Here is a 55,991-nt window from a genome sequence, read left to right as displayed (position 1 = left end):
GATGGCCGGCACGATGTAGGTGCCGCCCGGCGCGCCGATGACGATGCGGGGCCGTTCCCCCTCGAACACGATGGTGGGCGCCATGGCGCTGCCCCGGCTCTTGCCCGGCGCGATGGAGGCGGCGCGCCCGGGGCGCGGGTCGAAGCCGCTCATGCAGCCATTGTACATGAAGCCGAGCCCCGGCGTGATGACGCCCGACGGGATGCCCAGCGTATGCGTCAGCGACACGGCGTTGCCCTCGCCGTCGATGACGCAGGCCACCGTGGTGTCCGGCGGGTCCTTGGGCCCCGGCTCCCCGGCGCGCGGCACCCGCGCCACCTCGCCCGCCCGGATGCGCGCCGCCAGCTCCGCCGCGTATCCGCCCGAGAGCAGGCGGTCGAGCGGCACTTCGACGAAGTCCGGGTCGCCCATGTGGCGGTCCTTGTCGATGGTCATCCACTTCATCGCCTCGGCCAGGATGCGCAGGTGCTCCGGGCCGTTATGCGGCAGGGCCGCGAGGTCGAAATGCTCCAGGACGTGCAGCAGCTCGATCAGCGAGCCACCCCCCGCCGGCGGCGGGTTGGAGGCGACGCGCAGCCCGCGGTAGCGCCCCCAGACCGGCGCCTTTTCCCGCACCCGGTAGGCGGCGAGGTCCTCCGCCGTGACGAGGCCGCCATTCGCCGCCATGTCGGCCGCCATCTCGCGCGCGATGTCGCCCGTGTAGAAGGCCTCCGCGCCGCCCTCGGCGATGCGCTCCAGAGTGCGCGCCATGTCCGGGTTGCGGAGCATGTCGCCGGGCCGCCTCATGCGGCCATCGGCGTGGAAATAGACCCGCCGGCCGGTTTCGCTGAAGCGCAGCTTGTCGGCCGTGTTCACCTGCCCGTCGCCGCCATGGTCGAGCGCCCAGTAGTAGTGCATGTAGGGCCGCACCATGACGCCGCGATGCGCCTGGGCGATGGCGGGCGCCATGACGTCGCGCAGGGCCATGGTGCCGAAGCGCGCCAGCGCCGTGGTGTAGCCCGCCACATTGCCCGGCGTGCCGACCGAGCCGTAGCCGATGTCGTTGCGCCGGTCGTCGAGCAGGAAGACGAAGCCGTCGCGCGACTGGCCGATGAAGCGGTCCGCCCACATCTCCTCCGTCGCCGCCAGGGGCGCGCGGGCGAAGAATTCCAGCACCGTGTGCACGCCGCGCGAGGGCAGGCAGAGCTGCATGGCGCCGAAGCCGCCGATGCCGCACATCTGCGGGTCCACCACGCCCTGGGCGAAGGCGCAGGCGATGGCGGCATCCACCGCGTTGCCGCCCTGGCGCAGGATCTCCACCCCCGCCTCGGCGGCCTCCGGCTGGGCCGCCACCACCATTCCGCGCATCGCATCCTCCTGCTCGCTGCGCACGGTTTTCCGGCATCGGGGGCGGCATGGCCAGGGCCGGGCCATGGAAGGGGAATGAAATCTCCCGCCGCCGAAGGCCGGCTCAGCCCCCCAGCCAGCCGCGCAGCACCGCCTCGGCCGTGGCGGCCTCCGCCTCGCCCGGCGCGGCGCCCGGCGTGCGGGAGAAGCGGGGGGCGGGCGCCGGCACCGTCACCCCGTGCTCGCGCGCCATCGTGCCGCGCGTGGCGTTGTGGGGGTGCGCCGGCGCCTCGTCCCAGTCCAGCACGGGGGTGACGCAGGCATCGGTGCCTTCCAGCAGCGCCGCCCACTCGTCCCGGCTCCGCCCCCGGAACAGGCGCGCCATCTCGGCCCGCATCTCCGGCCACAGGGCGCGGTCGCGCTGGCCTTCCACGAAGCGCGGATCGAGGCCGGTGCGGCGCGCCATCTCGGCGAAGAAGGCGGGCTCCAGGCAGCCCACGGCGAGGAAGCGGCCATCGGCCGTCTCGTAGGTGTCGTAATAGGGGGCGCCGCCATCGAGCAGGTTGGCGCCGCGCTCGAGCGACCAGTGGCCGGCGGCGCGCAGGCCGAAGAAGCCGCTGGCCAGCGCCGCCACGCCATCGGTCATGGCGGCGTCCACCACCTGCCCCCGGCCTGAGCGCTCGCGCTCCCACAGCGCGGAAAGCAGGCCGAAGAGCAGCATCATCGTGCCGCCGCCATAATCGGCCACCATGTTGAGCGGCGGCACGGGCCGCCCGCCGGGGCGGCCGATCGCGTGCAGCACGCCGGTGAGGCCGAGATAGTTGATGTCGTGCCCGGCGCTGCGCGCCAGCGGCCCGTCCTGGCCCCAGCCCGTCATGCGGCCATAGACGAGGCGCGGGTTGCGCGCGAGGCAGGGCTCGGGCCCGAGCCCCAGCCGCTCCATCACGCCCGGGCGGAAGCCCTCGATCAGCAGGTCGGCGGCGCCGATCAGATCCAAGGCCTGCGCCACCCCCTCGGGCGACTTCAGGTCCAGCGCCACGGCGCGGCGGCCGCGCCCCACCACGTCGTGCCGCGCCTCCATGGGCATGGCGCGGCCGGGCGGGGCGGGGCGGTCCAGCCGCACCACCTCGGCGCCGAGCCCGGCCAGCAGCATCGCCGCCAGCGGCGCGGGGCCGATGCCCGCCATCTCCACCACCCGCAGCCCGGCGAGCGGGCCGCCCCTCTCCGCCCCGCTCACGAGGGCAGCAGCTTCAGCCGGCGCAGCAGGGTGCGCTCGCGCTCCACCTGCGCGCGCAGGAAGCCGGCATAGTCCTCGGGGCCGAGATATTCCGCCTCCATGTCGGCGCGTTGCAGCACGGCGCGGTGGGCGGGATCGTCCATGGCGGCGCGGAAGGCGTCGTGCAGCTTGCCCACCACGGCGGGGTCCATCCCGGCGGGGCCCACCAGGCCATAGGGCGAGGTGATCACCATGCCTTCATAGCCCAGCTCCACCAGCGTCGGCACGTCGGGCCAGCGGCGGGAGCGCGCGGCGGTCCAGACGTTCAGCCAGCGCGCCTGGCCGTTGTCCACCAGCTCCCCCAGCCCGGCGCTGTTGGCCACGGCGTTCACATGGCCGCCGAGCAGCGCCGTCACCGTCTCCGCCTCGCCGCGATAGGGCACGTGGTTGAACTGCACGTCCTCGCGCAGCCCGAGCTCCAGCATGCCGAGATGCAGCGTGCCGTTGGCGCCGCTGTTGCCGACGCTGACCTGCCCCGGCCTCGCCCGCGCGGCCTTCACGAAGTCCTGCCAGCTCTCCCAGGGCGCGTCGGCGCGCACGGCGAGGCCGAAGAAGTAGCCGGTCAGGTGGATGACGGGCGAGAAGTCCCGCAGCACGTCGTAGGACATGGACTGGAGCATGGCCAGCCGCATGGCGGGGGTGATCATCTGCGCCAGGGTGTAGCCGTCGGGCCGCGCCTTGGCCGTGGCCGCCACGCCCAGCGTGCCGCCGCCGCCGGGGCGGTTCTCGATCACCACGGGCTGGCCCAGGCGGCGCGCGCCGCCATCGGCCAGGGCGCGCATCTGCTGGTCCGTGGTGCCGCCCGCGGTGAAGGGGACGATGATGGAGACGGGACGGCTCGGAAAGCTTCCCTGGGCGCGGGCCAGGCCGGGCATGGCGAGGCCCGCCGCCATGCCCAGCAGGGCGCGGCGCGCCAGGACGGGCAGGCGTGTGGGCAGGCGTGTGGGCGGGACGAGGGGCATGGATGTTCCTCCCTTGGAACGGCAAGGGGGCGGCGGGCTCTTGGGTGGCCCGGTCCGGCCCAGGCGGACGGCCCTGGGCGCGCTACTCGGCGGCCATGGCGAGGCCGGCGGGCGCCACGGCGCGGTATTCGGCGGCGAGGCGCTGGCAGAGCGCGGCGACGCCCGGCACGTCCTCGATGCCGCCGACGCCGTGGCCGGCCGACCAGATGTTCTTCCAGGGCCGGCTCTCATGGTCGGAAACGTTGAGCGGCGTGGCCTCGTCCAGCGCGTCCGGGTCGAGCCCGGCGGCGGCGATGCTGGCGCGCAGGAAGTTCGCCTTCACGCCGCTGATGGCCGCCGTGTAGACGATGTCCCGGGCGCGCGCCTCCAGGATCATGCGGCGGTATTCGGGCGGCGCCATGCTTTCCTGCACCGCCACGAAGCGCGTGCCGATATAGGCGAGGTCCGCCCCCATCAGCCGCGCCGCCGCCACCTGCCGCCCCGTGTTGATCGAGCCGCCCAGCAGCAGCGTGCCGCTGAACATGGCGCGCAGCTCGGACAGGAAGGCGAAGGGGTTCAGCGTGCCGGCATGGCCGCCCGCGCCGTTGCAGACGGCGATCAGCCCGTCCACCCCCGCCTCCACCGCCTTCTCGGCGTGGCGGATGTTGGTGACGTCGTGGAACACCAGCCCGCCATAGCCATGCACCGCCCGCACCACCTCGGCCACCGCGCCGAGCGAGGTGATGACCAGCGGCACCTTGTGCGCGACCGTGGTGCGGAGGTCGGCGTCCAGCCGCTTGTTGCTGCGGTGGACGATGAGGTTGACGCCGAAGGGTGCCGCGCCCGGCGCCTGCGCCAGCCGCCCGCCGATCTCCTCCAGCCAGGCGGCGTAGCCCTCGTTGCTGCGCTGGTTCAGCGAGGGAAAGGTTCCCACCACACCGGCGCGGCAGGTCTCCACCACCATGTCCGGCCCCGAGACCAGGAACATTGGCGCGGCCACGGCCGGCAGGGCCAGGCGGCCCTCGAAGGCGGCGGGAAGGGGCATGGGCGATCTCCTCCGGTCGGCGCGGCTCGGGGGCTGCGGCACCCCTTTTCCCGCCGCGTTCGTGTTGCCAGGACCGTAGGGTGATGTGTTCGTCTTGCCAAGCGAAACGTTGATGCCATGTTGCGCGGGCAAGGCTGTGCTATTGGAGGCAGCCCGCCCCAGCCCGAGGAGAAGCCCGCGTGCCCCCCAAGCCTTCCGTCCCTCGTTCACGGCGGAAACCCGCCCCGGAAGGCGAGACCGGCGCCAAGGCGCCCGCTGCCCTCGCGGCCTCCCGCTCCGCCGTCCGGCTGGTCTATGACCAGGAGGATGTCAGCCCCGACTATGCCAGCGACCGCCGCTTCGTCTGGGCGCTGGCGCGTGGCCTCGAGGTGCTGCGCGCCTTCGAGCCGGGGCGTGGCCCGCTGGGGGTGGGGGAGATCGCGGCGCTGACGGGGCTGCCCAAGCCCACCGTGTCCCGCCTCACCTACACGCTGGCGGAGCTGGGCTACCTGCGCGTGCTGCACAAGCAGGGGCGGTACGAGCCGGCGCCGGCGCTGCTGGCGCTGGGCTACCCGGTGCTGGCCAATCTGCGGGTGCGGCAGGCGGCGCACGACCACATGCGGCAGCTGGCGCAGGAAACCGGCACCGCCGTGGGGCTGGCCAGCCGCGACCGGCTGTCCATGATCTACGTCGAGAACACCGCCTCCAGCGCGCTGGCCACGCTGCGCCTCGGCATCGGCAGCCGGGTGGAGATGGCGCGCAGCGCGCTGGGCCGCGCCTTTCTGGCAGCACTCTGCGAGCAGGAGCGGGAATACCTGCTGGAACGCCTCGCCCGCCGCTACGGCGCCGCCTGGGCCGAGCTGCAGCCCCTCGTGCGGGACGGCATCGCCCAGGTGCAGGAGCGCGGCTTCTGCATCGTCGACGGCGAATGGCAGCCGGATGTGCGCACGGCGGGCGTCCCGCTGGTCTCGCTCGATGGCGGCACCATCATGGCCATGAACATCGGCGCGCCGGGCTACCTGCTGGACCAGGCGCGGCTGGAGCGGGAGCTTGGCCCCCGCATCGCGCATCTCTCCCGCATGGTGGCGCCGCTGCTGGGCTTCTGAGGGCCGGGCGGCCGCCCCCTCGCCTTCCGCTGCCGCTTTTTGCCATGGAGCCGGTGAACCTTCCCGCCGGCCGGGCGGTTGTCCCATGGGGAGGGCGTGGCACGCACGGCCCCCTCCCGCGCAGCGGTGCGAACAGGAACGGAGGAGCTTGTCATGCCCGACAGAGCGACATCCCTTCCGGGACCGGGGTGAGGAAGGCGGCATGTTCTTCCAGTCCTGGTCCGGCCTTCTCAGGGTCCTGGTCGTCGGCACCCTGGCCTATGTGGCGCTGGTGCTGCTGCTGCGCCTGTCCGGCAAGCGGACCCTGGCCAAGCTGAATGCCTTCGACCTCATCGTCACCGTGGCGCTCGGCTCCACCCTGGCCACGGTGCTGCTCAACAATTCCGTGGCGCTGGCCGAGGGGGTGCTCGCCTTCGCGCTGCTGGCGGGGCTGCAATTCGTGGTGGCCTGGCTTTCGGTGCGCTCCGAGCGGTTCGACGCGCTGGTGAAGTCCGAGCCCAGCCTGCTGCTGCACCGGGGCCGCTTCCTCGACGCCACGCTGCGCGCCCAGCGCGTGACGCGCGACGAGGTGCTGGCCGCGCTTCGCGCCTCCGGCGTCGCGGACCCCGCGCGGGCGCTCGCCGTGGTGCTGGAGACGGACGGCACGCTCAGCGTGATCCCGCGGGAGGCGGGAGGCGCCGAGGAGGCGGAGGGCGCGCCCGGAAGCCTGGCCGGCCTGCTGCCCGGCGCGCCCGCACGAGACTGAGGCCCCGCGAGGCTGAGGTCCCGCGAGGCTGGCGCCCGGGCATTGACGCGGGCCCGGTGCGCGCCCAGGCTCGCCGCCGCGAATGGCCGGGGGGCGAGGAAAAACATGGCGGACATCGTGGCGGACTCGCGCCAATCCTGGCTGCGCCTGGCGCTGGCCACGCTGGCGGCCACGGTGGGCGGCGTCGGCATGTGGTCGGTGGTGGTAGCGCTGCCGGCGGTGGAGGCCGAGTTCGGCATCTCCCGCGCCGCCGCCTCCCTGCCCTACACCCTGACCATGATGGGCTTTGCCCTGGGCGGCATCGTCTTCGGCAGGGCGGTGGACCGCTACGGCCTGGCGCGGCCGCTGGCGGGGGCGGGCATCGCCCTCGGCCTCGGCTATGCGGGCACGGCGGCGGCGCAGAACCTGTGGCAGTTCGCGCTCGCCCAGGGGCTGCTGATCGGCGCCGCCAGCTCGGTGGGGCTCGGGCCGATGATGGCCGAGGTCTCGCACTGGTTCCACCGGCACCGGGCCACCGCCATCGCCGTCTGCGCCTCCGGCAACTACCTCGCCGGGGCCTTCTGGCCGCCGGTGATGCAGCAGATGATGACCGACCATGGCTGGCGCATGGCCCATCTCGCCATCGGCCTCACCTGCGTCGTGGTGCTGGTGCCGCTGGCCTGGACGCTGCGGCGGCCGGCAGCACCCTGCCCCGCCGGGGTGCCCGCCGTGCCGGCCGCCCCCGCCGCGGCGCACCCCATGGCCGGCACCCTGCCCATCTCGCCCGGCGTGCTGCAGGTGGCGCTGTGGGTGGCCGGCACCGCCTGCTGCGTGGCCATGGCGACGCCCCAGGTGCACATCGTCGCCTATTGCGGCGACCTCGGCTACGGCGCGGCGCGGGGGACCCAGATGCTGGCGCTGATGCTGGCCTGCGGCATCGTCAGCCGCGTGGCCTCCGGCTGGATCGCCGACCGCATCGGCGGCCTGCGCACCCTGCTGCTGGGCTCGGTGCTGCAGGGCGTGGCCCTGGTGCTCTACGTGATGTATGATGGGCTGCTCTCGCTCTACGTCATCTCGGCGCTGTTCGGCCTGTTCCAGGGCGGCATCGTGCCGAGCTACGCCGTCGTGGTGCGGGAATACTTCCCCGCCGCCGAGGCGGGCGAGCGCGTCGGCAAGACGCTGATGGCGACGCTGCTGGGCATGGCGCTGGGCGGCTGGCTCGCGGGGCGCATCTTCGACTGGAGCGGCGGCTACCACGCCGCCTTCGTGCACGGGCTGGCGTGGAACCTGCTGAACGTCACCGTGGTCGGCTGGCTGCTGTGGCTCGCCACGCGCCAGGCCGGGGCGGGCCGGCGGCAGGCGCCGGCCGCCGCGGGGGGCTGAGCCTCAGCCGCCTCCCGCCTCGCCCCCGTCGTGGAAGGTGGCGAAGACGCCCAGCGGCTCGCGTTCCGAGGCGAGCCGGTTGGCCGGCTCCTCCGGGTCGGCCCAGCCCAGCGCCATGCCGCACACCACCACCTCGCTCGCCGGGATGCCCAGCTCGCGGCGCAGGATGTCCGGGTAGTTGGCGATGGCGGCCTGCGGGCAGGTGTCCAGCCCCTCGCCCCGCGCCGCGACCATGATGGATTGCAGGAACATGCCGTAATCCAGCCAGCTCCCCTTCTCCATGTCGTCGTCGATGGTGAAGACAAGGCCGACCGGCGCGCCGAAGAAGTCGTAGTTGCGCCCTTCCTGGCGCTTGCCGGCGGCGCGGTCGCCCTTCTGCACCCCCGTCAGCCCGTAGAGCTGCCAGCCGAGCTGGCGGCGGCGCTCCACATAGGGGGTGCGCCATTTCGTCGGATAGTACTCGTAGTCGCGCCGGCTCGGCTCCTCCGCCTCGTACGCGGCGCGGAGCGCGGCCGTGACGCGGGCCAGCGTCGCGCCGGTCAGCACGTGCAGCTTCCAGGGCTGGATGTTGCTGCCGCTCGGCGCGCGGGCGGCGAGCGCCAGGATGCGCTCCACCGTCTCGCGCGGCACGGGCCGGGGCAGGAAGCCGCGCACGCTGCGGCGGGAGGCGAGCGCCTCCGCGACCCTCATGGCCGCTCGCGCCCCAGGATGATGGTGCCGCTGGCCGAGAACATGCCGCCCACGCCGTGGCAGACGGAGATGTCCACGTCCGGCACCTGGGCGGGCGCGGTGCCGCGCACCTGCCGCACGCTCTCCTGCAGCGCGAACATGCCGTACATGCCGGTATGGGTGTAGGACAGCCCGCCGCCATTGGTGTTGAGCGGCAGCTTGCCGCCCGGCGCGGTGTTGCGCGCCTCGATGAAGGCCCCCGCCTCGCCGCGGCCGACAAAGCCCAGATCCTCCAGCCCGTAGAGCGGCAGGTGGGCGAAGGCGTCGTAGATCATCAGGTGGTCCACGTCGGCGTGGCTGATGCCCGCGCTGCGGAACGCCTCCGGCCCGGCGACGCGGAAGGCGCGCGAGCTGGTGAAGTCCTCCATCTGGCTGATCATGTTGGTCTCCACGCTCTCGCCCGTGCCGAGGATGTAGGCAGGCTTCTGCGGGAAGTCCTTCGCGCGGTCGGCGCGGGTGAGGATGAGCGCGCCGCCGCCATCCGTCACCAGGCAGCATTGCAGCAGCCGGAAGGGATAGGCGATCATGCGGCTGTTCAGCACGTCGTCGACCGTGATCGGGTCGCGCTGCGCGGCGCGCGGGTTCATCGCCGCCCATTCCCGCTGCACCACCGCCACCATGGCGAGTTGCTCATGCGTCACGCCATAGGTCTTCATGTAGCGCAGCACGGGGATGGGAAACAGCGTGGGCGGGCCGAAGGGGCCGAAGGGCGCCTCGAACTGCCCGTTCAGGCTCTGCGGCTCGGGCGGGCGGGGCGTCGCGTTGATGCGGGACTTGCCGCTCTCGCCATGGGTGATCAGCACCGTGTCGCAATAGCCGGCATGGATGGCCGCCGCCGCGTGGCGCACATGCAGCATGAAGGAGCAGCCGCCGACGCTGGTGCCGTCCACCCATTTCGGCGTGATGCCGAGATAGTGGGCGAGCTGCTGCGTCATCATCGCGCCGGTGCAGGCCACGCCGTCGATGTCGCCGGGCTTCAGGCCGGCATCGGCCATGGCGTTCAGCGCCGCGTCGGCGTGCAGCATGATCTGCGACATGTCGGGCACGCTGCCGATGCGCGTGCTCTCGGCCGCGCCGACGATCGCGATGGAGCCGGGGGCGATGCTCATGCCGCGCCTCCCTGCGCGGGGCGGAACAGCGGCAGGGTGATCTCGTCGTCCATCGGCGTGAAGGCCACTTCCAGTTGCATGTTGAGCTGCAGCGCCTCGGGCGTCTGCGCGCAGTCGACGATGTTGGTCATCATGCGCGGGCCTTCCTCCAGCTCCACCACGGCGATGGCGTAGGGCGGCTCGAAGCCCGGCACCTTGCGGTGGTGGATGACGTAGGAGTGCAGCGTGGCGCGGCCGCTGGCGGCGAACACCGACACCTCGCGCGAGCCGCAGGCGGGGCAGAAGGGGCGCGGCGGGAAGTAGGTCTTCTCGCAGGCCTGGCAGCGTTGCAGGCGCAGCTCTCCGGCTTTGGTGCCGTCCCAGAAATGCCGTGTCTCGGGCGTGGGCTCGGGGCGCGGGCGCCCGGCGGGCAAGGCCATGCCAGTCTCCTTGTTGGCGTTCATTCAGGCAACGGGAAGCGCTTCGCCGTCGCGGTAGCGCTCCTTGAGCACGCGGCGCAGCAGCTTGCCGGTCTCGCTGCGCGGCAGCTCGTCCACGAAGTCGATGCGGCGCGGCACCTTGGGGCCGGCGAGGTGGGCGCGGCAATGCGCCACCAGCGCCTCGTCCAGCCCCGGCGCCACCGGCACGGCGGCGCGCACCACCGCGCGCGCCACCTCGCCGAAATCGGGGTCCGGCACGCCGATCACCGCCGCCTCCGCCACGGCCGGGTGGCGCAGCAGAACCTGCTCGATCTCCCACGGATAGACGTTCACGCCGCCCGACAGGATCAGGTCCGCCCGCCGGTCGCTGAGATAGAGGAAGCCTTCCTCGTCCACATGGCCAAGGTCGCCATAGGTGCCGCGGCCCGCCGCGTCGAAGGCGGCCGCCGTCTTCTCGGGCGCCTTGTGGTAGCGGAAGCTGGAAGGGGAGCCGGAGAACCAGATGCCGCCCACCTCGCCCGGCGGCAGCTCCTCCCCGTCGGGGCCCAGTATGTGCAGCCGGCATTCCAGCGCGCGGCCCACCGAGCCCGGGTGGCGCAGCCATTCCTCGCTGGTGATCACCGTGCCGCCGACCGATTCCGAGCCGGCGTAGTACTCGATGAGGATCGGCCCCCACCAGTCGATCATCGCCTGCTTCACCGCGCGCGGGCAGGGCGCCGCGGCGTGGATGGCGACGCGGTGGCTCGACAGGTCCCGCCCCTTCCGCTCCGCCTCGGGCAGGGCGAGGAGGCGGTTGAACATGGTGGGCACCCACTGGCTGTGCGTCACCCGGTGGCGCTCGATCAGCTCCAGGCTGCGCGCGGCGTCGAATTTGCGCATCACCACCACCGTGCCGCCGCGGTCCAGCGTGCGCAGCACGTAGCGGTGCGGCGCCGCGTGGTAGAGCGGCGCGGGCGACAGATACACGCTGTCCTCGCCGATGCCGTAGGTCGCGACCCAGCCGGGCGACCAGTCCGGCGCGTCGCGCTTGTCGGCCGGCAGCAGGTCGCGCCGGATGCCCTTGGGCAGGCCGGTGGTGCCGGAGGAATACAGGAAGTCCCGCCCCACCGGCCGCTCCGGCAGGGCGGCGGGCGCCGGATAGGCGGCCAGCTCCGCCTCCACCGAGCGGTAGCCCGGCAGCCCTTCCTCCGTGGCGTAGCGCGGGATGGCGGCGAGCGCCGCGTCCGCCGCCACCTCGGCGGCGAGCGCCGCCAGGGCGGGGCTGACGACCAGCAGCTTCGCGTCGCTGTCGGCCAGCATGTAGGCGATCTCGGGCACGCGCAGATGGGTGCTGAGCGGGGTGTAGTAGAGCCCGGCGCGGCGCGCGGCGAAGGCCAGCTCCAGCATCGCCGGGCTGTTCTCCAGCAGCAGCGAGATGCCGTCTCCCGGCCGCAGCCCAAGCCCGATCAGCCATTGCGCCAGGCGGTTGGCGCGCGCGTCCAGCGCCGCGAAGGTCAGGGAGACCCCGTGGTCGGGGAAGTGCGCCGCCACCTTCTCCGGCTGCGACCGCGCCCAGCGTGCCAGATGCCCCATCGCTTGGACCCTTTCCTCCTGCCGGCGCTCTGTGTCGCCGGTCGCGGGAGGGAGCCTGCGGCATTCCGCTGCAATGCGTCAATGTCCCGCACCATGGTTTTTCCGGTTCGCAAAGCGGAATTGACTCCGTTCCGATCCCTGCCGCAGGCTGGGCCGCGGCAAGTCCGAATGAACCGGAACAGGGAGGACCAAGGATGCGGCATGAGGATCGGGGCGGCCGGAGCGGGCCTGGCGGGAGCGGATCTGGCGGGAGCGGGCATGGCGGGAGCGGGCGAGGGGAAAGCGGGCCCGGCTGGGGGCGGCGCCCCGTCCTGGCCGCGCTGGGGGGGCTGCTCGCCGCCCCGGCGGTGCCTCGCGGCGCGCGGGCGGATGCCGCCTATCCCGGCGGCCAGACGGTCAGCATCGTGCTGCCCTACGCGCCGGGCGGCGCGCCCGACGTGCTGGCGCAGGTGCTGACGCAGGGCCTTTCCGCGCGCCTCGGCGGCACCTTCGTGATGGAGCACAAGCCCGGCGCCTCCACCACCCTGGCCGCCCGCCACGTCGCCCGCGCCAAGCCCGACGGCAACACGCTGCTGATGGGCACGGTCGTCACCTTCACCACCGCGCCCTACGCGCTGCGCGAGCCGGGCTATGACGCGGTGAAGGACTTCGCCCACATCACCATGATCTCGGACACGCAGTTCCTGCTGGTGGCGCATCCGCGCTGGCGGAGCCTGGAGGAGGTGCTGGCGGCGGCGCGGCAGCGGCCGGGGCAGCTTTCCTTCGCCACCTGGGGCGTCGGCACCACGGCGCACCTGATGATGGTGGACCTGATGGCGCGCACCGGCACCGAGCTGCTGCACGTCCCCTATTCCGGCTCGCCGCCCGCCCTGACCGACACCATCGCCGGCCGGGCGGACCTGATGTTCTCCACCTTCGCGCCGGCGCGGCCGCATGTGGAGGCCGGGCGGCTGAAGGCGCTGGCCATTCCCTCGCCCGCGCGCAGCCCCGTGCTGCCGGACGTGCCGACCATGGACGAGCTGGGCCAGAAGGAGTTCGTCAGCAGCGGCTGGTTCACCCTCTCCGCCCCGGCAGGCACGCCGCCCGCCATCCTGTCCAGGCTGGAGAAGGCGGCGACCGAGGCCTTCGCGGCACCCGAGGCGCGCGCCCGGCTGGACAGCCTCGGCCTGGTGCCCGCCAGGCCGGGGCCGGAGGCGCTGATGGAGCGCCTGACGCGCGAGGCGGCGCTGAACCAGCGGCTGATCAAGGCCGCCGGGATCAAGCCCGAATGAGCGGCCTCCCGCCGGATGCCAGGGCGCAGGGTGCCAGGGCGCAGGATGGCATCACCATCGGCCACCTCGCCATGCTCGGGCTGCGCCGCAACCCGGAGCGGCCGGCCTTCGTGCAGGACGGCCGGGCCTGGTCCCGCCGGCACGTCGCCTCGGGCATCAGCGCCATGGCGCGCGCCCTGCTGCGCCTCGGCCTGCGCCCGGGCGACGGCGTCTCGGCGCTGATGGCCAACCGGCCGGAGGTGTTCATGGTGCGCACCGCGGCGCAGCTCATCGGCTGCCGCTACACGGCGCTGAACCGCCTGGCCGGGCCCGCCGACCTCGCCCACATCCTGCGCGACGCCGAGATCCGCCTGCTGGTGCACGACCCGGCGGAAGCCGAGCGCGCCCACGCGGCGGCGGAGGCGGCCGGCTGCCCGCTGGTGCTGTCCCTCGGCGGCGGCGGCGGGCGGGCGCGCGACCTCGAGGCGGCGGCGGCGGAGGAATCGGGCGACGACTTCCAGCCCGTGGGCGACGACGAGGCGCTGGGCCAGATCAGCTACACGGGCGGCACCACGGGCCAGCCCAAGGGCGTGATGCTGCCGCACCGCGCCCTGGTGCAGTGCGCCACCATGATGCTGGCCGAGTATGACTGGCCCGCCGTGCCGCGCATGCTGCTGGCCACCCCGCTGAGCCACGCGGCGGGCTCGCTGGTGATCCCGGTGCTGCTGCGCGGCGGCACGGTGCACGTGCTGGGCGGCTTCGAGCCCGAGCCCTATCTCCGCGGCATCGGGGAGCAGGGCATCAATTGCGGCTTCGGCGTGCCCACCATGATCCGCGCCCTGCTGGCCGAGCCCTCGCTCTCCCGCGCGCGGACGCGTGGCCTGGAGACCTTCATCTATGGCGCGGCGCCCATCGCGCCCGCCACGCTGCTGGAGGCGATGGAGCGGATCGGGCCGGTGTTCATGCAGCTCTACGGCCAGACGGAGGCGCCCAACACCGTCTGCCTGCTGCGCCGCGCGGAGCACGACCCGGCGCGGCCGGCGCTGCTCTCCTCCTGCGGCCAGCCCATGGCGGGGGTCGATGTGCGGCTGCTGGCGGAGGACGGCACGCCCGTGCCGCGCGGCGAGCCGGGCGAGATCTGCGTGCGGGGGCGGCTGGTGATGCGCGGCTACTGGAAGCGCCCGCAGGAGACGGAGGAGACGCTGCGCCATGGCTGGCTGCACACCGGCGACATCGCGCGCGAGGACGAGGGCGGCTTCCTGCACATCGTCGACCGGCGCAAGGACATGATCATCTCGGGCGGCTTCAACGTCTATCCGCGCGAGGTGGAGGACGCGCTGGCGACGCATCCGGACGTGGCGGCGGCGGCGGTGATCGGCGTGCCCGATGCGCGCTGGGGCGAGCGGGTGCAGGCCTTCGTGGTGCCGCGCGGCGGCAGGCGGCCGGACGAGGCGGCGCTGGCCGAGCATGTGCGGGCGCTGAAGGGCCCCGTCCAGGCACCGAAATCGGTGGTGCTGGTGGACGCCCTGCCCACCACGCCGATCGGCAAGATCGACAAGAAGGCGCTGCGCGCCGGCTTCTGGCGGGAGGGCGCGCGCCAGGTCCACTGACGCACGCCCCCTGGCGTGTTCCCCTTGCCGGCGGGGCTTCAGTCCATCTGTAGCCCCAGCCGGCGGACCATGGCGCTCTCATCCGCGTAGAGCTTGCGGGCGAAGGTGGCGTAGGTCTCGCTGTCCATGTAGCGCAGCGGCATGTCGAAGCGCTCCAGCATGGCGACGGAGCGCGGGTCGTGCAGCGCGTCCCGGAAGGCGTCGTGCAGCGCCACCACCCGCTCCGCCGGGATGCCGCGCGGGCCGCCGATGCCGTAGGGCGAGTCCGAGACGATGTCGATGCCGAGGTCGCGCAGCGTCGGCGTCTCGGGGAAGCGCTTGGCCCGCTCGGCGCCCCAGGTGCAGAGCAGCCGCATCCGCTTCTCCAGCACGAGCGGCGCCCAGGCGCTGGAATCGGCGGCCAGGTGCGTCTGCCCCGACATCGCCGCCTGCATGTTGTCCGGCCCGCCGCGGAAGGGGACGTGCATCCACTGGATGCCGGCGAGCTCGCCGATGCGCTCCATGGTGATGTGGAGCGAGCTGCCGACCCCGGGCGTGCCATAGGTCACCCGGCCGGGGTTGCGCTTCGCGTAGTCGATCAGCCCGGCCCAGTCCTGGAACGGCGCGTCGGGCCTGGTGATCACGCCGAAGAGGTAGCCGGTGAGATGGATGATGTAGGTGAAGTCCTTCACCGGGTCGAAGGTCGGGCGCTTCGTCATGGCGGGGTAGCGGAACATGGTGATGGGCATCTGCCCCACCATGGTCCCGTCGCCCGGCGCTTCCTGCGCCATGAGCTGCGCGCCCAGCGTGCCGCTGGCGCCGGGCTTGTTCTCGATCAGCACCGTGCGGCCGAGCCGCTGCCCGACGATCTCGGCCATCAGCCGGAAATGCGTGTCCGAGGTGCCGCCGGCGAGCCAGGGCACGATGAAGCGGATGGGCCGCTCCGGCAGGGCCGCGCGCAGCGTGGCGGGGCGCGCCAGCGCGGCACCCCCCGCCAGCGCCAGGGCCGCCCGCCGGGAAAGGGGCGGCAGCGCCGTCATGGCCGCCCCCCCGCCACCACCAGGGTCTGGCCGGTGACATAGTTCGATTCCGGGATGCAGAAGAGGTAGACCGAGCCCGCCGCCTCCGCCGGCGTGCCGCCGCGCCCGAGCGGGATGGTGGCCTCGGCGTTCTTCAGCGCCTCGGGCCGCACGCCCACCTTGATCTCGCGCCCCTCGATGTCGATCGTGGCACCCGAGTTGGCCACCGCCTCGGTCAGCCGCGTCATGATCAGCCCGAAGGCCACGGCGTTGACGTTGACCTTGTAGCGGCCCCACTCCTTGGCCAGCGCCCGCGTCATGCCGGCCACGCCCGCCTTGGCGGCGGAATAGTTGGCCTGCCCCGCATTGCCGAAGACGCCGGAGGTGGAGGAGATGTTCACCACCTTGCGGAACACCTCGCGCCCCTCGGCCGCCTCCTTCTTCGCCGCCTCGCGGATGAACTCGGAGGCCGCGCGCAGGATGCGGAAGGGCGCCGTCATGTGCACGTCGATGATGGCGTACCACTGCTCGTCCGTCATCTTCTGGATGACGTTGTCCCAGGTGTAGCCGGCATTGTTGACGATGATGTCGATGCCGCCGAAGCTGTCCAGCGCGGTCCTCACCATGCGGTCGCCGAAATCCGGCTCGGTGACGCTGCCGTTGCAGGCCACGGCCTCGCCGCCCGCCGCGCGGATGGCGGCCAGCGTCTCCTCCGCGGGTGCCGGGTCGAGGTCGTTGATCACCAGCCGCGCCCCCTCGGAGGCGAGCTTGAGCGCGATCTCGCGCCCGATGCCGCGCCCCGAGCCCGTCACCAGAGCCACCTTGCCAGCCAGCTTGCCGTTTGCTGCCACGCTTTCCTCTCCTTCTCGTTGCCGTTCTCAGCCGATGGCGCGCGCGCCCTGCCGCCGGAAGGGCTCGCGCAGCGCGCTCTTGAGCACCTTGCCGACGCGCGAGAGCGGCAGCGCATCGCGGAACTCCACGGTCTTCGGCACCTTGTAGCCGGCGATCAGCGCCCGGCAGTGGGCGCGGATGGCCGCCTCGTCCAGCCCCGCGCCGGGGCGGGGCACCACCACCGCATGCACCGCCTCGCCCCATGCCGCGCTGGGAATGCCGATCACGGCGCAGGCCAGCACGTCGGGGTGGCGGCCGATGGCGTTCTCCACCTCGGCCGAATAGACGTTCTCGCCGCCGCTGATGATCATGTCCTTGATCCGGTCGACGACGGTGACGTAGCCCTCCTCGTCCATCCAGGCGGCGTCGCCGGTGCGCAGCCAGCCGTCGCGGAAGGCGGCCGCCGTCTCGACGGGGCGGTTCCAGTAGCCCAGCATCACCTGCGGGCCGCGCACCACCACCTCACCCACCGTGCCGCGCGGCACCTCGCGCCCCGCCTCGTCGGTGACGACGATCTCGGCGCAGCTATAGGCACGGCCGGTGCGGCCGAGCCGCGCGCGGCCGGGGCCGGCGTGGTTCTCCGGCGGGTTGAAGGCGATGACGCCCCAGGTCTCCGTCATGCCGTAGGCCTGCATGAAGGCGGCATGCGGCAGGGCGGCCAGCGCGCGGTCCAGCAGCGCCTCCTGGATCGGCGCGGCGCCGTAGCTGATGCGGGCGATGCTGCGCATCCGCGCGGGCGCGAAATCCGGGTGGCGCAGGATCATGTCCAGCATGGTGGGCACCAGCATCAGGTCGGTGACGCCCTCGCGCTCCACCGTGTCGAGCAGCGCCGCCACGTCGAAGGACGGCAGGAACACGCCGGTGCCGCCCAGGAGGGATTGCGTCACCACCCGGCCGAAGCCCGCGACGTGGAAGAGCGGCGCGGTGTGCAGCACCACATGGCCGTGCGGCACGGGCGCGTCGGCCAGGCGGCTGACCATGGCGGACCAGAAGTTGCGGTGCGAGAGCATCACGCCCTTCGGCCGCCCCGTGGTGCCGCCGGTGTAGAACAGGCCGGCCAGCGCGTCGCCGCCGCGCCGCAGGTCCTCGGCCGGCGGCAGCGCGGCCAGCATCGCCTCGATCTCCGGCAGGCCGTGCGCCGCGCCATCGCGCAGCAGCGCCAGCGGGCAGGGCCGCGCCATCCGCGCCAGCGCCTCGCGCGCCAGGGGCAGCAGCGAGGCATCGGCCAGCAGCAGGCAGGTGCCGGAATCCTCCAGCGAGAAGGCGATCTCCTCCGCGCTCCAGCGCGTGTTGACGGGGTTGATGACGCCGCCCGCCCACCAGGTGCCGAAGGCGAACTCCATGCCGCTGTCGAGATTGGGCGCGAGCAGCGCGACGCGGCCGCCTTCCCGCAGGCCGAGCCCGCGCAGCGCGGCACCCCAGCGCGCCACGCGCTCCCGCAGCTCCGCCCAGCTCCGCCGCCGCGCGCCGCAGACCGTGGCGGTCCGGTTCGGGAATTGCTGCGCCGCGCGGTGGATGCCCTGGGTCAGGTACATGCCCGGCGCCCTATTCGGCCTTGATGCCGGTGCGCTCCACCAGCTCCGCCCAGCTCTGCCGCGCGCGGCGGATCTCGGCCGCCATCTTCTCGGGCGGCAGCCACTGGGCGATGAAGTCCTGCTCCGCCAGGGCGCGGCGCACCTCCGCGCGCTCCGTCGTGGCGCGGAAGGCCTCGGCCAGCCGCGCGACGATGGGGGGCGGCGTGCCGGCCGGCGCCAGCATGCCCACGAAGCCGCTCCAGGCGAAGTCCTGCGGGTAGCCCAGCTCGATGAAGGTGGGCACGTCGGGCAGGCTCGGCAGGCGCTGGCGGCCGAGGCAGGCGAGCGGGCGCAGCGTGCCGTCCAGAAGATAGGCCTTGGCGGAGGTCATGCTGACCAGCGCGCAGTGCAACCGGCCGCCGATCAGGTCCAGCAGCTCCGGCGCCTCGCCGCGATAGCCCACATGCGTCATGCCGAGCCCGGCGACGTCGGAGAAGACCTGGCCGAAGACATGGCTGGTGGAGGCCGGCGAGTAGGAGCCGAAGCTGTAGTTCCGGCCCTTCGCCGCGGCGACGAACCCGGCGAGGTCGCGCCCCGGCACGTCCCTGTTGCAGGCCAGCACCAGCGAGGTGGTGCCGAGCTGCCCGATGGGCGCGAAGTCCCTCTCCGCGTCATAGGGCGCGCGGCGGAACACCACCGGGCTCTGCACCAGGCTGCTGATGGTGAAGAGCAGGGTGTAGCCGTCGGGCGCGGCGCGGGCCACGGCCTCGGTGCCGATCATGGAGGCGGCGCCGGAGCGGCTCTCCACCACGAAGGGCTGGCCCAGCATCTCGGCCATGGGCCCGGTGACGAGCCGGCACCAGGCATCGGTCGCGCCGCCCGGCGGAAAGGGCACGACGATGCGGATCGGCTTCTCCGGGTATGCCGCGCGCGGCGCGCCGGCCGCGCCCGCGGCGATGCGGGGCAGCGCGCAGGCGGTGCCCGCCGCGGCACCCAGCAGGGTCCTGCGTTGCATCCACTCTCCTCCCTTGCCGCCCCGTTGCTTCCGGGGTCTGGCGGCTGCGGCTACAGCGTGCGGGCGATGATCTCCTTCATGATCTCCGAGCTGCCGCCATAGATGCGGCCCACCCGCGCATCGGCCCAGGCGCGGCCGATGGCGTATTCGCTCATGAAGCCGTAGCCGCCATGCACCTGGAGGAACTCGTCGAGCAGCTTGTTCTGCATCTCGGAGGCGACGAGCTTCGCCGTCGCGCCCATCTCCACCGACAGCGCGCCGCGCAGGTGCAGCTCCAGGCAGTGGTCGACGAAGACGCGCAGCATGGTGCCCTGCGCCTTGGCGTCGGCCAGGCGGAAGCGGGTGTTCTGGAACTCGAACACCGTGCCGCCGAAGGCCTCGCGCTGGCGCGCATAGGCCACGGTTTCCGCCAGCATCGCCTCGATCGAGGCGGCGGCGCGGATGGCGATGATCAGCCGCTCCTGCGGCAGGTTGTGGATGAGGTAGCGGAAGCCCTGCCCTTCCTCGCCGAGGCGGTTCTCGACAGGCACGCGCACGTCGTCGAAGAACAGCTCGGAGGTGTCCTGCGCGTGCAGGCCGATCTTTTCCAGGTTGCGGCCCTTGGTGAAGCCCGGCGTGCCTTCCTCGACGCAGATCAGGCTGATGCCGCGGCGCCCCGCCGCCGGGTCGGTCTTGGCGACGACGATGACGAGGCCCGAATTCTGCCCGTTGGTGATGAAGGTCTTGGAGCCGTTCAGCACATAGTGGTCGCCCTCGCGCCGTGCCGTGGTGCGCACCGCCTTGAGGTCGCTGCCCATCCCCGGCTCGGTCATGGCGATGGCGCCGATCAGCTCGCCGCGCGCCATGCGCGTCAGCCAGTCGCGCTTCCGCGCCTCGGTGGCGTAGGCCAGGATGTAGGGCGCCACGATGTCGGAATGCAGCGGGAAGCCCACGCCGCTGGCATTGGTGCGGGCGATCTCCTCGATCAGCACGGCGGAATAGCCGAAATCGACGCCGGCGCCGCCATATTCCTCCGGCATGGTGGGGCAGAGCAGCCCCTGCTCGCCCGCCAGCCGCCACACCTCGCGCGGCACCATCTGGTCGCGCTCCCATTGCCGGTGGAAGGGGACGATGTGGCGGTCGAAGAAGCGGCGCACCTGGTCGCGGAACAGCTCGTGCTCGGCGGTGAGCACGGCGCGGGCGGGCGTGGCGGCGGAAGGGGCCTGGGTGTCCATGGCGCCGGCCTCAGCCGCGATCCGTGCCGTCGTGGCGCGTGGCGTGCTGGCCTGTGCCATGCCGGTTGCTCTGCATCGCTTCCTCCCGCTTCTGGCGTTTTCCGGACTGTATGTCGGTACATCCGTCTTGCCTAGCGGAATAAGCGGCTTGCCTGTCGTTTGGGACGGCGCGCGCATGCGCGGCCCGCCGGCCTCCCGCGAGGCCGGCGGGCGTCATGGCCGATGGAAGGGAGAAGCCTTGCGCGGAGGAGGGCGGCGGCGCCGGGCCTCAGAGATCCAGCAGGCGCGCCGGGCTGTCCTGGGTGATCTTGGCGCGGCGGCGATAGGACTGGGTGGTGGCGAAGTCCGACTGCCGCGCATGGTGCATCACCTGCTCGTCCCGCGCGCCGTTCAGATAGGCCTCGGTGATGAAGCCCGCGCGCAGCCCGTGCGGCGAGAGCCGCTCGCGCTCGTCCACCGTCAGCCCCGCCCGCTCGGCGCGGCGGCGCAGGATGCGCCACACCCCCTGCGGGCTCAGCCGGTCCTCCATGGTGCCGGCGGCGGTGACGCGGCGGAACACCGCGCCATACTCGATGCGGCTGCGGCTCAGCCACTGCTCCATGGCGCGCACCGGGCAGGAGAGCGGGTTCATGCCGCGCGGGATGCCGAGATCCGCGCCCTCCCCGTCCTGGTCGCGCTTGGAGCGCGGGATGTGCAGCGTCATCCCCTCGGTGGTGAAGCGCAGATGCTCGCGGTCGATCGCCACGAGCTCGGAGCGGCGGAGCGCGCCGGCGAAGCCGAGCAGGAAGATGGCGCGGTCCCGCAGCCCGGCGAGGTCGGTGCCGCAGACATTGAGGAGCTGCTTCACCTCCACCGAGGTCAGCGCCGCCGCCGGCCGCACGGGCTTGGGGTGGGTGGCGAAGATGCCGCGCAGCGTGGCGCGGATGGCCGGGTCGCCCGGCTGCCAGGGATGGCCCGCCTGCCGGTGCATGTGGGCGATGGCCGCGAGCCGCCGCTTGAGGCTGTTGCGGCCGAGGCTCTGCGCCACGCTGGCCAGGTGCCCGGCGATGACCACGGGCGCCGCCGGCAGGGCGGAAACGCCCCCCGCCTGGCACCAGCCGGAGAACGCCTTCCAGTCCGAGGCATAGGCGCGGCGCGTGTTCTCGGACAGGGCCCGGCCGGCGTAGTTGGCGGCCTTGGCCACCGCCTGCCCGACCGGGCCCGCCAGCAGCGCCAGCGCCTCCGGGGAGAGGGTGCCGGCGGCGAGCTGGAGGACCTCGGGCGGCACGGCCGGGGGGGGCGCGGCGTTGTCCTGGTCTGCCATGCCCTTGTTCTCCTTCTGAGCCAGCCCGCGAACGGGAACATGCGTTCCCATTCTGGCGCAGCCCCGGCCACCCGGCAACCCCTACACGATTGTTAAGTCTCGCGAAGCGGGAGGCCGGCCCTTCTCGCGGCAAGGGGGGTGGGCGGAAGCCGCTTCGCAGCTGGCGGGCGGGCAGGCGGCGCCACCCTCCTTCGCCGCGCCGGCCTGCCTCCCCCATGGCCAGTCCTGCCGCGGGATGTGGCAATCTTTCCGCTGGGCGGGAAAATAGTGCCCCATTTTCCCGCCCTCCGGAACTGTTGCGGGTCCGCCATCCGTCCTATCCTGTTCGCATGTCCTCCGCCCCGCCCGAAGCGAGCGAGCAACCCGCCGCGGCCGAATCCGGCATCCAGCTGCTCGACCGCGTGGTGGGCCTGCTCGGCCAGCTTGGCGAGGCCGGCGCGGGGGGCGTGCAGCTTTCGCGGCTGGCCCGCGGCCTCCGCCTCAGCGCCTCCACCACGCACCGGCTGCTGGCGGCGCTCGAGCGCCATGGCTGGGTGGAGCGGGTGGAGGGCGGCAAGCGCCACCGGCTGGGCGCCGCGCTGGTGGCGCTGGCCGGCCAGGCGGCGGATGGCACCGGGCTGCGCCGCCTTTGCCGCCCCGCCCTCGCCCGGCTCACGGGGGAGAGCGGCGAGACGACCTTCCTGATCGTCCGCAGCGGCCTCAACGCCGTGGTCGTGGACCGGCAGGACGGCGCCTATGTCATCGAGAGCCTGACCCAGGGCGTGGGGGGGCTGATGCCGCTCGGCATCGGCGCCGGCAGCGCCGCCATCCTCGCCAGCCAGCCCCAGGCCGAGATCGAGGCGGTGCTGGCCGCCAACGCGCCGCGCTACCCGCAATTCGGCGGCAGCGTCGCGCAGGTGCGCCGCCGCGTGGAGCAGGCGCAGGCGGAAGGCCACCTGGCGAGCGACGACTCGCTGATCGCCGGCCTGGCCGTGATCGGGCTGGCCATCCGCCCGCCGGGCCATGCCGTCACCGCCGCCATCGCCACCAACTTCATCGCCAGCCGGCTCGACATGGCGGCGCGCCGGCACTTCCTCGCCCGCATGCGGCAGGAGGTCGCGGCGGTGGAGGCCAGCCTGGCGTCGCCCGCCGCGCTTTCGCGCGCCCACCGGCCCTGATCCCGCCGCCGCCCGACCCCTCCCCCCTCCGAACCCTCGTCCAGGAGTGCCCCGCATGGCGAACGACCGCCCTTCCGCTTTCCGCCGCCGACTGCTGGCCGCCGTGCCGGCGCTGCTGGCGGCGCCGGCCCTGGCGCGCGGCGCGCTGGCCCAAGGCCAGGACCAGAGCCAGGGACAGGACCGGTCCTGGCCGAACCGGCCGGTCCGCATGGTGGTGCCCTTCGCTGCGGGCGGGGCCACCGACGTCAGCGCCCGGCTGGTGGCGCAGAAGCTCTCCGAGGTGCTGGGCCAGCCCGTGGTGATCGAGAACCGCCCCGGCGCCGGCGGCACCACCGGCACCGACTTCGCCGCCAAGTCCGCGCCCGACGGCCACACCTTCGTCATGGCCTCGCTTTCCACCATGGGGCTGGCGCTCGGCCTCTACAGCAAGCTGCCCTACGACCCGCTGAAGGACCTGGTGCCCGTCGCCCCCTCCGTGCTGGCGCCGATCGGCCTCTGCGTGCGCCGGGAGCTGGGCGTTTCCACCCTTCAGGAGTTCATCCCGCTGCTGAAGGCCAATCCCGGCAAGTACAGCTATGGCAGCGCGGGCAACGGCGCCTCGGGCCACATCTCCGTGGTGGCCTTCCTGCAGAAGACCGGCACCCAGGCGGTCCATGTCCCCTATCGCGGCAGCGGCCCGGTGTTCAACGACCTGCTGGCGGGGGTGGTGGACTTCACCGCCGACGTGCCGGGGCTGATGAAGCCGCATGTGGAATCGGGCGCGCTGAAGGCGCTGGTGATGGCCACCGAGGCGCGCTCCTCCGTGCTGCCGGAGGTGCCGACCAGCGCCGAGGCGGGCCTGCCCGGCTACCGCGCCTATTCCTGGTTCGGCGTCTTCGCCCCCGCCGGCACGCCGCAGCCCATCATCGAGCGGATGGCCGCCGGCATGGAGGCCTCCCTTGCCGACCCGGCGGTGGCCCGGCGGCTGGACCAGGAGATGGGCCTGCCCCCCATGCGCGGCTACACGCCCGCGAAGTTCGCCGCCTTCCTGAGGGAGGAGATCGACTACTGGGTGCCGCTGGTGAAGGCGAGCGGCGCGCGCGCCGACTGAGCGGCGGGCCCGTCCGGGCCGGCGCAGAGCCGGGCCAGGATGGCGCGCAGCCGGTCCATCAGGGCGGAGCTGCCCAGGGCCGGGCCGTGCGCCATCACCACCGCGCGCCGCGCCTCCGGCACGAAGGGCCGGGCGACGAGGCCCGGCGGCAGGGTGCGGCAGGCGAAGCCGTCGACGATGGCGTAGCCCGCCCCTTCCCGCACCAGCGCCACGGCGCTGACCGTGGTGCCGACCTCGATGGCCAGGCGCCGCTCCACCCCCTCCTGCTCGAAGGCGAGGTCGAGGCTGTGGCCGAAATCCTGCCAGCCGGCGAAGCCCACCTCCGGCGCGCCCGCCAGCAGGGCGGGGCGCAGCACCGGCTCGGCCGCGAGCGGGTGGCCCTCGGGCAGCAGCACGACGCAGGCCACGCTGCCCAGCACCTCGCTCTCCAGCCCGGGCAGGGCGAGCGGCGTCAGCGCCAGCCCGACATCGAGGCGGCGGGCGAGCAGCGCGTCGGCCAGTTCGCGCACGGGCAGCAGGTGCAGCGTCAGCCGCGCCGCCTCGCGCTCGCGGCGCAGCGCCGCCAGCGCCGCCGGCACCAGCGAGACGGCCAGGGAGGAGCTGGCGCCGAGCCGCAGCAGCCCGCCGCGGTGGCCGCCGAGATCGCGCGCGAAGCCCTTGAAGCCCTGCAGTTCCTGGTAGAGCCGCTCCGCCTCGGGCAGCATGGCCTGCGCCTCGGCGGTGGGCACGAGGCGGCCGGCGGTGCGCTGGAAGAGCCGGAAGCCCAGCCGGTCCTCGCAATGCCGCAGCGCCTTGGAAAGGGCGGGCTGCGAGACATGCAGCATCTCGGCCGCCGCGCGCAGCGTGCGGCCCTGCATGACGGCGCGGAAGATCTCGATGTCGCGGGCGTTCATGGCGGCGAGCATAGCGCCCGCCGCCCCGTCCTCCCATCCGCCCAGGCCCCGCCCTTCCCGCGGCGGCCTGGCGGCGCCGGGCCTATTCGCCGGCCAGCGCGCGGCGGAAGGCGCGGTCCTCGCGCAGCACGGCGCCGATGACGGCGCGCGGCGCCTCGTCCGGCGCGGCGCGCACCGCGGCGAAGAGGCGCCGCTTGAGCCGCCCGCGCCAGCTCGGCGGCACCCGCGCCATCGCCTCGCCCAGCGCGGCATAGGCATCCGCGTTCCAGCGCGCCTCGTGCGCCGCGCGCTCGGCGCCGCCATCGAAGCCCGCCCGCGCCGGCATGCGGCCGCGCAGCGCCCGCGTCGCCGCCGCATCCACCGCGTCGTCGCGGATGACGACGCCATGGTCGCGCTCCGCGGCCTGCGGGGTGAGGCGGCCGGCGCGGACGTCGCGCAGCACGGCGCGCGGGTCGCGCCGCGCCGGGTCGCCCCGCCCGCCGCCGCCGGGGGAGACGATGCGCACCACGTCGCCCGGCGAAAGGTGCAGCAGGTCGGTGTTGCGCAGGTCCTGCTCCTCCGGCCGGCCGGGGTTCAGGGTGAAGGTGCTGGCCGCCCCCGGCCGCCCGCCCAGGATGCCCCACGGGCGGAAGATGGAGCGGTCCCGGTTGCGCGCCGTCACGGTGGCGTCCGGCGCGTCGGTGGTGAATTCCAGCACCGTGGCCAGCCCGCCCCGGTGCTCGCCGGCGCCGCCCGTGTCCGGCATCAGCCCGTAGCGGAGGATGCGCACCGGCGCCTCGGATTCGGTGATCTCCACGGGGCTGTTCTTGAGGTAGGCGGCATCCGCCCCAGAGCCGTCCGTGCCGTCGCGGTGCGGCATGCCGCCGCCGCCGCCGACGATGGGCGCCACGGCCGCGATGACGCGCCGCCCCGTGCGCGGGTGCTCGGCGGCGAGGTTGATGATGGAGGAGGAGCCGGCGGGCGCCGCCGGCAGCCGCTCCGGCGCGGCCTGCGCGAAGGCGCCGAACACCAGGCTGCGCAGCCGCGCGCAGGTGAGGCTGCGCATGCCCACCGCCGCCGGGTGCGCCGGGTTCACCACGCTGCCCTCGGGCAGGATGCAGGTGAAGGGCCGGGTGGTGCCGAAGTTCAGCAGGATCTTGGGGCTGAGCGCCGAGAGCACATAGTAGACGCCCACCAGGATCAGCGAATGGCGCGGATGCCCGCCCGTCGGCACGTTCATCGACGAGAGGGTCTGCGGGTCGGTGCCGGTGAAGTCCAGCTCGGCGGAATCACCCTGGATGCGCAGCGTCAGGTTGAGCCGCAGCGGGTCGCCGCCCACGCCGTCCTCGTCGCAGTAGTCGGCGAAGCGGTAGGCGCCGTCCGGCAGGCCGGAGAGCACGGCGCGGGCCTGCGCCTCGCCATAGTCGAGCAGGTCCGCCAGCCCGTCCTGCAGCCGTTGCACGCCGAAGCGGCGGGCGAGGTCGAGGATGCGCCGCTCGCCCGTGTTCACCGCCGCCACCAGCGCCTTGAGGTCGCCCCAGTTCTGCTCGGGCACGCGGACATTGGCCAGCATGGTGCGCAGCAGCGTCTCGTCCAGCACGCCCTGCCGGTAGAGCTTGCTGGGCGGCACGCGCAGCCCCTCCTGGTGCACCTCCGTCAGCGTGCGGGACAGGCTGGCCGGCACCGCGCCGCCCACATCGACATTGTGGATGTGCCCGCCCGCGAAGGCGATGATCTCGCCCTCGTGGAACACCGGCTTCCACATGTTGGTGTCCGGCGAGTGGGTGGAGAGGTAGCCGGAATAGGGGTCGCTCGTCATGGCGATGTCGCCGGGCTGGTAGCCGCCCGGCACGAGCCCGATCGCCGCCTCGTAGTCCACGCCCGGATACCAGGTGGCGCCGAGGTCGAGCGGCACGGCGCAGGTCTTGCCGCGCGCGTCCAGCAGCTGGATGGTGAAGTCCTCCGTCTCCTTGACGAAGGTGGAGTGCGCCGTGCGGTAGAGGGTGGTCGCCATGCTCTCGGCGGCGGCGCGGCAATGGTTGCGCAGCACCTGCAGGGTCACGGGGTCGGTGCGCATCAGGGCTGCTCCATCACCAGGTTGCCAAGCTCGTCGGTCGTGGCGCGCCAGGCGGGGGGCACCAGCACGGTGCAGTCCGCCTGGGTGACGACGGCGGGGCCCGTGAAGCAGGCGCCCGGCGCCAGGGCGGCGCGGCGGAACAGCCCGGCCTGGCGCCAGTGCCCGCCCAGCCGCAGCATGATCGTGGCCTCCGCCGCCGCCTCATGCGGCACGGCGGGCCGGCGCGGCACGGGCAGGGGCGGCGCCGGATGGCGCGCGGCGGCGCGCAGGCTCACCACCTCCACCGGCGCCTCCGGATCGGCATGGCCGAAGCTCTCGGCATGGGCGGCGTGGAACAGCGCCGCCATCTCCGCCGCCGAGCCCTCCTCGCGGAAGCGGGCGGGCACCGGCACGGTCAGCTCGTAGGACTGGCCCCGGTAGCGCAGGTCGGCCGCCAGCGAGATCTCCGCCTCCGCCGCGCCGCTCATCTCGCCGAGCGCCGCGCCGGCCTCGGCGGAAAGAGCGGCGAAGACGGCGGCGAGGCGGGGCCAGGCCGCCGCCTCCAGCGGCAGCAGCACGGTGCGCATGGTGTCCCGCCGCAGGTCGGCGGCCAGGGCGCCCAGCGCGCAGAGCGTGCCGGGCACGGGCGGCACCAGCACGCGGCGGAGGCCGGCGGCCTCGGCCAGCAGCGCGCCCAGCATGGGGCCGGCGCCGCCGAAGGGCATCAGGGTCAGCTCGCTCGCATGCATCCCCGCCCGCGCCAGCAGCTTGTCGATCTCGACCAGCATGCCGCTGATGGCCACCTGCAGCACGCCCTCCGCCGCCGTGGCCGCATCCGTGCCGAGGCGGGCGGCGATGGGGGCGATGGCCGCCTCCGCCAGCTCCGCCTGGGGAGCGATGGCGCCGAAGCCCAGCTCGCCCTGGCCGAGGATGCCGCAGAGCAGCGCCGCGTCCGTCACCGTGCAGCGCTCGCCGCCGCGGCCGAAGCAGGCGGGGCCGGGGGTGGAGCCGGCGCTCTCGGGCCCCACCTGCAGCACGCCCTGCGCGTCCAGCCAGGCGATGGAGCCGCCGCCCTGGCCGCTCGAGACCACCGCGACGGTGGGGATGGCGAGCGGGAACTCGCCCACCGCGTGGCCGACGCCGAAGGCGGGCAGCCCGTCATGCAGCAGCGCCACGTCGGCGCTGGTGCCGCCGACATCCAGCGTCAGCACCGATGGCAGCCCCGCCGCCCGCGCCACCACGCCGGCCCCCACCACGCCCGAGGCGGTGCCCGAGAGCAGCATGCCGACGCAGTCCCGCCGCCCGCGCCTCGCCGTCATGGTGCCGCCGGCGGAGGTGGTGAGCAGCAGCGGCGCCGCGATGGCGGCGGCGGCGAGCTGCGCCTCCACCCGCTCCAGATAGGCGTCGATGCGGGGGTGGACATAGGCGTTCAGCACCGTGGTGGTGGTGCGCTCGTATTCGCGGATGGCGGGCCAGACCTCGCTGCCGCGGAAGACGAAGAGGTCGGGCGCCATCTCGGCGGCCATCGCGGCCACCGCCTCCTCATGCGCGGCGTTGCGCCAGGCATGCAGCAGCGAGACGACGATGCCCTGGCAGCCCGCCGCCCGCGCCGCCCGCAGCGCCGCGGCCACGGAGGCGCGGGCGGGCGGGACGAGGGTGCGGCCCTCCGCATCCATCCGCTCCTCGATGGGAAAGACGTGCTCGCGCGGGACCAGCGGCTCGGGGCGCTCGCAGAACAGGCTGTAGGTGTCGGGCATGCGCAGCCGCGCCAGCTCCAGCATGTCGGTGAAGCCGGCGGTGGTGAACAGCGCCAGCCGCGCGCCGCGCCGCTGGATGATGGTGTTCACGCCCACCGTCGTGCCATGGACGAAGCGCTCCACCCGGGCGGGCTGCAGCCCGTCCTCCGCCAGGCGGCGCAGGCCCGCCGCGACATCCTGGCCCGGCTCCTGCGGCGTGGTCAGCACCTTCAGGGTGGTGAGCCGGCCGCTGTCCGTGTCCAGCGCCACGAAGTCGGCGAAGGTCCCGCCGATATCAACCCCAACGCGCCACGCCAAGTCCGCCTCCATGCCCTGCCGAGGCGCCAGCCTGCGCCGGATGGGGCGGGTCCGCCATTTCCCATTTCGGGGCGGCCGATAGCCGCAGGTTATGGGAGCCGGCCGCAGGCGCCGCCCCTGCCCCACCCCCCCGGAGCCCGCCGCGCCGCTCAGCCCTCGCCGCGCTCCTCGGTGACGCGCCGGCGGGCATGGTAGAGGTGGTGGCGCATCGCCAGGCTGGCGCCCTCGGCGTCCTGCCGGCGGATGGCGTCGGCCACCGCCTCGTGCTCCTCCATGATGCGGCGGCTCCATTCGGCCGAGCCCGCCCGCCGCATTCCGTGCGACACGTCCATCGCCCGCAGCATGGTGCCGTGCAGCATCTCCAGCATGCCCGCGAACAGCGCGTTGCCGCTGGCGCTGGCGACGGCGTGGTGGAACGCGTAGTCCGCGCGGGCGGGCGCCAGGGCGCCGGCGGCCTCGCCGAAGCTCGCGCGCAGCGCGTCGAGCGCGCGCAGCACCGCCTCCATCTGGCGCGGCGTGCGCCGCCGGGCGGCCAGCCCCGCCGCGCGGTCCTCCAGCGCCATCCGCACCTCCATGCAGCGCAGCAGCCCCGCCACGTCCGACGCCTCCGCCAGGGTGGCGAGCTGGCCAGGCGGGCGCCGCAGCACGAAGGTGCCGGAGCCCCGCCGCGTCGTCACCAGCCCGTCGGCGTGCAGCCGCGTCAGCGCCTCGCGCACGGTGGGGCGGGACACGCCGAAGGCCTGGCAGATCTGGCTTTCCGAGGGCAGCTTGTCGCCCGCCTGGAAATGGCCGGAGATGATCTGCTCCAGGATCCGCCCATAGAGCCGGTCGCCCAGCCGCGGCGCCCGCGCCGGCTCCAGCCCCGCTCCCTCGATGGTCTTGCGCATCGGCCTCCCGCGCCCCTGGCGGCCCGCGCGGCGGGCACCTTCCTGTCAGGCATATTGACAGGTTTTCGGCGAAGTTGTCAGGATCATGCGCGACACGGCCAACGCCGCCATGCCCGGCGCAGGCGGCCTGCAAGGAACCTCCCGCTCTTGCCTCGCTCGATCCGCCGGCCCGGCGCCCCAGGCCAGCCCGTCCCGCCCTTCCAGCCCTTCCAGCCACGGGGGCGGGCGCCGTGAGCCGGGACGCGGAAGGCCCGCCCACCGTCGCAGCGCCGCCGCCGCCTCGGGCGATGTACCGGGCGGTGGGGCACGGGACGCCGCGGCACCTGCGCCCGGTCCTGGCGCTCGACGACTTCGAGCCGGCCGCCCGGCGCAAGCTGCCGCGCCCGCTCTTCGGCTACATCGCCGGCGCGGCGGAAACCAACGCCGCCCTCCGCGACAACCGCGACGCCTTCGCCGAATGGGCCTTCCGCCCGCGCTACCTGATCGACGTCTCGAAGCGCAGCATCGCCACCTCGCTGTTCGGCCAGCGCCACAACGCCCCCTTCGGCATCGCGCCCATGGGCATCAGCGCCATCATGGCCTATCGCGGCGACCTGGTGCTGGCGCGCGCGGCGGCCGCGGCGGGCATCCCGATGGTGATGAGCGGCTCCTCCCTCATCCCCATGGAGGAGGTGGCGCACGCGGCGCCGGGAAGCTGGTTCCAGGCCTACCTGCCGGGGGACGAGGCGCGCATCGCCAGGCTCATCGGCCGGGTGGAGCAGGCCGGCTTCGGCACGCTGGTGCTGACGGTGGACACCACCACCATGGGCAACCGCGAGAACAACATCCGCACCGGCTTCTCCACGCCGCTGAAGCCCTCGCTGCGCCTGGCCTGGGACGGCGCGACCCGGCCGCTCTGGCTGTGGGACACGCTGTGGCGGACCCTGCGCCGCCACGGCATGCCGCATTTCGAGAACAACTACGCCGAGCGCGGCGCGCCCATCATCGCCCGCAACGTGGAGCGCGACTTCGGCGCGCGCGACCACCTGAGCTGGGCGCATGTGGCCAGGATCCGGCGGCAGTGGCGGGGACGGCTGGTGGTCAAGGGCATCCTGCGCGCCGAGGATGCGCGCCGCGCGGCCGAGGAGGGCATCGACGGCGTCATCGTCTCCAACCATGGCGGGCGGCAGCTCGACGGCGCCATCTCCGCGCTGCGCGCCCTGCCCGCGATCCGCGTCGCCGCCGGCGGCATGGCGGTGATGATGGATGGCGGCGTCCGCCGCGGCTCGGACGTGCTGAAGGCGCTCGCGCTCGGGGCGGACTTCGTGTTTGTCGGCCGCCCCTTCCTCTACGCCGCCGCGGTGGGCGGCGAGGCGGGCGTGCGGCACGGCATCGAGATCCTGGGCCAGGAGGTGGACCGCAACCTGGCGCTGCTCGGCTGCCTCTCGGTGGGCGAGGTGGGCATGCAGCACCTCCAGCGCATCCGTGGCGTGCCGGCGCCGGAGGAAGGCGCCGGCGGAACGGGCGCGGCCTGAGGGCGGCGCCGGTTTGCGGGAGCGGCTTGCGGGGGCGGCTTGCGGGCGGGCCGGTTTCTGCACAGGCTGCGCCGGGCGCGGCACCCCGCCGGCCGACACCGCGTATGGATTTCCCCCCGATGCCCTGCAAGATCGTCGTGCTCGACCCGATCACCGCCGAGACCGCCGCCCGCATGCGCGGCCTGCTGCCGGAAGGCATGGAGCTCGCCCATGCCACAAGCCGCGACCCCGCGCATCTGCGCGCGCTGGCGGCGGATGCGGATGTGCTGGTGTCCGGGCAGGTGGCGGTGGACGCGGCGCTGCTGGAGGCCGCCGGAAAGGCGCGGCTGCTGCACAAATGGGGCGTGGGCGTCGACAATTTCGACCTGGAGGCGGCACGGGCGCGGGGCGTCACGGTGGCGCGCACCACGGGCAGCAACGCGGTCCCCGTCGCCGAGTTCACGCTCGGCCTGATGCTGGCCCTGCTGCGCAACCTCGCCTTCGGCCACAGCTCGCTGCGCGCCGGCGAGTGGCGCACCACCACCCTGCCCAAGCCGAGCCTGATGCTGTCCGGCAGGACGGTGGGCATCATCGGCTATGGCGCGATCGGGCAGAACGTCGCGCGGCTGCTGCGGCCCTTCAACGGCCGCATCCTCTACAACAAGACCACCCGCCTGCCGGCGGCGGAGGAGGCCGCGCAGGGCGTCAGCTTCGCGACCGTGCCGGAGATCCTGGCCGAAAGCGACGTCGTCTCGCTGCACTGCCCGCTGACGCCGCAGACCGCCGGGCTGATCGACCGCGCGGCGCTGCGCAGGATGCGGCGCCACGCCGTGCTCATCAACGTGGCGCGCGGCGGCGTGGTGGTCGAGGCCGACCTCGTCGCGGCGCTGGAGGCGGGCGAGATCCGGGGCGCGGCCACCGATGTCTACGAGGTCGAGCCCACCCCCGCCGGCAACCCGCTGCTGCGGTTCGACAACGTCGTGGCCACGCCGCACATCGCCGCCATGGCGGCCGACAACTTCGACAGGGCCATCCTCCAGATCATCGGCAACATCGAGCGCGTCCTGCGCGGCGAGCCCGTGGCGGCGGCCGACCTCGTCCGCTGAGGCCCGGCGCGGCCCTCAGCCCGGCAGCGCCCGCACATGCAGCGCGCCGGCCGGCAGGGCCTGCCCGGCCAGCACGGCCAGGTGGCGGTGGTGGGTCAGCAGGATCACCTGGGTGGTGCGGCTGAACGCCCGCAGGGCCCGGAGGGCGGCGGCGGCGCGCCCGTCGTCGAAGCTCTGCAGGATGTCGTCTCCCAGGAAGGGCAGCGGCGTGGCGGCCGCCACATGGTCCTCGATCGCCACCAGCCGCAGCGCCAGGAAGAGCTGGTCCCGCGTGCCCTCGGACAGCGCCTCCACCCCCGTCTCCTCGCCCTCCGGCGCGGCGCGGCGCGCCAGCAGGTGGGCCACGCCCTTCTCGTCCTCCCGCGCGGCGAGGGCCGGATAGGCGCCCTCGGTCAGCGCGGCGAAGACGGCGCCGATGCGGCGCAGCCGCGCATCGTCCCCCGCCTCCTGCACGCCCTCCATCGCAGCGCCCAGCAGGGAGCGCGCGGCCTGGAGCAGCACCGCCTCCTCCAGCACCTGGCCGATCCGGGCCAGCGCCGCCTGCTCCTCCGCCGCCGCGGCCTGCGCCGCGCCATCGGCGCCGAGGCGCTGCAACTCGGCCTCGGCGCGGGCGCGGTCCTCGGCCGCGCCCTCGGCCGCGCGCTGGGCGGCGGCGCCGGCCTCGCGCGCCGCCTCCAGCGCCGCTTCCAGCGCCTCGGGCGGATGCGCCGCCTGCTCGGCGCGCAGGGCCGCGAGGTCCAGGCCGTTCTGGCCGGTCCAATCCTGCCCCGTTCCGTCCTGGCCCTCCAGGATCTCCGCCAGCGCCGCCTCGCGCGCCGCTTCCCGCCGCTCCCGCTCGGCGGCGAGGGCGAGGCGGCGCACGGCCTCCTCCAGCATACCGGCCCCGGCCGCGGCGATGGCGGCGCCCAGTTCCTCCCGGCGCGCCGCCGCCTCGCGCTCCTGCGCGGCGGCGGCGCGGGCGGCGGCTTCCGCCTGCTGCCGCAGCGCGTCGCGCCGGGCGAGGCAGGATTGCTCCTCCTCCAGCCGCGTGGCCAGGTGGCGGGAGGCCAGCACCGGATCGGCGGGCGCGGCCTCGCCCAGCTCGGCGCAAAGGCCGGCCGCCTCGGCGGTGAAGGCGGCCAGCTCGGCCGTCGCGGCGCCGTGGCGCTCGGCCAGGGCCTCGGCCTGCCGCAGCAGGGGCCCGAGCTGGCCGAGCAGCTCCAGCGCCGCCGCGCCCTCCGCCGGGCCTTCCTCCGCCGGGCGGCGCAGCGCCGCCAGCACCGCCCCCCATTCGGCCCGCCAGCCTTCCAGCCGCCGGGTCCGCTCCAGCGCGTCGCGTTCCGCCTCGGCCAGTTCCTCGCGGCGGTCCAGCGCGGCCTGCCGGCGCAGGGCGCGCTCCGTGGCCGAGGCGCGGGCCTCGCGCAGCACGGCCCCGGCGCGGTCCAGCAGCACCGGCAGGGCCGTGCCGTCCGGTGCGCCCGCCGCCGCCGGATCGCCCAGCAGGGCGGCCAGGCGCCGCGCATCGGCCGCCTGTCGCTCGGCCCGCTCGGCCAGCGCGGCCCGCGCGCGCTCGCAGGCGGCGGCGGCGTCGAGCGCCTCCTCCCGGGCGGCGAACAGCGCGGGCAGCTCCTCCGGCGCGGTGCCGGCATCCAGGCCAAGCGGGGCGAGAAGGGCGGCCCAGCCCTGGCGCGCGGCCTCCAGCGCGCCCCGGGCGGCGGAGGCGGCGCGCCGCGCCTCGTCCCAGGCCGCCTGCTGCCGCGCCACGGTCTCGGCCAGCATGTCCGCCTCGCGCAGCCGGCCCGCCCCGGCGAAGCGCAGATCGGCGACATGGTCGGCCTCCGCCACCAGCAGGCGGTAGGCCTCGGCCTCCGCCGCCTTCCAGCCCTGCTCGCGCAGCCGGTGCCAGGCCGCGTCGCGCCGCCCGCGCGCCTCGGCCAGGGCGGCGGCACCGGGCAGGCAGCCGCCCTGTTCCAGCGCGGCCAGCCGCTCCCGGCTGCCGGCCAGGGCGGCCCCGGCGCGCGCCTCCTCCGCGCCGGCATCGCGCAGCGCCATCTCGGCCGCGCGCAGGGCAGCGGCCCGCCGCTCCAGCAGGGCGGCGCCCGGCGGCGCCAGGGCACGCAGCGCCCCGGCCGCGCGCCAGGCGGCGGGAAGGCGGGCGGCGCGGCCGGCCCAGGCGCTTTCCGCCTCCGCCACGGCGCGCCGTGCCTCGGCCAGCCGCGCCGCCGGCTCGCCTCCCGCGCGGCTCGCCGCCAGCAAGGCCTCCAGCGCCTCCAGCGCCGCGGCATCGCGCGCGGGCGGCAGCGCGGCGAGCGCCGCCTCCGCCTCCCGGCAGGCGGCGCGGAGCCGTTCCAGGCGGCGGGGCGCTTCCCGCTCCGCCTCGGCCAGCGGCGCGTGCTCGCCGGTCAGGCGGCGCGCCTTCTCCAGCAGGCCGGGTGGCGGCACCAGCGCGGCCGCGCCCGCCACGCCCCCGCCCGCTTCCCCGGCGAAGCCCAGCCCGTGCAGCCGGTCCTCGACCAGCCGCTCCGTGTCGCGCAGCTCCCGCGCCAGGGCGGGAAGCGCCTCGCGCGCCCGGGCCGCGGCGCCGGCGGCCTCGCGCAGCGCGGCGATGCGGCCGGCGCGCTCCAGCCAGGGCGCGGAAGGCGCCAGCGCGGCGGCGTCGGCGGCCAGGGCCTGGTGCTGGCGGGCCGCCTCCCCGGCGCCGCTCGCGGCCCGCGCGGCCTGCTCGCTCGCCGCCTGGATGCGGCCGGCGAGGTCGGCCGGCAGAAGCGGCGCGTGGGCGTTCTCCGCCAGCCAGGCCGCGGCGGCATCGTGCCGGCGCAGGGCGGGGGCCAGGCGGCGCACCCGCTCCAGCCGGCGCAGCGTGGCGGCGGCCCGGGCGGCCCCGGCGCGGGCCTCTTCCAGCCGCCGCGCGGCCTCCTCCAGCGCGCGCTCGCGCTCGCGCCATTGCGCGGGGCGCAGCAGGTTGCCGCGCAGCGCGTCCCGGGCGGATTTCAGCCGGTCGAGCGCCTCGTAGAAGGGGCGCTGGGCGGATTTGCGCGGGGGCGCCAGGCGGTCGCGCGCCGCCAGCAGCTCCTGCCCCAGGCGCTGCGCCGGGCGCAGCCCGCCCGCCGCCTGCAGCAGCGCCTCCGCCAGCGCGCCGCCCGAGGCCAGCAGCCCCGCCCCGCCCGCGCGCAGCAGCGCCGTGTCCAGCGCGAAGAGGCGCTCCAGCAGGGGGCGGTCGGCGCCGCCCAGGAGGCCGGGCAGCAGGCCGGGGTCGAGCGGCGCCCCGTCCGGCCCCAGCAGCGGGCCGGCGCCCTTGCCCTTGCGGCGGGTGAAGGCGAAGCGGCGGCCATCCGGCGCCACCCCCTCGGCGGAAACCTGCATGCCGCCATAGCCGTGGCGGAAGCCCATCGGCGTCTGCATGCCGATGCCGAAGAGCAGGTCGCCGAAGGCGGCGCGCAGCACCGACTTGCCGGCGCCGTTCGGCGCCACCACCAGGTTGACGCAGCCCGGCTCGGCGCTGAGGTCGAGCGCGGCCTCGGCGAAGGGGCCGTAATGGCGCAGCGCGAGGCGGGTCAGGCGCATCCCGGCTCCCGCGCCGCTCAGTCGTCGGACAGGCGGGCGAGCAGCATGCCGCGCGCCCGGTCCAGCCATTCGGCGCCGATCCGCCCCTCGGCCGCCTGCACCGCCGGATGGTCGGGGCCCAGCGCGTCCCGCAGGCCGGGCGCGCGCTCCAGGAGCTGCCCGGCGTATTCGGCGAGGTCGGCGGGCAGCGCGCCGGGCGGCAGGGTGGCGATGCCGCCGAGCAGCTGCCCCACCGCATCCGTCCTCGGCGCGGGCGGCACGGCGGGCCGGGTGCCGAGCCGCACCGCCTCGATCCAGAACGCCTCCTCCGGCGCCGCCTCCAGCGCCGCGGCGCGCAAGCGGCCCAGCGTCGCGGCCTGGTCGCGCGCCAGGCCAGCATGGGCGGCGGTCGGGCCGGAAAGCTCCAGCCGCAGCGCCAGCAGGCGCCCGTCGGCGGCGTCCACCGCCTCGCCCACGGCGCGCACCACGCGGTTCAGCACGGCGTCGTCATCCGCCGCGCCGGCGCAGTCCACCGCCACGCGCTGCCAGCGCACCACGTCCAGCGCCCGGTGCTCCACGGCGGCGACGCGGCCTTCCCGCACGGTGACGATGCTGGCGCCCTTGCCGCCCGCCTCGTTGATGTGGCGGCCCTGGAGGTTGCCGGGAAAGACGATCCAGGGGTCGCGCAGCACCACCTCGCGCGTGTGGATGTGGCCGAGCGCCCAGTAGTCATGGCCGTGCCGGGCGAGCTGCTCGACCGTGCAGGGCGCGTAGGAGGCGTGGCCCGGGCGGCCCGTCGCCGCCGTGTGCAGCAGGGCGAGGTTGAACATCCCCGGGCGCGGCGGCGGGTAGCCGAGGGCGAGGTTCTCCGTCACGTCGCGGCTGGCGAAGCTCTGGCCGTGCAGCACCACGCCGTGCTCCGCCAGCACCACGCTCTCGGGGCGGCGGGTGGAGAGCAGCGTGGCGCCTTCCGGCAGGCGCAGCTCGCGGGTGATCTGGCTCTCGGCGTCATGGTTGCCGCGGATGGCGACGACGCGGATGCCGGCGCGGGTGAGCCGCGCCAGGGCGGCGACCAGCACCTGGCCGGTGCGGAAATCCGACCAGTCGCCGTCATAAAGGTCGCCGGCGATGACGACGAAGTCCACCGCCTCGGCGATGGCCAGCTCCACCAGGGCGGAGAGCGCCTCGCGGCTGGCGCCGCGGATGCGCGCGGCGGGGGCGGATCGGTCGGCGTCGAGGCCGCGCAGCGGGCTGTCCAGGTGCAGGTCGGCGGCGTGCAGGAAGCGGAAGCTGGTCAAGGGCGCGGCGACATCGTCATCGCCGCCCAGGCTAGCACGCGCGGGCCCGCGTGCAAGCGAGGGGCGGGGCGCAGGCGAGAGGGGGCGGGGTCCAGGAGGGGCGCCTCAGGGCAGGCCCCGGCCGTCCGGCACCTCGCCCGCGCGGGCGATGCGGCGGGCGGCCTCCATCACGGCCTCGCCGAGCGCCGCCTCGCGCGCCGCCATGGCGGCCTGCGGGCCGGTGCATTGCAGCACCATGCCCGCCTCGCCCGCCGCGCCGGGCAGGGCCGTGGCGATGCTCATGATGCCCTCCAGATACTCCATGCGGCCGATGGCGTAGCCCAGCCGCCGCGCCTCCTCCACCTCCCGCAGGATGGCCGCCCTGTCCGTCACGGTGGCCGGGGTGAAGGCGCGGATCTCCATGGCCTCCAGCAGGGCCGTGGCACGCGCCGCCGGCAGCGCGGCCAGCCGCGCCCGCATCTGCGCCGGCGCATCGGGCGGGTAGCGGTGGCCGAGCGGCACGTTGATGACGAGGCCGGCGCCGGCGCTGCCGCCCTGGACGCGGTCCACGCAGGTGAAGCTGCCATCGCGGTTCACCCGGCACAGCAGGCAGGGCAGGCCGGTGCCCTCCGCCAGCCGCGCCAGCACGTCGTGCACCAGCGCCGCGCGGTCGTGCCGGCGGATGGTGGCGGCCAGGTCCAGCAGCAGCGCGGGCGCGAGCGCGTAGCGCTGGCGCTCGGCATCGTGGCGCACCCAGCCTTCGGCGGCCAGGGTGCGCAGGATCATCAGGCAGTGGCTCTTGGTGAGGCCGAGCCGGCCGGCGATGGCAGCGAGGCCCAGGCCCGGCGCCGGCTCGGCATCGAGCAGCCGGATGATGGACAGGCACTTGCCGACGGCCGGAACGGCGCCGCCCCCCTCACCCGCTGCCATGCGCATGCTCCGCGACAAAGCGCGCCGCGCCGGTTGACAAGCCCGGAACAGCGGCGGCACCATCCTTTTAGAAGAACGTTGTTCTCTATAGAGAACGCGTGCCCGTTTTGCAAGGCCGGGGAGCAGGGCGATGCGGACGCTGATCAGGGGCGGTCTCGTGCTGTCGATGGACGAGCGCATCGGCCGCCTGCCGCAGGGCGACGTGCTGGTGGAGGATGACCGCATCCTGGCCGTGGCCCCTGCCCTGGAGGCACCGCCGGGCGCGGCGGTGATCGAGGCGGGGGGCTGCCTCGTGCTGCCCGGACTGGTGAACGCGCACCTGCACAGCTGGCAGACCGCGCTGCGCGCCATCGGCGGCGACTGGACCAGCGCCGACTACTTCCGGATCATGCATGGCGTGCTCGGGCCGCGCTACCGGCCCGAGGACATGCGCGTGGCGACCCTGATGGGCGCGCTGGCGCAGCTCGATGCCGGCACCACCACGCTGTTCGACTGGTGCCACGGCAACGCCACGCCCGAGCACACCGACGCCGCGCTGGACGGGCTGCTGGCCAGCGGCATCCGCGCCGTGTTCGGCCATGGCACCGTCAAGCCGGAGCCAAGGCCGGGCGAGCCGCATTTCTCCGAGGTGCCGCACCCCGCCGCCGAGATCCACCGGCTGCGCACCACCCGGCTGGCCAGCGACACGGCGCGGGTGACGCTGGCCGCCTGCATCCTGGGGCCGGACTATTCCACGCTGGAGGTGTGCCGCGCCGATCTCGCGCTGGCGCGGGAACACGGCCTGCTTTCCTCCGCGCATGTGTGGGGCAACACCAACCGGCTGGTGCCGGACGGCTATCGCCGCCTGGCCGCGGAAGGGCTGCTCGGCCCGGACCACAACCTGGTCCACGGCACCTATCTCGGCGAGGAGGAGCTGCGCGTCATCGTGGAGAGCGGCGTCTCCGTCACCTCCACCGCGGCGGCCGAGGTGAAGGGCAATGCGCGGGAGCCGCTGAGCTGCCGCGTGGCGGCGCTCGGCGGCGCGCCCTCCATCGCGCCGGACACCGAGCTGCTGAACGGCGGCGGCATGCTGGACTGCATGCGCGCCGCGCTGCAGATCCACCGCCTGTTCAACAACCAGAACATGGTGGCCCGCCAGCAGGCGGCGCCCGCCGCCGCGCCGGCCGGCGCGATCGCCACCAGCGGCTCGCCCATCACCACCGTCTCGCTGACGCATGAGGCGGTGCTGCGCTGGGCCACCATCAACAACGCCCGCGCGCTGCGCCTCGACCACCGCATCGGCTCGCTGACGCCGGGCAAGCAGGCGGACCTCATCGTCGTCCGGCGCGACGGGCTGGGTATGATCGGCGCGCGGGAGCCGGTGCAGGCGCTGATCCACTTCGCGCAGGCGGCCGATATCCGCACCGTGATGGTGGGCGGCCGGCTGCTGAAGCAGGATGGCCGCCTGCTCCATCCCGGGCTGGCGGCGGAAAAGGCGAGGCTGCTCGCCTCGGGCGACCGGCTGCTCGCGGGCACCGGCCTCGCGGGCATGGAACCGCTGGGCGCCGCGCCCCGCGGCTGAGCGGCGGCGGAACAATGAACCCCGGCCAGGAAATGGAAACGGGGAAGAGGCTTTCACACGGCACGGCTTGACGAGGAAAGGAGACTCTCAATGCAACGGCGTACACTGCTTCAGGGCCTCGGGGCCGGCGCCACGGCGCTGGCCCTGCCCGCGAGGCTGCGGGCGGCCACCGCCACCACGCTGCGCTTCACGCCGCAGCAGGACCTGGTGACGCTCGATCCGATCCTGACCACCGGCTACATCACGCGCAACTACGCCTACATGGTGTACGACACGCTCTACGGCATGGACGGCAACTTCCGCGCCACGCCGCAGATGGTGGCCGGCCACCGCGTCGAGGATAACGGGCTGCGCTGGGACCTGACGCTGCGCGACGGCCTGCTGTGGCACGATGGCGAGCGCGTGCTGGCGCGGGACTGCGTGGCCAGCCTGAAGCGCTGGGGCCAGCGCGACGTGTTCGGCATCTCGCTGATGGCCGCGACGGAGGAGATCTCGGCCCCCGACGACAGGACCATCCGCTTCCGCCTCAAGCGGCCCTTCCCGCTGCTGCCCATCGCCCTCGGCAAGGCCTCCGTGCCGGTCTGCGCGATGATGCCCGAGCGGCTGGCGATGACGGACCCGTTCAAGCCGGTGCCCGAGATCGTCGGCAGCGGCCCGTTCCGCTTCAAGGCGGATGAGCGCGTGGCCGGCGCGATGAACGTGTTCACCAGGTTCGAGCGCTACGTGCCGCGCCCGGACGGCACGCTGTCCTGGACCTCCGGCCCGAAGGTCGTGCATTACGACCGCGTCGAGTGGGTCTCCATCCCCGACAGCGGCACGGCCACCGCGGCGCTCATCTCGGGCGAGCAGGACTGGCAGGAATACGCCTATCACGACCAGCTTCCGCTGCTGAAGCGGGCCCGCAACGTGACGACGCGCGTGCTGGACCCGACCGGCTTCGTCACCATGCTGCGGCTGAACCACCTGCACCCGCCCTTCGACAACCCGGCCATCCGCCGCGCGCTGTGGGGCGCGGTCAGCCAGTCGGACTGCATGCAGGCCATTGTCGGCGTGGACGATCCGGCGCTGTTCCATGTGCCGCTCGGCTTCTTCTGCCCCAACACGCCGATGGGCTCCGATGCGGGGCTGGAGCCGCTGATCGGCCCGCGCAACCTGGACAAGGCGCGCGAGGAGATCCGCGCCGCCGGCTACAAGGGCGAGAAGGTGGTGATCATGGCGGGCAACAACACCGCCGCCGGCATGGCGCTCGGCTCCGTCACCGCCGACCTGCTCAAGCGCCTCGGCATGGACGTCGAGATCTACGCCGTCGAGTTCAACGCCATGCTGCAGCGGCGCAACCGCAAGGGCCCGGTCTCCGAGGGCGGCTGGAGCGGCTTCGTCACCACCTGGTCCGGCACGGACTGGCTGAACCCGGCGGTCCACATGGCGCTGCGCGCGGATGGCAGCTATGCCGGGTGGTCGGAGGATGCGCGCATCAACGCGCTGCGCGACGCCTGGTTCGAGGCGCCGGACGAGGCGGCGCAGGCCGCGATCTGCCGCGACATCCAGCGTCAGGCGATGCAGAGCGTGCCCTACCTGCCGCTCGGCCAGTACATGCAGCCCACCGCCCACCGCAACAGCATCACCGGCGTGCTGGACGGCTTCCCCACCTTCTGGAACGTCCGTCCGGCCTGAGGGCCGCCCACGAACACAGCAGCGGAGTGACGACCGATGGAACGACTGACGGCGGCCCGCCGGCACGCGATGGACTGGATCACGGAGAACGAGGCGCGGCTTTCCGCCTTCAACAAGCGCATCTGGGAGCATGCCGAGCCGGCCTGGCGCGAATACCGGTCGGTGCGGGACTATGTGGAGATCCTGCGCGCCGAGGGCTTCGAGGTGGAGGAAGGGTCGGGCCAGATGCCCACCGCCTTCGCCGCCACCTGGACGCAGGGCGAGGGCGGGCCGGTGCTGGCCAGCTTCTCCGAATATGACGCGGTGCCCGGCAACTCGCAGCAGGTGGTGCCGCGCAAGGCGCCGCGCGAGGGGCTGCACCCCTATGCGGCGGGCCACACGGACCCGCATTCGGTGCTGGGCACGGCGGCGCTCACCGCCATCCTGGCCGCGAAGTCGGCCATGCAGGCGCAGGGCTTCGCGGGCACGCTGAAGCTGTTCGGCGAGCCGGCGGAGAAGGTCTGCGGCTCCAAGCCGATCCATGCCGCCAAGGGCTATTTCGACGGGCTGGACGCCGCCGTGGTGTGGCACCCCTGGCCCTCCAACACGGTGACGGGCGAGACGCATTTCGGCGCCTATTGGAGCGCGGTGATCAGCTTCGAGGCGGAGGCGCCGGAGAAGTGGGTTGATCCGTCGCTGATGCCGATCGACGCCTCGCACGCCATCGCCCGCTGCCCGGGCGCGGTGGACGCGCTGTGCCTGATGTACACCACGACCAAGTACACCAAGGAGGCGATGTTCCCGCACAGCGGCTCCTGGACGCTGAACGAGTACATCCTGGGCGATGGCGGCGCGACCTCCGACAACCTTCCCCCCCGCTTCAGCCAGATCCAGTATTCCTGGCGCTCCTCCTCGCTCGCCATCCAGGAGCAGATCTGGAAGGTGCTGGCGGCCAATGCGCGGCACGTCGCCGCCATCACCGGCTGCCGCGCCTTCGTGCGCTGGGTGACCAAGACGCGCGTCGGCCTGCCCAACACGGCGATGACCGACCTCACCTGGGCCAACCTGCAGGAGGTCGGCGCGCCGCGCTTCTCCGAGGAGGCGCTGGAGTTCGGCCGCGCCATCCAGCGCAACCTCGGGCTGGAGCCGATGGAGGATCCCTTCATCGCCGCCGTCTCGCGCCTGACCTCGCCGGAGGAGAACGAGGCCAAGCTGCGCGCCGGCCTGCCGCCCTGGCAGAAGCACCTCAGCGCCGACGACTATGTGGAATATTCCTGGCACTGCCCGACGGTGCGGCTGCTGGCGGCGCGCCCGCGCCTGCGGACGCCGCAGCCGGGCTATGCCTATCCGGCCTGGGCCTACAACGCGCTGGGCGGGCTGCCCGCGGCGGTCGATCCGGGCATGTTCGTCGCCGGCCGCACCATGGCGCTGACCCTGCTCGACCTGGCGGCCAAGCCCGGCGCGCTGGAGGCGGCGCAGGCGGAGTTTCGCGAGCGCACGGGGGGCGGCGTCGGCGGCAGCCAGTGGGTGGGACCGCTGCTGCCGGCCGATTTCGACCCGCCGGTCGATCTGCGCTGGCCGGAATACGTCTCGACCCCGCGCGGCGAGGAATGGTGCATCCCGACGCCGCATGAGGGCACGGGCGCCGGCGAGCCGCTCTAGGCAGGGGGAGGCGGGCATGGGCCAGGGGCGTTTTCCGTTCGCCCTGATCCATGCCCGATGCTCCGGGCCTTCGTCCTTGCGGGCATCCACACCCGTTCAGGCGGTGCCGCCTGAACGGGCTCCGCCTCAATCCGCCCGGATCCCCGCCTCGCGCGCGATGGCCTGCCAGCGGCGGCTGCCCTCCTTCACCCACGCATCGAGCTGCCCGGCCGGAATGGCGAGCGGGTCCACATAGGCCCGCTGCAGGCGCTCGGCGATCTGCGGCGTCCTTGTGCTGAGCATGGCCTGCTGCAGGCCCTCCACCACATGGGCCGGCGTGCGGGCGGAGACGAAAAGGCCGAACCAGATGCCAAGATCGTAGTCCTTGAGGCCCGCCTCCTGCATGGTGGGCACCTCCGGCAGGGCCGAGGCGCGCCGCGTGGTGGTGACGCCCAGCGGCCGCAGGGCCCCGGCGCGGATATGGGCGGTGGAGGTGGCCGCCGTGTCGAAGCCGAAATCGACCTCCCCCGCCAGCATGGCCGCCACCAGGGGAGAGGAGCCCCGGTAGGGTACATGGGTCGCCTCGATGCCGGCGCTCTTCAGGAACACGACGGCCGAGAGATGCGACGAGCTGCCATTGCCCACCGAGCCATAAACGAGGGGCCGCTGCCGCGCCTCGGCCACCAGCTCCTGCACCGTGCGGGCCTGGCTGCGCCTGGGCACGGCCGACAGCACGTTGGCCACCTCGCCGATGGTGCCGAGGCAGCGGAAGTCCTCCGCGGCATTCACCCCGGAGTCCCGATAGAGCACCGGGTTGACGCCGAACATGGCGGTGGTGCCGAACAGGATGGTATGGCCGTCCGGCTCCGCCTGGGAGGCCGCGACGGTGCCGATGTTGCCGCCCGCCCCGGCGCGGTTCTCCACCACCACCGGCTGGCCGAGCGCGGCGCCGAGCGGCTCGGCGACGATGCGCCCGACGATGTCGTTCACCCCGCCCGGCGGGTAGGTGACGATCAGCCGGACGGGCCGGCTTGGCTTCCACGCCATGCCCGCGGTCTGGGCCCGGAGCAGCCCCGGCGCCGTGAGGCCGCCGAGGGCCGCGAGCGCCAATCGCCGTGTCGTCATCTTCACCTCCCTGGATGTTGTCATGGGCCGTTCCTGCGGTCCGGGCTAGGCGGCGGGCGGCCGCGCGGCGACCTTCGGGCCGTAGGGGAAATAGGGCGGGTGGTCGCCGATCGCGGTCATGTCCACCTCGACCAGCGCGGGGCCGCGCGCCGCCATGGCCTCGGCCACCGTGGCGCCGAAGGCCGCCGGGTCGGTGACGCGCCAGAAGGGCAGCCCGGCGAGCGCCGCGACGCCGGCGAGGTCCGGCGCCGACAGCGTGTCGAAGCGCCGCCGGCCGCTCGCCACGGCGTCCTGGATGTGGCGGATGACGCCATAGCCGCGGTCGTTCATCACCAGGATCACCATGTCGGGCCGCTCCTGCACGGCCGTCCACAGCTCGCCCATGTTGAGGAAGAAGCCGCCATCGCCGGTCATCACCACCGTCCTGGCGCGGCCGGGCGCGAGGGCCGCGCCGATGCCGAGGCAGAGCCCCTGCCCGATGCCGGCGCCGACGGGGTAGATGTTCGTGGTGGTATCGTCCAGCGCGAAGAGCTTGTTGCCCCAGGTGCTGTTGTTGATGGTGATGTCGCGCGCCCAGACCGCGTCGCGCGGCACCACCGCGCGGAGCTGCTCGGCGAAGCCGGCATAGGGGCCGAGCGAGGCGCGGAAGGCCGCGCGGGTGTCGCGTTTCAGCGCCCGGAACGCCTCGCCGAAGGCGGGGTCCGCGCGGAAGCGGCCCCCGAGGCGGGCGGCCAGCCCTTCCAGCGCCAGCGCCGCATCGGCGCGCAGGAACAGCGTGTTCGGGTAGGTGCGGCCATCCGCGAGCGGATCGACGTCGATCTGCACCAGGTTGCGCGGCAGGGGCACGGAGAAGTCGCCCGTCTCGTGCCCGCGCAGCCGCGAGCCCGCGACGATCATCAGGTCGACCCCGCCATAGAATTCCTCGACCCCCGCGAGGCCCTGGCCGTTCAGCGCGCCGAGATTCATCGGGTGGTCCTCCGGCACCACGCCGCGCCCGGCCCAGCTCGTCACCATGCCGAAGCCCATCTCCAGCAGGGCGCGGGCTCCCTTGCCCGCCCGCGCCGCGCCACGGCCGAGCCACAGCATGGGGCGCCGGGCCCGCATCACGCGCTCGGCGAGCCGCTCCAGCGCGGCCTCGTCCGGCGGCAGCGGCGGCGCGAGGGGGAGGGCGAAGCCATCCAGCGTGTCCGGGCGCGGCAGCGCCGCGCGCTGGATGTCGATCGGCACCTCGATGCTGACCGGCCCCATGGGCGGGGTGAGCGCGTCGCAGGCCGCGCGGGTGAGGACGCCCAGCGCCTCGGCGGCCGAGCGGATGCGGTAGGCGGCCTTGCCCGAGGCGCGCAGCATGCCGAGCTGGTCCGGCACGTCGTGCACCGTGCCCATGCCGCGATCGACGAAGCGGGTCGCCGTCTGCCCGGTGATGTGGAGCAGCGGCGTGCCGGCGAAGCGCGCCTCCACCAGCGCCGCCACCACATTGGCCGCGCCCGGCCCCGTGCTGGTGAAGACGCAGCCCAGCCCGCCCGAGGCGCGCGCGTGGCCATCCGCCATGTGCCCCGCCCCGGCCTCGCCGCGCGTGGTCACGAAGCGGATGGCGTTGCGCCGGGAGATCGCGTCCAGCATCGGGATGTTGTGGACCGAGACGATGCCGAAGGCGGTGGAAACCGCGCAGGCGTCGAGGAACTCCGCGATCAGGTCGCTGACCGTGTAGCTGTCCGGCATCAGGCGGGCCATCCTTGCTGTTGCGTCGGGAGGTTGCGCGGGGCGCGGGAAGGCGGCGCCGTCACGGGAGCCGGATGCCGGCCTGGCGGATGACGCCGCCCCATTTCGCGTGCTCCGCCGCGATGCGGGCGGCATAGGCCTCGGGCGCGTCGCCGATCGGGGTGGCGCCGAGCTCGGCGAGCCTGCGCGCGACGGCGGGGCGGGAAAGCCCGGCGGCGAGGACGGCATGCGCCCGCCGGATGATGGCCTCGGGCGTGGCTCTCGGCGCCACCACGCCGAACCAGGCCGTCACCTCGTAGCCCGGCAGCGTCTCGGCGATGGCGGGGATGTCCGGCGCGCCGCTCCAGCGGGCGGCGCCGGTCACGCCGATGCCGGTCAGCAGGCCGGAGCGGACATGCGGCAGGATGGAGGGCAGGTTGTCGAACCCGTAGCCCAGCCGGCCCGCCAGCAGGTCCGGCATCAACGCGGCCGAGCCGCGATAGGAGACGTGGTCCGCCTCGATCCCCGCCTGGAGGCGGAACAGCTCGGCGGCGAGATGGGTGGTGCCGCCGATGCTGGTCTCGCCATAGGCGAGGCGCCGCCGCTTCGCCAGGGCGATCAGCTCCGCGGCGGTCCGCACGCCCAAGCCCGGATGCGCGGCGAGGAGGTTCGGCACCTCCGCCACCTGCGTGACGGGCGCGAAGTCGCGCAGCCCGTCGAAGCCGGGCTCCTTGTAGAGATGGGCGTTGATCGAGAGCGGACCGGGCGAGCTCAGCAGCAGGGTGTAGCCGTCGGGCTCGGCGCGCGCGGCCTGCGCCGCGCCGATGTTGCCGCCCGCGCCGGAGCGGTTGTCCACCACCACCGGCTGGCCGAGCCCTTCCGCCAGGATCTCCGCCGCGATCCGCGCCAGGATGTCGCTCGTGCCGCCGGCGGGAAAGGGGCAGATCATCCGGATGGGGCGGTCGGGCCACCCGGCCGCCGCCGCGCGGCGGGCGCCGAGGGCGAGCGCCGCCCCGGCGCCGGCGAGCCAGCCGCGCCGTGTCACCATCGATGGCGCGCCGATTCGCGGGCCTGTGGCCATGACGTTCTTCCCCCTGCCGTGTTTTGGCGCAGTCTGCGCGACGGAGCGGCCCGCTGGCCAGACCCTATCTCGCGCGGAGCGTCGCGTGCCCTCTTCCGCCCCGGCTCCCGCTCCCGCCCCCGCCCTGGCGGCGGGCGGCGATGGGAGCGATGATGGCGGCCACCGCCACAACGGGGCGCGCGCCGGCCGCGCGCCTTCCACCCGGGAAGCCCCTCATGACCGACATCCTCGCCGAGCAGCTGATCGAGCGCTTCTTCCGCTACCTCTCCGTCGAGAGCCAGAGCGATGCCAGGTCCGCCACGATCCCCAGCACGCCCGGGCAGCGCCGGCTGGCGGAGATGCTGAAGGCGGAGCTGGAGGCGCTCGGCCTGGCCGACATCCATCTCGACGCTCACAGCATCCTGACCGCGCGGCTGCCGGGCACCCTGCCGGACGCGCCCTGCATCGGCTTCGTCGCGCATCTGGACACGGTGGATGTCGGGCTCTCGCCGGAGATCCGGCCGCAGCGCATGGTGTTCGGCGGCGGCGACATGCTGCTGAACGAGAAGGAGGACATCTGGCTCCGCGTCGGCGAGCACCCCGAGATCCTGCCCTATCGCGGCCAGGAGATCCTGGTGGGCGACGGCACCAGCGTGCTCGGCGCCGACAACAAGGCCGCCATCGCCATCCTGATGACGCTGGCGGCGCGGCTGAAGGACAGCGCCGCGCCGCGCGGCGACATCATCCTCGCCTTCGTGCCGGACGAGGAGATCGGCCTGCGCGGCGCGAAGGTGATGGACCTCGCCCGCTTCCCCGTCGCCTTCGCCTACACGATCGACTGCTGCGAGCGGGGCGAGGTGGTCTACGAGACCTTCAACGCGGCGAGCGTCACCATCGACATCACCGGCGTCACCGCCCATCCGATGTCGGCCAAGGGCGTGCTGGTGAACCCCATCCTGGTCGCGACCGAGCTGGTGGGGATGTTCGACCCGATGCAGACGCCGGAACGGACGGAAGGGCGCGAGGGCTACTGGTGGTGCAACGGCATCTCCGGCAACCAGAGCGCCGCGCAGCTCCAGATCTCCATCCGCGACCATGACGGCGCCCGGTTCGAGGAGCGCAAGGCCTTCGTCGCGGAGGCCGTCGAGGCGGTGCGCCAGCGCCATCCGCGCGCGCGGATCGCCTGCCGCATCGAGGACAGCTACAAGAACATCGATGCGGCCCTCGGCAATGACCGCCATTGCGTGGAGCTGATCTTCGAGGCGCTGCGGCGGATGGAGATCGCGCCCAGGGCGATCGCGATGCGCGGCGGCACGGATGGCTCGGCCCTGTCCGCCCGCGGCGTGCCGACGCCCAACTACTTCACCGGCGCGCACAATTTCCATTCGCGCTTCGAGTTCCTGCCCGTGCCGGCCTTTGTGGACTCCTACAGGCTGACCGAGCAGCTCTGCGCGCTCGCCGCCCGGCCGCGCGGCGAGGGCTGAGCCCGGCCGCCTTCCGCTTCCATCCCGGCGCGGACAGCCCCGCACCGGGATGCCGGCCCTCCGGCGCGACGGGCAATGCCCGCATTGACAGGGTGGGCGCTCTCCAACACGATAACCCGATGGGATGATATCGCATGCCGATACGGAGGCGGGAGACCCCGTTGCCCGGCCGCGAGCGGACAGCCTCGCCGCCAACCCGCGGCACCGGAACCCGCGCCGCCCCCGCCGGAAGCCGGCCCGCCCATGGGAGGACTTGCCGCTTGGCCCGTCACATCGCCTGCCTTTCCTACGATTTCGACACCTGGTCCGGCTTCGCCTCGCGCGGGATGATGACGCCGACGCCGATCTCGCGCGGCGAGTTCGGCATCGTCGGCGCCCGGCGCATCCTGGACCTGCTCGCCAGCCGCGGCATCCGCGGCAGCTGGTACATCCCCGGCGTCGTCATCGAGACCTACCCGGAAGCCTGCGAGCGCGTGGTGGCCGGCGGCCACGAGATCGGCCACCATGGCTGGAGCCATGTCCCGCCCGCCGAGCTGCCGCCGCAGCGGGAGGCGGAGGAATTCGCCCGCGCCGTGGAATCCATCCGGCGCCTGACGGGGCGGGGCCCGGCCGGATACCGCTCCCCCGCCTGGGACCTCAGCGCGCAGAGCATCGACCTGATGATCCAGCATGGCTGCCGCTATGACAGCAGCATGATGGGCCATGACTGCGAGCCCTACTTCGCCCGCAGGGGCGACAGGGTGGCGGTGGATGCGCCACTGGCCTTCGGCGAGACGACGGACCTGGTCGAGGTGCCCATCAGCTGGTCGCTCGACGACCATCCGCATTTCGAGTTCTTCCGCACCCCCGCCGGCATCATGCCGGGCCTGGCCAATGCCGATGCGGTGCTCGCCAACTGGCTGGCCGATTTCGAGTACATGACGCGCACCACGGAATGGGGCGCCCTGGTCTTCACCTTCCACCCTTACGTCAGCGGCCGCGGCCACCGCATGCTGATGATGGAGAAGCTGATCGACGGGCTCGGCCGGATGGGCGCGGCATTCCTCACCCTCGACGAGCTCCAGCAGGAATTCCGCGCCCGGCAGGGCGGCTGAGGGAGGAGGAACCGCCGTGACCGAACAACCCCGCCTGTCCGGCCGCGTGGCCATCGTCACCGGCGCCGCCGGCGGCATCGGCGCCGCGACGGCCCTGCGCCTGGCGCGCGACGGCGCGCGCGTCCTGCTGGCCGACCGCTCGCCCGAGGTGGAGAACACCGCGCGCGAGGCGGGCGGCACCGCGCTGGTGCTCGACCTGGACGACAGGGACGCCGGCGCCCGGCTCGCCGCGGCGGCGCTTGGCGCCCATGGGCGGCTCGACATCCTGGTGAACAATGCCGGCATCGGCGGCAGCCGGACGCTGGCGGAGTCCGACGACGCGCTGATCGACCGCTTCATCGACATCAACCTCAAGGCGGTGCTGCGCGTGACGCGGGACTGCCTGCCGCACCTGGCCCGGCCGGGCGGGCGCATCATCAACATCTCCTCCATCTTCGGCCTCGTCGGCTATCCGGGCACGGCGGCCTATGCGGTGGCCAAGGCGGGCGTGGCGCAGCTCACCCGCCAGCTCGCCTGCGACCTGGGGCCGGAGGGCATCCTGGTGAACGCCATCGCCCCCGGCGTGATCGAGACGCCGATGACGGCGAACTCCCTGAGGAACCCGCACTACCTGGCGAACATGCTGGCGCCCACGCCGCTGCGGCGCGCCGGGCGGCCGGAGGAGATCGCCTCCGTCGCGGCCTTCCTGGCCTCGGAGGACGCCTCCTTCGTCACCGGGCAGGTGCTGGTGGTCGATGGCGGCTGGCTCACCGCGCGCGCCGCGCCGCTGGCGGCGGGCGCCTGAACCCGCGCGGCCGCGACATCCCATCCAGCAGGAGCAGCAACATGAAGCGTCGTACATTTCTCGCGGCGGGAGCGGCGGCGCTCGCCGCCCCCTCGCTCGGGCTCGCGCAGCAGGGCAAGGTGCTGCGCTTCATCCCGCAGACGGATCTGAGCTTCATCGACCCCATCTTCAGCCTGGCCTACGCGACGCGGAACCATGGCTACATGGTGTTCGACATGCTCTACGGCCATGACAGCAACTTCCGCGTCTCGCCGCAGATGGTGGAGGGCCATGTCACCGAGCAGGAGGGGCGCCTCTGGCGGCTGACCCTGCGCGACGGGCTGATGTGGCACGATGGCGAGAAGGTCCTGGCGCGGGACTGCGTGGCGAGCATCCGCCGCTGGGGCGCGCGCGACCCCTTCGGCCAGGCGCTGCTGGCCGCGACCGACGAGCTTTCGGCGCCGGACGACAGGACCATCCGGTTCCGCATGAGGCACCCCTTCCCGCTGCTGCCCGAGGCGCTCGGCAAGCTGCCGCCGCTGCTGCCCGTCATGATGCCCGAGCGGCTGGCGCGGACCGATGCCTTCACCCAGGTGACGGAGATGGTGGGCTCCGGCCCCTTCCGCTTCCTGGCCGATGAGCGCGTCTCCGGCGCGCGCGCCGTCTATGAGCGGTTCGCGGGCTATGTGCCGCGCTCCTCCGGCACGGCGGACGGCACCGCCGGCCCCAAGGTGGTGCATGTGGACCGGGTGGAATGGACCACCATCCCCGACGCCTCCACCGCCGCCGGCGCCCTCCGCGCGGGCGAGCAGGACTGGTGGGAGTTCGCCGCCAACGACATGCTGCCGCTGCTGAAGCGGATGCGCAACGTGCGGGTCGCGGTGCAGGAGCAGGCCGGCATGATGTGCTTCATGCGGCTCAACCACCTGCACGCGCCCTTCAACAACCCCGCCATCCGCCGCGCGCTGCTCGGCGCCTTCAACCAGGCCGACTACATGATGGCGGTGGCCGGCGACGACCCGGCGATGTGGAAGGCGCCGGTCGGCTTCTTCACGCCCGGCACGCCGATGGCGAGCGACGAGGGCATGGGCGTGTTCCAGGGCCCGCGCGACCACGACAAGGTGAGGCGGGAGCTGGAGGCCGCCGGCTACAAGGGCGAGAAGGTGGTGCTGCTGGGCGCCACGGACCCCACCTTCATCCATGGCCTGAGCGAGGTGGCCGCCGACATGCTGCGGAAATGCGGCATGAACGTCGACTACCAGCTGTCCGACTGGGGCACGCTGACCGCCCGCCGCTCCAGCCGGGAGCCGGTCGCGAATGGCGGCTGGAGCTGCTACATGACGGCGCTGACGGGCGTGGACATGACCAGCCCCGCGCTCAGCGCGCCGCTGCGCGGCAACGGCGCCCAGGCCATGGCCGGCTGGCCGGACCTGCCGGAGGTGGAGAAGCTCATCGGGGAGTGGTTCGCGGCGCCGGGGCTGGCGGAACAGCAGCGCGTGGCCGCGCGGCTGCAGGCCCAGGCCTTCCGGGACGTGCCCTACATCCCGGCGGGGCAGTTCCTCCAGGCGGCGGCCTACAGCACCAGCCTGCAGGGCGTGCTGCGCGGCTTCCCGCTGTTCTGGAACGTCCGCAAGGGCTGAGGGCGGGACCTTCCCCTATTCCGCGCCGCAGCTCAGCAGCTCCTGCACCCTGACCTGCGACGGGTCCGACCGGCCGAGGGCGGACAGGCGCAGGCACGTCCCGTTGCGGCGGACGCGGTTGCGCGGGTCGTGCGCCAGGGAGGCGGATTGCCAGCCATCGCCGAGCTGGGGCTCGAACAGATTGGCCGGGTCCAGCCCCAGATGGGCGTAGAGCTCGCTGATCAGCGCGGTGGGAACCATCAGCTCGGTCAGCGTCGGAACCAGGGCGGTGAGCGTCTCGAGGTCCTGGACCGTCCACGCCTCCTGCTTCCTGCCGCCCAGCGCCGCGAGATAGGCGCGGGTCAGCGGGTCGATCCGCCGGTCCCGCAGGAAGGCCTGGATGCGGGGCGGCATGACGCGCTGCGGCCCCGTGTCGCCCAGGGCGGCGAGGTCCTGGCCAGCGAGGTCCAGGGCCGCGAGGTCCAGGGCCGCGGGGCCGCCGCCTGGCCGGCCCGCCGGGGGCGGCCCGGGCTGGCGAGGCGCGACGATGCCGGGAATGGCACCGCCCGGCGCCGCCTGCCGGAAGGCCTGGCAGGCCGGGCTGTTGCTGCCCGGCCCGCAGCTGACGGCGGGAACGCCCGGCTGGCCCGGCAGCGCCTGCGGGTGCTGCGCCGCGGCCGGCGCGGCCCCGGCCAGCAGGACCAGACCCAGACCCAGGCCCAGACCCAGGGCGAGCCTAGCGGCCATGGCCCGCGCCCGGCGTGAATTGCTGGATCTGGACCGAGCCCGCCCGGCCGCTCTGGGTGACGACCACGCCGGCGCCGCCCGCCTGCCGCGTCTCGGCATCGTGGCCGCTGCCCGCCTGGCGGATGACCGAGAGGTTGCCATGGCCGCTCTGGCGGATGGCGGCGCGGTTGCCGGTCCCGGCCTGGAGGGTCTCGGCGCTGTTGCCGCCGCCTTCCTGGACGATGCCGGAGGCGTTTCCGCCGCCACGGGCGATCAGCCGGGCACTGGCCTGCTCCGTCCAGACCGCGCTGTCCTGCGCGGCGGCCGGAAGGGGCGCCAGCGCGGCGAGCAAGGCGAGAAGTCTGCGCATCGTCCGTCCTCCGCTTGGTTCTGGTTCGGCGGGGGAGGGCAAGCCCCTCCCCCGCCGGTTCCGGCTCAGCGCTGCGTCTGCGAGGCGTGGTTGCCGTTGCCGCTCTGGTGGACGGTCTGGGTGTTGTGGCTGCCCAGGCCGCCCATGCGCTGGATGGCGTCGCCGTTCCGGCCGGTCTGCACCACGAGCTGGATGCTGCCGAGCTGGCCGGTCATGCTGGAGTCGGCGAAGTTGCCGTAGCCGCTCTGGGTGTGGGTGATCGTGCTGCCCACCACGGCGCCCTGGTAGGCGATGGATTCGTGGCGGTCGCCGCTCTGGCCCTGCGTGATCTGGCTGCCGACGGCGAAGAACTGCTCGCCGGTGGCCTTGTTGCCGTTGCCCGCCTGGGTCTGGGTGATGGTGCTGTTGTAGGAGGCGCCCGTCTGCGTCGCGCTGGCGACGTTGCCGTTGCCGCTCTGGGTCTGCCCGATGGTGACGCGGCCGGAGCCCGCCTGCGTCGCGGTGGCCAGGTTGGCGTCGCCCGCCTGGGTCTGGGTGATGGCGTTGTGGGTGGCCAGGAACAGGTCGCCCGACTGCGAGGCGGCCGCGACGTTGTCGTCGCCCGTCTGCTTCTGGGTGATGCTGCTGTGGCGCGCGGTGTTCTGCGTGGCCGAGGCGCCGTTGCGGTCGCCCGCCTGGGTCTGCGTCACCGAGGAGCGGTAGCCCAGGCCCTTCTGGACCGAGGCGGCCTCGTTGCGGTGGCCGTCCTGGCCCTGGGTGGCGGTGTAGTACTGGCTGCCCCACTGGTAGGCGTTGGCGTCGTTGCCGCTGCCGGCCTGGATCTGCACCGCGTCGTTGTCGGAGCCGCCGACCTGGTTGATGTAGGCGACGTTGTCGCTGCCGGCGAGGGCGCCGCTGGTCAGGGCGCCGCTGGCCAGGGCGAAGGTGGCAACCGTGGCGAGGAGGATCTTGCGCATGTACGCTTCCCTTGTGTGTGTGTGCTGGTGGTGGTGGTGACTGGTCGGAGGCTCAGATGCGCCCCTCCGGGCGCGCGCCGTCAGCCTTGCCCGGGCCGCCCGTCGGGGCCTGCGCGGTCACGGATGGCGGAATTTCGCCGTCGCGGGTCGCCAGGTGCTCCTGGATGACCGCGCGTCCCTGGTTCTCGTCGGCGAACTGCCAGTATCCCTTGGAGGCGCCCTCGACGATCATGGCGTGGACCGCCTTCTCGATCGCCTGGCGCACCGCGAGCTGGCGGGGTTCGTTGGTGGTGGTGCCCGCCTCGATCTGGAGCAGCTTGTTCCAGCCGACATAGCGGTTGGCCATGCCCTGCAGGCCGACCGAGTAGATGGTCTTGTCCGCGGTGACGCTGACGAGCACCTCGCCCGTCGCCACGCTGACGGCGCGGAGATAGACGCTGACATTGTCGCGGCGGTAGTCGACATGCGCGCCGATGCCGAGGAAGCTCGCGCCCGCGCCGCCCGTCAGGATGTTGCTGTCATAGCCGATGATGCCGCCGGTGAGCATGACGCCCGCGTTGCGCAGCGGCGCGATGGGCGGCAATGGCTGGCCGCTCGCGCCGACATGCTCGGAGCGGTTGGCGCGGATGATCTGGCGCTCCTGCAGCAGGTCGCCCAGGCGGTTGCGCTCGAGAACGTTGAACCAGCGGTTCCCGCCGCCCGCCTCCTTCAGCGCGTTGATCAGGATGCTCGCGCCGCCCTGCGTGACGGCGAAGGAATACTCGGCGAAGTTCTCGTTGGGGCGGTGCTGCCCCGTCTGGTCCTGGAAGTTGAACACCGCGACGTCGATCCTCTGCCGCGGCTGCGGCAGGGAGCGGAGCTCGTCGGTCGATTGCGGCCGGGCGCCGAGCGTCGGGCGTTCGGCCATCATGCTCGCCGGCGCCGTGCCGCAGGCGGCAAGGCTCAGCATGCCCAGGGACAGGGCAAGGGCAACGCGCTTGGACATGTGGGGAACCTTCAGAACTGGGGCGCGGGGATCTTGATGTTGGTGCGGCCGCCCGAGGCCGCGTCCGCGATGTCGATGTCGATCTGCCCGCCCACGCGGTTGAAGTTCACCGTCGTGCTGCCCATGGTGAAGGTGCCGCTGTCCCGGGCATTCTCGCCGAGGATCTGCTGGCCCACCGTCGAGGCGATCTGGCTCAGCAGGCTGGCGGTGATCTGGTTGGTGAATTGCTGCGCGGCCGAGGTGGTGTCGGTGACCGCGAGCCGGTCCCGCTTCGCCTGCGGGCTTTCGGTGAAGCGGTGGTTGTTCGCCCCGGCCAGGCCGAGCAGGTAGCTTCCGTTGAGCGGGCTGCCGCCGAAGGAAGGGTTGACCGGCGTATAGACGAGGTCCCGCGCCATGGCGGCCGGAGCGGAGCCGATGATGAAAAGGCCTGCCGCCAGGAGGCGGCAGCGGATCAGGGCGCGGGGGCTTATCATTCCTGTGCTCCGGTATATTTTTTTAGACTAATTCGGCGTTAATCCCGTTTAGCGAGATTCTTTCCTGGGCTGCAACCTTTCATTAACCCCCTGGAAGCAAGGACCCGTCACACCCGCGTCAAAAAAGTTAATGCGAAACCGTGGCTTGCACCGCGCCACCCCCTGGCGTGGCGGGTGAGGCTGGAGCAGCCGGCACCGGGGCGCCATGATCGCGCCCTCCAGCCTCCCCTCTCGCCGCCGAGGGCAGGCCGCCACTGCCAGGGTGCCTGAGCGCGATGTCCCTTTCCCGCCCCCCTCCGGTCCTGATCGACGGACCCGCCGGCAAGCTGCAATTCCTCCTCAGCCTGCCTTCCGGGGCGCCGCGCGGCATCGCGCTGGTCAGCCACCCGCAGCCGCTGCTGGGCGGCTCGCCGCGCCACATCGTCCCGCACAGCGCGGCGCGGCGGCTGGGCGCGGCGGGCTGGATCGCGGCGCGGCCCAGCTTCCGGGGCGTGGATGGCTCGGAGGGTACATACGACCACGGGATCGGCGAGGCGGAGGACGCGCTGGCCGTCGCCGCCCATCTGCGCGCGCAGCATCCGGGGCTGCCGCTGGCGCTGGTGGGCTTCTCCTTCGGCGCCCATGTCTATGCGCGGCTCGCCTGCCGGCTGGAGGCGGCGGCGGCGCCCGCGGCGGCCATCGTGCTGATGGGGCTGCCGGTCGGCACCGTGCCCGGCGGGCGGAACTACGAGGCGATGCCGATCCCCCGCCGCGCGCTGCTGCTGCACGGGGAGGAGGACGCGATGGCGCCCCTTTCCGCGCTTCTGGAATGGGGGCGCCCGCGCCAGCACCCGGTGGTGGTGTTTCCCGGCACGGACCACTTCTTCAAGGGCTGCCTGGAGCAGGCCCTGGACCTGGTGGTGGCCCATCTGCGGGAGGCCGCGCCCTGAGGGGCG

General features: G+C 73.9%; 46 protein-coding genes (1 of these 46 running past the window's edge). 17 read left to right on the top strand and 29 right to left on the bottom strand.

Annotated elements, in window-relative coordinates:
• The 4 genes from ggt to CR162_RS07985 all read right to left on the bottom strand — a co-directional run.
• Positions 1–1,347, bottom strand: partial view of a gamma-glutamyltransferase gene (gene ggt, locus CR162_RS08000; protein ID WP_099095017.1) — the 5' portion only. 270 nt of this gene lie to the left of the window's left edge; only the first 1,347 of its 1,617 coding nucleotides appear in the window; it begins with the start codon at positions 1,345–1,347; its stop codon lies beyond the left edge, outside the window.
• A gap of 103 nt (positions 1,348–1,450) precedes the next feature.
• Positions 1,451–2,563 carry a CaiB/BaiF CoA transferase family protein gene (locus tag CR162_RS07995; protein WP_245870200.1) on the bottom strand — a complete coding sequence of 371 codons (1,113 nt, stop codon included), beginning with the start codon at positions 2,561–2,563 and terminating at the stop codon, positions 1,451–1,453.
• A complete protein-coding gene (locus tag CR162_RS07990) occupies positions 2,560–3,564 on the bottom strand; it encodes a Bug family tripartite tricarboxylate transporter substrate binding protein (protein WP_099095016.1) in 1,005 nt (334 codons plus the stop codon). Before CR162_RS07990 ends, CR162_RS07995 begins: the two co-directional genes overlap by 4 nt.
• Before the next feature lie 82 nt (positions 3,565–3,646).
• Complete coding sequence (locus CR162_RS07985; RefSeq protein WP_099095015.1) at positions 3,647–4,588, bottom strand: NAD(P)H-dependent flavin oxidoreductase; 942 nt, start codon at positions 4,586–4,588, stop codon at positions 3,647–3,649.
• 179 nt (positions 4,589–4,767) lie between these two features.
• On the opposite strand from CR162_RS07985, the gene CR162_RS07980 reads away from it, so the two are divergent.
• The 3 genes from CR162_RS07980 (at position 4,768) to CR162_RS07970 (ending at position 7,780) form a co-directional block, all read left to right on the top strand.
• Positions 4,768–5,673, top strand: a complete 906-nt coding sequence (locus CR162_RS07980; protein ID WP_218014851.1) for an IclR family transcriptional regulator — start codon at positions 4,768–4,770, stop codon at positions 5,671–5,673.
• Positions 5,674–5,875: 202 nt separating this feature from the next.
• Positions 5,876–6,418, top strand: a complete 543-nt coding sequence (locus tag CR162_RS07975; protein WP_099095014.1) for a DUF421 domain-containing protein — start codon at positions 5,876–5,878, stop codon at positions 6,416–6,418.
• 105 nt (positions 6,419–6,523) lie between these two features.
• Positions 6,524–7,780 (top strand): MFS transporter, encoded by a 1,257-nt coding sequence (locus CR162_RS07970; RefSeq protein WP_099095013.1) that lies wholly within the window; start codon positions 6,524–6,526, stop codon positions 7,778–7,780.
• 3 nt (positions 7,781–7,783) lie between these two features.
• Here CR162_RS07970 and CR162_RS21980 read toward each other — a convergent pair whose 3' ends face one another.
• From CR162_RS21980 to CR162_RS07955, 4 genes are read right to left on the bottom strand one after another with little or no spacing between them, the layout of a single operon-like run.
• Complete coding sequence (locus CR162_RS21980; RefSeq protein WP_141563105.1) at positions 7,784–8,470, bottom strand: nitroreductase; 687 nt, start codon at positions 8,468–8,470, stop codon at positions 7,784–7,786.
• Positions 8,467–9,618: an acetyl-CoA acetyltransferase gene (locus CR162_RS21975; RefSeq protein ID WP_141563104.1), complete on the bottom strand. Its 1,152-nt coding sequence runs from the start codon at positions 9,616–9,618 to the stop codon at positions 8,467–8,469. Before CR162_RS21975 ends, CR162_RS21980 begins: the two co-directional genes overlap by 4 nt.
• Positions 9,615–10,037: a Zn-ribbon domain-containing OB-fold protein gene (locus tag CR162_RS07960; protein WP_099095119.1), complete on the bottom strand. Its 423-nt coding sequence runs from the start codon at positions 10,035–10,037 to the stop codon at positions 9,615–9,617. The genes CR162_RS21975 and CR162_RS07960 overlap by 4 nt, the downstream gene beginning before the upstream one ends.
• 24 nt (positions 10,038–10,061) lie before the next feature.
• On the bottom strand, positions 10,062–11,609 hold the full coding sequence (locus CR162_RS07955; protein ID WP_099095012.1) for an AMP-binding protein: 1,548 nt from the start codon (positions 11,607–11,609) through the stop codon (positions 10,062–10,064).
• Positions 11,610–11,956: 347 nt separating this feature from the next.
• On the opposite strand from CR162_RS07955, the gene CR162_RS07950 reads away from it, so the two are divergent.
• A complete protein-coding gene (locus CR162_RS07950; RefSeq protein ID WP_176559766.1) occupies positions 11,957–12,880 on the top strand; it encodes a Bug family tripartite tricarboxylate transporter substrate binding protein in 924 nt (307 codons plus the stop codon).
• Entirely contained in the window at positions 12,877–14,469 is a 1,593-nt protein-coding gene (locus tag CR162_RS07945; RefSeq protein ID WP_099095010.1) for an AMP-binding protein, read from the top strand. The genes CR162_RS07950 and CR162_RS07945 overlap by 4 nt, the downstream gene beginning before the upstream one ends.
• A 38-nt stretch (positions 14,470–14,507) precedes the next feature.
• Here CR162_RS07945 and CR162_RS07940 read toward each other — a convergent pair whose 3' ends face one another.
• The 6 genes from CR162_RS07940 to CR162_RS07915 form a co-directional block, all read right to left on the bottom strand.
• The gene (locus CR162_RS07940; RefSeq protein WP_099095009.1) at positions 14,508–15,488 is read right to left on the bottom strand and encodes a tripartite tricarboxylate transporter substrate binding protein; all 981 of its coding nucleotides are present in this window, start codon (positions 15,486–15,488) and stop codon (positions 14,508–14,510) included.
• The gene (locus CR162_RS07935) at positions 15,485–16,318 is read right to left on the bottom strand and encodes an SDR family NAD(P)-dependent oxidoreductase (RefSeq protein WP_099095008.1); all 834 of its coding nucleotides are present in this window, start codon (positions 16,316–16,318) and stop codon (positions 15,485–15,487) included. Before CR162_RS07935 ends, CR162_RS07940 begins: the two co-directional genes overlap by 4 nt.
• A 27-nt stretch (positions 16,319–16,345) precedes the next feature.
• Positions 16,346–17,893, bottom strand: coding sequence for an acyl-CoA synthetase (locus CR162_RS07930; RefSeq protein WP_099095007.1), 1,548 nt, complete (start codon positions 17,891–17,893; stop codon positions 16,346–16,348).
• Positions 17,894–17,903: 10 nt separating this feature from the next.
• Complete coding sequence (locus CR162_RS07925; RefSeq protein ID WP_099095006.1) at positions 17,904–18,887, bottom strand: Bug family tripartite tricarboxylate transporter substrate binding protein; 984 nt, start codon at positions 18,885–18,887, stop codon at positions 17,904–17,906.
• Between the two features lie 50 nt (positions 18,888–18,937).
• Entirely contained in the window at positions 18,938–20,161 is a 1,224-nt protein-coding gene (locus tag CR162_RS07920) for an acyl-CoA dehydrogenase family protein (protein ID WP_245870199.1), read from the bottom strand.
• A 208-nt stretch (positions 20,162–20,369) separates the two neighbouring features.
• The gene (locus CR162_RS07915; RefSeq protein WP_176559765.1) at positions 20,370–21,404 is read right to left on the bottom strand and encodes a site-specific integrase; all 1,035 of its coding nucleotides are present in this window, start codon (positions 21,402–21,404) and stop codon (positions 20,370–20,372) included.
• A 329-nt stretch (positions 21,405–21,733) separates the two neighbouring features.
• Here CR162_RS07915 and CR162_RS07910 point away from each other — a divergent pair, with 329 nt between their 5' ends.
• Both CR162_RS07910 and CR162_RS07905 read left to right on the top strand, forming a co-directional pair.
• Positions 21,734–22,561 (top strand): IclR family transcriptional regulator, encoded by an 828-nt coding sequence (locus CR162_RS07910; protein ID WP_176559764.1) that lies wholly within the window; start codon positions 21,734–21,736, stop codon positions 22,559–22,561.
• Positions 22,562–22,616: 55 nt separating this feature from the next.
• Complete coding sequence (locus CR162_RS07905; protein WP_099095003.1) at positions 22,617–23,651, top strand: Bug family tripartite tricarboxylate transporter substrate binding protein; 1,035 nt, start codon at positions 22,617–22,619, stop codon at positions 23,649–23,651.
• On the opposite strand, the gene CR162_RS07900 is transcribed toward CR162_RS07905, so the two are convergent.
• The 4 genes from CR162_RS07900 to CR162_RS07885 form a co-directional block, all read right to left on the bottom strand.
• Entirely contained in the window at positions 23,606–24,544 is a 939-nt protein-coding gene (locus tag CR162_RS07900) for a LysR family transcriptional regulator (RefSeq protein ID WP_176559763.1), read from the bottom strand. The two genes, CR162_RS07905 and CR162_RS07900, sit on opposite strands and share 46 nt — an antisense overlap.
• Before the next feature lie 82 nt (positions 24,545–24,626).
• Complete coding sequence (locus CR162_RS07895; protein ID WP_099095001.1) at positions 24,627–26,600, bottom strand: hydantoinase B/oxoprolinase family protein; 1,974 nt, start codon at positions 26,598–26,600, stop codon at positions 24,627–24,629.
• The gene (locus CR162_RS07890; protein WP_218014850.1) at positions 26,600–28,633 is read right to left on the bottom strand and encodes a hydantoinase/oxoprolinase family protein; all 2,034 of its coding nucleotides are present in this window, start codon (positions 28,631–28,633) and stop codon (positions 26,600–26,602) included. Before CR162_RS07890 ends, CR162_RS07895 begins: the two co-directional genes overlap by 1 nt.
• A 149-nt stretch (positions 28,634–28,782) precedes the next feature.
• Positions 28,783–29,520: a FadR/GntR family transcriptional regulator gene (locus CR162_RS07885; RefSeq protein ID WP_099094999.1), complete on the bottom strand. Its 738-nt coding sequence runs from the start codon at positions 29,518–29,520 to the stop codon at positions 28,783–28,785.
• A gap of 230 nt (positions 29,521–29,750) precedes the next feature.
• On the opposite strand from CR162_RS07885, the gene CR162_RS07880 reads away from it, so the two are divergent.
• Both CR162_RS07880 and CR162_RS07875 read left to right on the top strand, forming a co-directional pair.
• Positions 29,751–31,034, top strand: coding sequence for an alpha-hydroxy acid oxidase (locus tag CR162_RS07880; protein WP_245870198.1), 1,284 nt, complete (start codon positions 29,751–29,753; stop codon positions 31,032–31,034).
• A gap of 119 nt (positions 31,035–31,153) precedes the next feature.
• A complete protein-coding gene (locus CR162_RS07875) occupies positions 31,154–32,119 on the top strand; it encodes a 2-hydroxyacid dehydrogenase (RefSeq protein ID WP_099094997.1) in 966 nt (321 codons plus the stop codon).
• A 15-nt stretch (positions 32,120–32,134) separates the two neighbouring features.
• On the opposite strand, the gene CR162_RS07870 is transcribed toward CR162_RS07875, so the two are convergent.
• The 3 genes from CR162_RS07870 to CR162_RS07860 all read right to left on the bottom strand — a co-directional run bounded on the left by CR162_RS07870 (position 32,135) and on the right by CR162_RS07860 (position 37,848).
• A complete protein-coding gene (locus CR162_RS07870) occupies positions 32,135–35,662 on the bottom strand; it encodes an AAA family ATPase (protein WP_176559762.1) in 3,528 nt (1,175 codons plus the stop codon).
• Between the two features lie 17 nt (positions 35,663–35,679).
• Positions 35,680–36,939, bottom strand: a complete 1,260-nt coding sequence (locus CR162_RS07865; protein ID WP_099094995.1) for a metallophosphoesterase family protein — start codon at positions 36,937–36,939, stop codon at positions 35,680–35,682.
• Positions 36,940–37,044: 105 nt separating this feature from the next.
• The gene (locus CR162_RS07860) at positions 37,045–37,848 is read right to left on the bottom strand and encodes an IclR family transcriptional regulator (RefSeq protein ID WP_176559761.1); all 804 of its coding nucleotides are present in this window, start codon (positions 37,846–37,848) and stop codon (positions 37,045–37,047) included.
• A gap of 130 nt (positions 37,849–37,978) precedes the next feature.
• On the opposite strand from CR162_RS07860, the gene CR162_RS07855 reads away from it, so the two are divergent.
• From CR162_RS07855 to CR162_RS07845, 3 genes are all read left to right on the top strand, one after another.
• Complete coding sequence (locus CR162_RS07855) at positions 37,979–39,409, top strand: amidohydrolase family protein (protein ID WP_099094993.1); 1,431 nt, start codon at positions 37,979–37,981, stop codon at positions 39,407–39,409.
• Positions 39,410–39,499: 90 nt separating this feature from the next.
• On the top strand, positions 39,500–41,083 hold the full coding sequence (locus CR162_RS07850; protein WP_099094992.1) for an ABC transporter substrate-binding protein: 1,584 nt from the start codon (positions 39,500–39,502) through the stop codon (positions 41,081–41,083).
• A gap of 36 nt (positions 41,084–41,119) precedes the next feature.
• Complete coding sequence (locus CR162_RS07845) at positions 41,120–42,724, top strand: zinc-binding metallopeptidase family protein (RefSeq protein WP_099094991.1); 1,605 nt, start codon at positions 41,120–41,122, stop codon at positions 42,722–42,724.
• A gap of 126 nt (positions 42,725–42,850) precedes the next feature.
• Here CR162_RS07845 and CR162_RS07840 read toward each other — a convergent pair whose 3' ends face one another.
• The 3 genes from CR162_RS07840 to CR162_RS07830 all read right to left on the bottom strand — a co-directional run bounded on the left by CR162_RS07840 (position 42,851) and on the right by CR162_RS07830 (position 46,607).
• Positions 42,851–43,852 (bottom strand): Bug family tripartite tricarboxylate transporter substrate binding protein, encoded by a 1,002-nt coding sequence (locus CR162_RS07840; protein ID WP_099094990.1) that lies wholly within the window; start codon positions 43,850–43,852, stop codon positions 42,851–42,853.
• 21 nt (positions 43,853–43,873) lie between these two features.
• Positions 43,874–45,547 (bottom strand): thiamine pyrophosphate-binding protein, encoded by a 1,674-nt coding sequence (locus CR162_RS07835; protein ID WP_099094989.1) that lies wholly within the window; start codon positions 45,545–45,547, stop codon positions 43,874–43,876.
• 61 nt (positions 45,548–45,608) lie between these two features.
• Positions 45,609–46,607: a Bug family tripartite tricarboxylate transporter substrate binding protein gene (locus CR162_RS07830; RefSeq protein WP_218014849.1), complete on the bottom strand. Its 999-nt coding sequence runs from the start codon at positions 46,605–46,607 to the stop codon at positions 45,609–45,611.
• Positions 46,608–46,822: 215 nt separating this feature from the next.
• Here CR162_RS07830 and pepT point away from each other — a divergent pair, with 215 nt between their 5' ends.
• The 4 genes from pepT to CR162_RS07810 all read left to right on the top strand — a co-directional run bounded on the left by pepT (position 46,823) and on the right by CR162_RS07810 (position 51,567).
• Positions 46,823–48,070 carry a peptidase T gene (pepT, locus tag CR162_RS07825; RefSeq protein ID WP_099094987.1) on the top strand — a complete coding sequence of 416 codons (1,248 nt, stop codon included), beginning with the start codon at positions 46,823–46,825 and terminating at the stop codon, positions 48,068–48,070.
• A 260-nt stretch (positions 48,071–48,330) separates the two neighbouring features.
• Entirely contained in the window at positions 48,331–49,164 is an 834-nt protein-coding gene (locus CR162_RS07820) for a polysaccharide deacetylase family protein (protein WP_099094986.1), read from the top strand.
• Positions 49,165–49,180: 16 nt separating this feature from the next.
• Complete coding sequence (locus CR162_RS07815) at positions 49,181–49,948, top strand: SDR family NAD(P)-dependent oxidoreductase (protein ID WP_099094985.1); 768 nt, start codon at positions 49,181–49,183, stop codon at positions 49,946–49,948.
• 41 nt (positions 49,949–49,989) lie between these two features.
• Positions 49,990–51,567, top strand: a complete 1,578-nt coding sequence (locus CR162_RS07810) for an ABC transporter substrate-binding protein (RefSeq protein WP_099094984.1) — start codon at positions 49,990–49,992, stop codon at positions 51,565–51,567.
• Positions 51,568–51,582: 15 nt separating this feature from the next.
• Here CR162_RS07810 and CR162_RS22325 read toward each other — a convergent pair whose 3' ends face one another.
• The 5 genes from CR162_RS22325 to CR162_RS07785 form a co-directional block, all read right to left on the bottom strand.
• Positions 51,583–52,293 (bottom strand): hypothetical protein, encoded by a 711-nt coding sequence (locus CR162_RS22325; protein ID WP_099094983.1) that lies wholly within the window; start codon positions 52,291–52,293, stop codon positions 51,583–51,585.
• Complete coding sequence (locus tag CR162_RS07800) at positions 52,283–52,642, bottom strand: hypothetical protein (protein ID WP_099094982.1); 360 nt, start codon at positions 52,640–52,642, stop codon at positions 52,283–52,285. Before CR162_RS07800 ends, CR162_RS22325 begins: the two co-directional genes overlap by 11 nt.
• 65 nt (positions 52,643–52,707) lie before the next feature.
• Entirely contained in the window at positions 52,708–53,598 is an 891-nt protein-coding gene (locus CR162_RS07795; RefSeq protein ID WP_099094981.1) for a hypothetical protein, read from the bottom strand.
• 52 nt (positions 53,599–53,650) lie between these two features.
• The gene (locus CR162_RS07790; RefSeq protein ID WP_099094980.1) at positions 53,651–54,583 is read right to left on the bottom strand and encodes a CsgG/HfaB family protein; all 933 of its coding nucleotides are present in this window, start codon (positions 54,581–54,583) and stop codon (positions 53,651–53,653) included.
• An 11-nt stretch (positions 54,584–54,594) separates the two neighbouring features.
• Complete coding sequence (locus CR162_RS07785) at positions 54,595–55,056, bottom strand: curli assembly protein CsgF (RefSeq protein ID WP_099094979.1); 462 nt, start codon at positions 55,054–55,056, stop codon at positions 54,595–54,597.
• A 275-nt stretch (positions 55,057–55,331) separates the two neighbouring features.
• Between CR162_RS07785 and CR162_RS07780 the strand changes: the two genes are divergently transcribed.
• Positions 55,332–55,985 (top strand): alpha/beta hydrolase, encoded by a 654-nt coding sequence (locus CR162_RS07780; protein ID WP_099094978.1) that lies wholly within the window; start codon positions 55,332–55,334, stop codon positions 55,983–55,985.
• Positions 55,986–55,991: the final 6 nt, after the last annotated feature.

Source organism: Teichococcus rhizosphaerae (assembly GCF_002631185.1).
Lineage (GTDB): Bacteria > Pseudomonadota > Alphaproteobacteria > Acetobacterales > Acetobacteraceae > Pseudoroseomonas > Pseudoroseomonas rhizosphaerae.
This window is presented reverse-complemented; position numbering and strand designations above follow the sequence as displayed.

What these genes read in the sequence shown, in the direction of transcription:
- CR162_RS07990 (WP_099095016.1), bottom strand. Translation starts at nt 3,564, where the DNA reads ATGCCCCTCGTCCCGCCCACACGCCTGCCCACACGCCTGCCCGTCCTG.
- CR162_RS07985 (WP_099095015.1), bottom strand. Translation starts at nt 4,588, where the DNA reads ATGCCCCTTCCCGCCGCCTTCGAGGGCCGCCTGGCCCTGCCGGCCGTG.
- CR162_RS07975 (WP_099095014.1), top strand. Translation starts at nt 5,876, where the DNA reads ATGTTCTTCCAGTCCTGGTCCGGCCTTCTCAGGGTCCTGGTCGTCGGC.
- CR162_RS07970 (WP_099095013.1), top strand. Translation starts at nt 6,524, where the DNA reads ATGGCGGACATCGTGGCGGACTCGCGCCAATCCTGGCTGCGCCTGGCG.
- CR162_RS21980 (WP_141563105.1), bottom strand. Translation starts at nt 8,470, where the DNA reads ATGAGGGTCGCGGAGGCGCTCGCCTCCCGCCGCAGCGTGCGCGGCTTC.
- CR162_RS21975 (WP_141563104.1), bottom strand. Translation starts at nt 9,618, where the DNA reads ATGAGCATCGCCCCCGGCTCCATCGCGATCGTCGGCGCGGCCGAGAGC.
- CR162_RS07960 (WP_099095119.1), bottom strand. Translation starts at nt 10,037, where the DNA reads ATGGCCTTGCCCGCCGGGCGCCCGCGCCCCGAGCCCACGCCCGAGACA.
- CR162_RS07955 (WP_099095012.1), bottom strand. Translation starts at nt 11,609, where the DNA reads ATGGGGCATCTGGCACGCTGGGCGCGGTCGCAGCCGGAGAAGGTGGCG.
- CR162_RS07945 (WP_099095010.1), top strand. Translation starts at nt 12,877, where the DNA reads ATGAGCGGCCTCCCGCCGGATGCCAGGGCGCAGGGTGCCAGGGCGCAG.
- CR162_RS07940 (WP_099095009.1), bottom strand. Translation starts at nt 15,488, where the DNA reads ATGACGGCGCTGCCGCCCCTTTCCCGGCGGGCGGCCCTGGCGCTGGCG.
- CR162_RS07930 (WP_099095007.1), bottom strand. Translation starts at nt 17,893, where the DNA reads ATGTACCTGACCCAGGGCATCCACCGCGCGGCGCAGCAATTCCCGAAC.
- CR162_RS07925 (WP_099095006.1), bottom strand. Translation starts at nt 18,887, where the DNA reads ATGCAACGCAGGACCCTGCTGGGTGCCGCGGCGGGCACCGCCTGCGCG.
- CR162_RS07920 (WP_245870199.1), bottom strand. Translation starts at nt 20,161, where the DNA reads ATGGCACAGGCCAGCACGCCACGCGCCACGACGGCACGGATCGCGGCT.
- CR162_RS07915 (WP_176559765.1), bottom strand. Translation starts at nt 21,404, where the DNA reads ATGGCAGACCAGGACAACGCCGCGCCCCCCCCGGCCGTGCCGCCCGAG.
- CR162_RS07910 (WP_176559764.1), top strand. Translation starts at nt 21,734, where the DNA reads ATGTCCTCCGCCCCGCCCGAAGCGAGCGAGCAACCCGCCGCGGCCGAA.
- CR162_RS07905 (WP_099095003.1), top strand. Translation starts at nt 22,617, where the DNA reads ATGGCGAACGACCGCCCTTCCGCTTTCCGCCGCCGACTGCTGGCCGCC.
- CR162_RS07900 (WP_176559763.1), bottom strand. Translation starts at nt 24,544, where the DNA reads ATGAACGCCCGCGACATCGAGATCTTCCGCGCCGTCATGCAGGGCCGC.
- CR162_RS07895 (WP_099095001.1), bottom strand. Translation starts at nt 26,600, where the DNA reads ATGCGCACCGACCCCGTGACCCTGCAGGTGCTGCGCAACCATTGCCGC.
- CR162_RS07885 (WP_099094999.1), bottom strand. Translation starts at nt 29,520, where the DNA reads ATGCGCAAGACCATCGAGGGAGCGGGGCTGGAGCCGGCGCGGGCGCCG.
- CR162_RS07875 (WP_099094997.1), top strand. Translation starts at nt 31,154, where the DNA reads ATGCCCTGCAAGATCGTCGTGCTCGACCCGATCACCGCCGAGACCGCC.
- CR162_RS07870 (WP_176559762.1), bottom strand. Translation starts at nt 35,662, where the DNA reads ATGCGCCTGACCCGCCTCGCGCTGCGCCATTACGGCCCCTTCGCCGAG.
- CR162_RS07860 (WP_176559761.1), bottom strand. Translation starts at nt 37,848, where the DNA reads ATGGCAGCGGGTGAGGGGGGCGGCGCCGTTCCGGCCGTCGGCAAGTGC.
- CR162_RS07855 (WP_099094993.1), top strand. Translation starts at nt 37,979, where the DNA reads ATGCGGACGCTGATCAGGGGCGGTCTCGTGCTGTCGATGGACGAGCGC.
- CR162_RS07850 (WP_099094992.1), top strand. Translation starts at nt 39,500, where the DNA reads ATGCAACGGCGTACACTGCTTCAGGGCCTCGGGGCCGGCGCCACGGCG.
- CR162_RS07845 (WP_099094991.1), top strand. Translation starts at nt 41,120, where the DNA reads ATGGAACGACTGACGGCGGCCCGCCGGCACGCGATGGACTGGATCACG.
- CR162_RS07840 (WP_099094990.1), bottom strand. Translation starts at nt 43,852, where the DNA reads ATGACAACATCCAGGGAGGTGAAGATGACGACACGGCGATTGGCGCTC.
- CR162_RS07835 (WP_099094989.1), bottom strand. Translation starts at nt 45,547, where the DNA reads ATGCCGGACAGCTACACGGTCAGCGACCTGATCGCGGAGTTCCTCGAC.
- CR162_RS07830 (WP_218014849.1), bottom strand. Translation starts at nt 46,607, where the DNA reads ATGGCCACAGGCCCGCGAATCGGCGCGCCATCGATGGTGACACGGCGC.
- pepT (WP_099094987.1), top strand. Translation starts at nt 46,823, where the DNA reads ATGACCGACATCCTCGCCGAGCAGCTGATCGAGCGCTTCTTCCGCTAC.
- CR162_RS07810 (WP_099094984.1), top strand. Translation starts at nt 49,990, where the DNA reads ATGAAGCGTCGTACATTTCTCGCGGCGGGAGCGGCGGCGCTCGCCGCC.
- CR162_RS22325 (WP_099094983.1), bottom strand. Translation starts at nt 52,293, where the DNA reads ATGGCCGCTAGGCTCGCCCTGGGTCTGGGCCTGGGTCTGGGTCTGGTC.
- CR162_RS07800 (WP_099094982.1), bottom strand. Translation starts at nt 52,642, where the DNA reads ATGCGCAGACTTCTCGCCTTGCTCGCCGCGCTGGCGCCCCTTCCGGCC.
- CR162_RS07795 (WP_099094981.1), bottom strand. Translation starts at nt 53,598, where the DNA reads ATGCGCAAGATCCTCCTCGCCACGGTTGCCACCTTCGCCCTGGCCAGC.
- CR162_RS07790 (WP_099094980.1), bottom strand. Translation starts at nt 54,583, where the DNA reads ATGTCCAAGCGCGTTGCCCTTGCCCTGTCCCTGGGCATGCTGAGCCTT.
- CR162_RS07785 (WP_099094979.1), bottom strand. Translation starts at nt 55,056, where the DNA reads ATGATAAGCCCCCGCGCCCTGATCCGCTGCCGCCTCCTGGCGGCAGGC.
- CR162_RS07780 (WP_099094978.1), top strand. Translation starts at nt 55,332, where the DNA reads ATGTCCCTTTCCCGCCCCCCTCCGGTCCTGATCGACGGACCCGCCGGC.